Below are 55,576 nucleotides of genomic sequence, written 5' to 3'. Positions count from 1 at the left end.
GACCGACGGCCCCAAAGCGCGGTACTTCTCGACCGACCGCCCCAAGACACCGGCCCCCTCGACCGGACCTCCCGATACGCGAACCCGCCCTGCCGCACCCCCAGCACCACCGACCCCTTGCCCCACCACAGCCACACCATCTGCCCGCGCAGCCGCAGCCGCACCGGCCACCACCCGCCCCGCGACCGCCTCCACCAACTCCCCCCGCGTCCACCCCGCCCCCACCTCCCGACGCACCACCCGCCCGTCCCGCAGCACCGTCACCGCGTCCGCGAGGCGTTCCACCTCCGCCAGCAGATGGGTGACGTAGACGATCGCGAGGCCCTGGGTGCGCAGGTCCTCGACGCGGGTGGCCAGCGCGGCGCTCTCCGCCGTGGAGAGGGCCGCCGTCGGCTCGTCCAGGACGAGGACGGACGCGCTGCGGCTGAGCGCCTTGGCGATCTCCACCAACTGCCGCTGTCCCATGGGCAGTTCACCCACCCGGTCACGCGGCGAACACCCGGCGGCGACCCGCTCAAGGAGACCCGCCGCGACCTTCTCCTGCGCCCGCCGGTCGACGACGCCGTACCGCGTCCACTCCTGCCCGAGGAAGATGTTCTCGGTCACGGTCAGCGCGTCGACCACGCTCAGCGTCTGGAAGATGATCGCGACGCCCGCGTCGATGGCCGCGCGCGGACTGAGCCGGGTGTACGACGCCCCGCCGACCTCGATCGTGCCCGCGTCCGGCGCGAACGCCCCGCCGAGGCACTTGATGAGCGTGGACTTGCCCGCGCCGTTGTGTCCGAGCAGGGCGTGGACCTGGCCCATCGGCACGGTCAGGTCCACGCCGTCCAGGGCCCGCACCCCGCCGAAGGACTTGCTCAGTCCGCGGATCCGCAGGTTCACCGGTGTCATGGCGGCCTCAGGCGTTCTGGGCGAGCAGCGCGTCGATCTTCGCGGTGTCGTCCGGGCCGACGAGGGCGATCGGCACCTGGACGCTCGGCTTCGCCTTCCCGGCCGCGACCGCGCGCGGCACCTCGACGATCGCGTGCGCGATGTCCTCGGGCGCGAGCGCGGCGGAGGCCCGGTAGAAGGTGCCCTGCTTGATGGCGATGAGGGAGGGAGCGGACCCGTCCTGCCCGCCGACGAAGGTCTTCGCGTCGTCGGCGCTCCGGCCGGCCTGCTGGAGCGCCTTGTACCCGCCGTACGCGGCCGCGTCGGTGACGCCGAGGACCAGGTTGAGGTCGGGGTGCTTGGCGAGGATCGCGTTGGTCTTCGCGAGCCCGGTGTCGGGGTCGATGGCCTGCTCACGGGCGACCACGTCCACCCCGGGCGCCAGTTTCGTGAACGCGTCGATCATGCCCTTGGTCCGCTCGCGGCCCAGCTCGATGGTGCTGTCGGTGAGGAAGGCGACCTTGCCCTTGCCCCCGAGCTTCTCCCCGGCCCACTTGGCGGCCGCCTCGCCGAGCAGCGTGCCGCCCTCGCGGAAGCTGAACTGGATGTCGGCGCTCTGGTGCTCCAGGGTGCCGCCGTACGTCACCCAGATCAGGCCCGCGTCCAGCGCCGACTTGGCGATCGCCTCGGTGGCCTCGAAGACCATCGGGAACGACACGATCGCGGGGACCTTGCGCGCCACCCAGGTGGTGAGGTTGGTCGCCTGGGTGTCGGCGTTGGCGGCGTCGTTCGTGGTCAGCATCGAGATGCCGTGCTTCTTCGCGGCGGCCGTGGAGAGCTTGACGAGCGTGGTGTAGAGCGGGAGTTGGGTGAAGGGGTAGTCCAGGCCGATCCTCGTCAGGGGGCCCGCCGAGCCCGTACCGGAGGACTTGGCGGAGGCCGAGGTGCTCGCCGGTGCCGAGCATCCGGCGGCGGTGAGCGCGGTGGCGGCGACGGCCGCACCCGAGTAGGCGAGGAACCGTCTCCGCGAGCTGGCGGGGACGGCGACGGACCGGCGTGAGGTCATGGCGGGGCTCTCCGAGGCGCGGGCCCGCCGGGGCGGGCGTCCTGCCGGGCCGAGGCCGGCCCGAAGCTGTGCCGAACAGAAAAGCCCCGGGCGCGCCGCACCACCATCCGTACAAATACCGATCGCGTGCCCGGGCACCCCCGCGCTCCCCGAACCCTTGCCCCGCACGACCGCCGCCTCTATCGTGAGCGGAAATCATTAGGCCCCAAACGACATGTGAACCCCGTGCTCCCGAGCCGCTCCCCGGAGGCTCGTATGCTCAGCCACCACCAGCTCGTCGCGGCCACCCGCATCGGCATGCTCACCCGCGAGCGCGACACCGTCTCCGCCTGCGCCCAGGCGCTGCGCGAACTCGCCCGCGCGCTCCCCCTCGACGCCGCGACCCTGCTCGCCATCGACCCGCTGACCGGTGTCCACGTCCAGGTCGCGGGCCTCGGCTACACCGACGTCACCTCCCAGGCCCTGGCCCGCGAGTTCGTCACGACACCGTGGTACCGCAATGTCGTACGACAGGAGCTGCCGCCGTCGATCTCCGAGGACACCGAGGACCCGGAGGAGCTCGGACCCCGCTTCCGCCAGGGCTGGTTCTACGCCGAGCGGGTCCGCCCGGCGGGCTTCCGCGACGGGGTCACCGGGGCGTTGCGCCACCGCGACCGGCTGGTCGGGCTGGTCCATCTGAGCAGCGAGACCGCGGGCGCCTACGACCACGAGAGGCGGCGGCTGCTCGCCTCCGTCATCCCGGCGCTCGCCGCGTTCGCCGACCCGGTGGGCCGCGCGGGCGAGACACCCGGCCTGCCGGAGCGGGGCGCGGCGAGCCTGGTGACCGCCGACGGGGTGCTCGACCTGCCCGGCCGGGAGCGCGTACGGGCCCTGGGGGACGGGGAGTTCAGGGGCGTGCTGCGGGCCTTCGCGGACGCCGGGGGCCATCGGCTACGGCTGCTGTGGCCGGTCGAGGGGACCTGGTACCGGCTCGCCCTGCACCGGCACCGGCCGGGCCCCGGGCTCGCCGCGGACGCGGTGCTGGTGCACGAGACGCCGACCGAGCTGCCGTACGGACTCAGTCCGCGCGAGCTGGAGGTGCTCACCCGGGCGGCGACGGGGCAGACCAACCAGGCCATCGCGCAGGCGCTGTTCCTCTCCCCGCGGACCGTGCACAGCCACATCGAACACCTGCTGCGCAAGACGGGCGCCGGCTCCCGCGCCGAGGCCACGGCCCTCGCCCTCCGCGACGGCCTGCTCCGCCCGGCACCGGAACACGTGGGGTTCTTCGGGGAACGGTGACGCCGGCCCACCGCGTCAGGGATGGAACCGCCACCGGCCTTCTGAGACGACGTCCACCTTGCCGTCCCTGACGCGGACGGCCGTGTCGTCGTCGATGAAGTAGATCGGGAAGTCCGCCCGCGCGACGATGCGGTCGGCCCAGGCGTCGTCCCGCTCGGGGAAGTCCGGTGAGTACAGGTGGGGCTTGAGGTACCAGTCGAAGAGGCCGAACGGCGGCTCCACGGCCGTCGCGCCGAGCAGGTGGAGGTCGGCGGTGTCGCCGATGACGTCGGCGGAGTGGGTAGTGAGATGCCGGCCGAGGATCATCGACCCGGCGCTGAGCCCCACGTAGACCCGGCTCTCCAGCGCCTCCAGGATGCCGTCGGCCAGCCCGTTGCCCGTGATGCTGCGCGCGAGGTGGTAGTGGTTGCCGCCGCTGACGTAGATCACGTCGGCGTGGAGCAGCCGGTCGAGGACCAACTGCCTTGGCAGACCGTTGAGTTCCAGGACGTCGAACTCCCGCCAGCCCAGGCCGTGCACCCGGTTCATGTCGGCAAGGAGCCAGCCGTGGTCGCCGGGCTCGGCGACCGACGCGGTGGGAACGTACACGACGTTCGCCGCTCCGAACGGCTTGCCCAGCATGTCCCGCAGCGCCTCCCGCAACGACTCGTTGCGCAGGCCACCCGCCGTCAGCAGAAAGTTCATCGGGCGAGCCAAGCATGGGGGGTGGGCTCGCGCAACGGGGCGGGGGAACGCCGTGGCCGGCTCGGGAACGGGCGCTCACCACGCCCCCCGTCGCGTCGGGAAGGTCATCCGGCCCCGGCCACCGTGGCAGCCTCGGGAACGGACGCCCACCCAGCCCCGGCCACCATGGCTGCCTCGGGAACGGACGCTCACCCGACCCCGGCCACCATGGCTGCCTCGGGAACGGACACCCACCCGACCCCGGCCACCATGGCCGCCTCGGAAACAGACGCCCACCCAGCCCCGGCCCACCACGCCGGTCTCGGAAACGGGCCCTCACGCTCCGCTGGCCAGCCGCCCCATCACCCCGTACAGCTCCTCCGGCGTGAGCGGTGCGGCCGGGAGTGGGTGGGCCGCCTCCGTGCGCAGGCCGTCGAGGAGGAAGGCGATGCCCCGGCGCCAGACGTCGGGCGCGGTGTCCCTGGCGGCCCGGGAGAGCGACGCGTTGGTGGCGAAGACGAACAGCAGGTCCCCGGAGGTGAAGTCGGGACGCAGGGCACCGGCCTGCCGGGCGCGCTCGATGATCCGCTCGGCGACGGCGCGGGTGTGGTCGCACAGGGCCATCAGGCGTGCCGCGTCGGGATAGCGGCCGGTGACGACGTCGCTGATCGCGGGGTCGGCGGCCTGGAGTTCGCAGACCTGCTCGACGTAGAGGGCGAAGCCGCCCCAGGGGTCGTCGTGGGCGAGCGCCCGCCGGGCGACCTCCTCCAGCCGGCCGAGGGCCAGGTCGGCGACCACCTCGTCGATGAGCGCCTCGCGGCTGCCGAAGAGGTTGTAGAGCGTGCCGTGGCTCACGCCCGCGCGCCGGGCGATCTCCTTCAGGGAGACCTGGAGGCCGCGCTCGCGGAAGAGCTCGGCGGCGGCCTCCCGCAGCTTGTCCGCGTTGCGTCGCGCGTCGGCCCGCATCAGGCGACCCTCCTCGTCCCTCGGTCTCGTCCCTCGGTATCCCTCGGTCGGCCTTCCATGGTCGCACCCTCGGACGGAGCTAAATCGACCCGAGGGTCAAGTTATATGCTACGGTCGCCCGAGAAGTTGACCTGCTGGTCAACATAATCTCCCCTCCCCAGGAGCCCCCATGTCCAAAGTCATCGCCGTCCTCGGTGCCGGTACCGGCCTCGGCGTCTCCGTCGCCCGCCGCTTCGGCCGCGAGGGCTTCCGGGTCGCCCTGGTGGCGCGGCGCAAGGAGCGCCTGGACGCGCTCGTCGAGCGGCTCGCCGCCGAGGGCATCGAGGCCGCCGCCTTCCCCGCCGACCTCTCCGACCCGGCGGGCGTGCCCGCGCTGGTGGCGGCCGTCCGCGAGCGCTTCGGCCGGATCGACGTCGTCGAGTACGGCCCGATAGGCGGCGACGTGCCGTTCGTCCCGGCACGCGACCTGGACGCGGCCACCCTGACCCGCCTGTCCGGGCTGCTCCTGCTCACCCCGGTCGAGGTCTTCCACACGGTCCTGCCGGAACTCACCGAGCGCGGCGACGGCGCCCTCCTGATGACCACCGGCTACTCCGCGGTGCACCCGATGCCCCACCTCAGCGGCGTCGGCCCGGTGATGTCGGCCGCCCGCAACTACCTCTACTCCCTGAGCGGCGAACTCACCGGCACCGGCGTCTACGCGGGCACGCTCACCGTCGCCGCGATGATCACCGGCAGCGAGGGCGCGGAGGCGGCGACGGCCTCCCCCGACTCCCCCTTCGACCCCACGGCCTTCCCGGTCGCCGACCCGGCCGAACTGGCCGACCTGTACTGGGACATGTACACCAAGCGCGACCGGGTGGAGCAGGCGTATCCGGTCGAACTCACCCCCGTCTCCGCCTAGCGGCACACCTTCCGGTACGGCACGTCCGGCAGGTACGTCTCCCACATGGTCGGGCGCGATGGCGCGGCACCGGAGGGGAGGGCCTCCCGGTAGGGTGCGTCAGTGGACCGGATCTTGGTGGTAGGAGTCACGGGCGCAGGCAAATCCACCCTCGCGCGGGCGGTGAGTGACCGTCTGGGGATGCCGTACCACGAGATGGACGCGCTGTACTTCAAGGGCCCGTCATGGACGGTGAACGACCGTTTCACGGAGGACGTGTCGTCTCTTGCCGCAGAGCCACGCTGGATCATCGACTCTCTGGGCTACCCGGAAGTCCGAGACCTCCTCTGGACCCGAGCCGACACGGTCATCTGGCTGGACTACCCCCGCCGCGTCACAATGCCCCGAATCCTCCGCCGCTCCCTCAAACGCACGGTGACCCGAGAGCCCCTCTTCGGCGGCAACAGAGAACCCTGGTCGGACTGGCTGACCCGCACCCACCCGGCATGGTGGTCCTGGTCCCAACACGCCACCCGCCACACCGAAATCGCCACCCGCCTCCAGAACCCCCGCTTCACCCCTCTCGACACGCTCCACTTCACCCACCCGAAGGCCACGGCGACTTGGCTCGCAACTCTCTGACCCGGCGCCGGATTCCACCGTGAGCTTGGATGCCCCGATGAAACACATCGAGGCCGAACTCCTCACCGACACCGGCAACAACGCGGTACTCCGCCTCCCCGGCAGTTCCAACCCGCTCTCATCGATCGCCTGAAGGCGGCCTCATTCGCCTCGCACGCACATGCCCGACCAACCCCAACCGAGCTTCGTACACGCCACGTTGCAATGCGGCCCGCCCGGCGGGAGCTCGATGTCAGCCATGTGGGCAGGGGGATGCGGGACTCCCAGCTGGGGAAGCTGCCGCGTTCGGCGGGCCGAATCGACGCTGACCTGCCTGCACACCGTCTGAGCAGTCACAAGTCCGGGACTGCGGGATCCCATCAGCGCTACGCCCCCTGGCACGGGGTCGGACTCGGGATGACACATGGGCGTGGCACCGTCACGCTGTGAGCTCCGTCGCGTTGAACAGGCGTGAACTCGATCTTCTCGTCCGCCGAGCGCCCGCTCTCGACCGAACATGTCCTCAGTCTTCGGCCACTGCGCGTCGCACAACTCACGCGTGGTTGGGCCGTGGATGTCACTGCGGCCGACCTCGTCCACGTCGCGGCTCCGGTTGATGCGGCACGCCGACTGTGGGCCGGCCGCGGCGACCTCGGAGACACCGAGGCCAACAGGGAACTGGCACGGATGCTGGAGTTTCGACCCGGAGACTTTGGTGCCGCAGGCCACGTTGTGCTGGGCGCTGATGCCGTGGAGGTACAGCCGGGTGTTCGGCCGTTCGGTGACTCCTTGCACATCATCGGGCCCGAGTGCATCGACGGAATGCAGCGTTTGAAGGTCATCGCGGCCGCAAGGGGCCGACTGACATACGACCATCTGCAGGGTTCCGTCATCCGCCTCGAGATCTACTGTGGACCCGAGAGGGAGCGCGCTCGTCGTGTCTATGACGTCGCCGACCGATATCTCAACCCCTCCACGGCGCAGGACCGCCTGATCCGCTGCCCGAACATCGTCAACCTGATGCGGGGAGACTGGGAGAAGGGCGACTTCGATCCTCGTCGAGGCATGACGACAGGACCTCATGGGCAGCGCTTTTCCATGGCGGACGTAACCTCCGCCCTCGCCTGTCTGTCGCCCTATCCCCGCCCGGTCGCGGCGCACCTTGCTGCCACGCCGCAAGGACGGGAAGCGCTCTGGGACGACCGTGATGCGCCCGTCTACCAGAGTCTCTTCCATGGGCGGATGACCCCGGTGGGCGTGATGCGTGCCGTTGAGGCATGGCGGTCGGCTCATTCGACACTGCAAGCGATGCCACGGAAGTCCAGGCAGGGCTACGGCCACTTGATCGAGTATGCGCCGGAGCTGATCTGTTGGAAGGCCTGCCGCTCTCTGTCTCCGCCCTTGCCTCTGAGTTCACTCCACGACCCCAAGTCGGACTTTGCCTGGGTGCGGGCCATTGAACGCGATCTACCTGCTGCCACCGTGCAGACAGCAGAGCGGCTGGTAGCCCGCTATCAAGCGGTTCGTCCTGACCGCAGTCGCCCGTACAAGGCGGAAGCCCCCGAACTCGGATTGTGGATGGAACTCGCGGAGTGATCGCCATAACTGGTCACGGTTGGAGGGACGTTCAGCAGGATGACGTTCGCGCCGTCCTCACCGACAGCGGTCTTGCCGGCTTCGGCGGTGGACGATCACAGGCGTGTCGCCCACCGCCGATGCCTCCGGGCCCCGGTGCTGCCGGGCCCGCGCCGGAGCCCTACTTGATCCAGATGTGCGTGACCTTGTGCATCGGCGACTCCCAGCCGTCGCGGGGGTCGCGGTCCAGGTACCGCACGTCGCCGTTGATGGTCGCCTGGTAGGCGACGGTCACCGTGTAGTCGCCCGGCCAGATGGCGGTCACGCCGTAGATCTGCACGTCCTGATCGCCGCGGTTGACGAAGCAGAGGTTGCCGGTGTTGGTCTCCAGCCGCAGGATGTCGGTCCGGTTCCCGCAGTCCGTCCTGTCCACGCCGCCGGCGGCGTCGGCCGGGAGCGCGGTCGCGAGGGCCGCGGTCAGTGCCGCGGCGGTCACGCCGACGAAGCGCAGGGCGTTGCGGGTTGTGGAACGGGTCTTCATGGGGTCTCTGTTCCTTGCGTGGGGGAGGTGGATCCAATCGACCGTGGATCCAATCGACCAGGAAGAGACCCCGGCGGCGGAAGAGGTTGGTCCACGGCGGCGGATCCGCGCCGTGTTTCCTTTCATAGAGAGGGAGTTGAACCGCCGCCGGAGTCGCAACCGTTCTAGAAGCCCGCCGTCCTGTCCTCGCTGCGTGGGTCCGTCACCTGATGCTCCGTGTAGAGGCCCGAGCGGGACTCACGGCGCCATGGGCGGGCGTAGGACAACGCCGTCACGGCTGTCTCGGAGCTGTCGTCGAGGTCCGCTACGGCGACCGACGGGGATCCGTCCGCCGGGCATCGCGCGAGCCACGTGCCGTTGGGGGCGACGATTCCGGTCGGTGCGGTGACGCTGTCCTGTGCCGGTCCCGCCGCCCCGACCCAGTAGCTGTTGAACGCCGCGTGGCCCTGGACCTGGGCCTCGGCGGTGGTGTTGCCGGGCGTACCGCTGGTGGCGAGCAGGACGCAGTCGACGTCCAACTTCTCGTACTCCGCGAAGAGTTCGGGATAGTGGATCTCCATGCCGAGCAGGCAGCCGAAGCGCACACCGTCGACCTCGAAGGTCACCGGGGAGACGCCCGGCGAGTACATGTAGGAGACCTTCGTCCTCGACAGCAGCCGCTCGTCGTAGCGCGTGACGACCTCGCCGCGGGCGGAGATGACGTAGAGGCTGTTGTGCGGACGGTTCGGTCCGGTCAGGCGGTGCACCGACGGGATCACCGTCCACAGCCGCAACTCGCGGGCGAGCCCGGCGATCGCGGCCAACTCCGCTTGGACCACCGGCCATTGGCAGCGGTCCCAGTCCGCCGGGCCGGCCTCGTCCGGGCCGGAGGCGGACATGACGTACTTGCCGGGAAAGCAGATCGCGCCTTCCGGGAAGTGCGCGATCCTCGCTCCCCGCGCACCGGCCTCGCGCATCAGGGCACGGACCTCGCTCCCACTCCGACGCAGCAGTTCCACGTCCCTGGGGTCTTCGCGAACGACTGTCTGCGCTACGGCGAGCCGTACGCTCCTGGCATGTCCCGCTTCCGGCATGACGTCTCCTAAGGGAGTCGGACGGAAGTGCCGGAGGGCGGACGTATAGGACTCGCCGGTCTTGGCGGCGCGTTCACGTACCTGGCGCTTGAAGTTCCTACGGGCTGTCATCGCGGATCGCGGCCTTCCACGCCCTGAGCGACGCTCCCCGGCAACCCCGCCCGAGGCGATCGGGCTGCGACAACGGCCTGAGACGCTGGTCCCTTTGCCTCCACTGGGAGACCGTGCCGGGGACGGTCGCGGGAGGTTCGGCGTAGGCCACGCAGTCGCTCATCCTGCCGTCGCCCGAGAACTCCGTCAACCACGTCCGGCGGTCGGCCAACCACGTCCAATCGCCAGTCAACCACGTCCAGTCTCCGGTCAACCGCGTCCGGCTGTCATCCAGCCCCCGAGCCCGAACCCCCCACCCTCCCGCCGGACTTCCACCACACCCGAACCGCCGAAGTGCGCGGGGATAAGCAACTCCCTTTCGTCACAAGCCCGTTCGAGAACCCGGCGCCTACTCGCCGCCGCCTGCTCCGGCGCCAGACAGGCCGCGCTGTTGCAGCACGGATCCAGGATCTGGACCGGGCTGTGCAGCAGGTCCCCGACGAAGACCGCGCGCTCGGTGCCGGAGGCGAGGCGCAGGACGGACGAGCCAGGGGTGTGGCCGGGGGCGGATTCCAGCACCAGGTGGTCGTCGATGCGGTGATGGCCGTCCCACAGCACGGACTGCCCGGCCCGGTGAACGGGCGCGACGCTGTCCTCGTAGATCAGGCGGTCGACCTCCTGAAGACCGTTCCCGTACGAACCGGACGGGCCGTAGTGGAAGTCGTCGGCCGCCGGAATCAGGTACCGCGCCCGCGGGAACGTCGGCACCCACTCCCCGTCCGCGTCCACCGTGTTCCAGCCGACGTGGTCGGCGTGCAGGTGGGTGTTGACCACGACGTCGACGTCCTCGGGACGGATGCCGGCCCTCGCCAGCAAGTCGAGGAAGTCACCGTGCCGTTGGTGGAAGGGCTCCATGCCGGGCCGTTCACGGCCGTTGCCCACCCCGGTGTCGACCAGCACCGTCCGCCCGCCACTGCGCAGCACCCACGTCTGGAGCGCCAGCACCGCCAGACCGGTCACCGGTTCCCAGTGGTCCGGCACCAGCCAGTCCTCGTTGTCCTTCCACACCTCGGCGGCGACGTCCGGGAACATGCCGGACACCGGCGCGAACGGGGCGTGCCACTCGACGAGCCGGACGACCTCGACATCGCCCAGCATGAGGCGCTGAACTCGTTCGTTCTCATTGACCATGGGCTCGACCTTAGGAAACCCGAAAAGATCTCCTCAATGCCCAACAGAATCATCCAGATACGTGTCCGTCTCATACCCTGTGCGGATGGATGTGGTGAGCGACGCGATCTCCGCCGTACGACTCGGACACCCCTCGTCCCGGCGAGTGCGGGGCGGCGGGAGTTGGAGCGTGCGGCTGGAGCCGTACGACGGCGCCGGCTTCCACGTCGTCCTGAAGGGGCGGTGCTGGCTGAAGCCCGACCGCGGCGCCCCGGTGTCCCTCGGCGTCGGCGACGCGGTACTGCTCCCGCACGGCACGGGCCACGTCCTCGCCGACGCGCCCGTCGAGGCGACCGACAGGGCGCTGCCGTTCGACCGGTGGCGGGAACCGGCAGACCCCGGCCCCCAACTCGGCCCCGACGAGACGGAGTTGCTCTGCGGCAAGTACCGCCTCGACTGCAGCCGCATCCACCCGCTCATGACGGAGCTGCCCGAGGTCGTCCACCTGCCCAGCCGAGTCGGCACCCACCTCGAACTCCGCGCCGCGATCGACCTGTTGGCGGGTGAGCTGGACCAGCGGCGCCCCGGCGCCGGCATCGCGCTGCCGAACCTCCTCGACCTGCTCCTCGTCTACATGATCCGCTCCTGGATGACCGAGGCCACCACCGGAGCCTGGCCGCGCGTACTGGGCGACCCGGTGACGGCCGCGGCGCTGCGGGCGCTGCACACGGACCCGGCCGCGCCCTGGACCATCGAGCGCCTCGCGTCGGAGGCCGGTGTCTCCCGCCCCACCCTGGCGCGCCGGTTCACCACGCTGGTCGGCCGCCCGCCGATGGCGTACCTCACGTGGTGGCGCCTGATCCTCGCCGCGACCCTGCTCCGCGACACCCCGAACACCCTCGCCGCCATCGCCGAACGCGTCGGCTACGGCAGCCCGTACGCCCTCTCGCACGCGTTCCAGAGGGAGTTCGGGACCACGCCGGGCCGGTACCGAGTCCAGGCCGCCGAACGATCCGACCACCATCGGACCACCCCGACCGCCCCGACCACCCCCAGGAGCCGCCATGGCGCACCCACCCCGCCTGACCCTCTCCACCATCTGCCTCGACGCCCCCGACGCGCATGAACTCGCCGCCTTCTACCAACGGCTTCTCGGATGGGACGTCGAGGCCCGGGAGGACGACTGGGTGAAGCTCAAGTCCACTGACGGCGGGCCCGGGTTGTCGTTCCAGACCGAGGCCTCCTACGTCAGACCCGTGTGGCCCGCCCGGCCGGGTGAGCAGCAGATGATGATCCACCTGGAGATCGAGGTCGACGACCTCGACAGCGCCTCGGCCCACGCGGTCGCCGCGGGCGCCACGCTCGCCGGCCACCAGGCCCAGGACGACGTACGGGTCCATCTCGACCCGGCCGGGCACCCGTTCTGCCTCTGGGTGCGCACCTGAACGGTCAGATGAAGATCCCCTGCCCCGCGCCCAGCACGCCCCGAGGGTCGTACCGATGCCGCGCCGCCGCCAACTCCCCCCACACCGGCCCGAAATGGCGCCGCCAGTCCGAGACCGTGAAGGAGAGGGAGTCGATCGGATAGCGGTGGCCGCCCGCCGATAGCGCCAAGTCGTACGCCTCGCGGTTCGCCGTCAGGAGGCGCTCGATCTTCGCCGTGTCATCCGGCGGGGTCGTGCGCAGGATCGCGAAGAGGTACGGGACCGGGTCATCCGGAACCCTCAACAGCGGTGCGGCGGTGAGGCGTTCGCGGCGCAGCGGGTAGAGGAGGACCAGGCCGGGGCCGAGGTCGTCCGGGGTGAGGGAGGAGAGGATCTCCGTGGCGATCTCCTCCGTCCGGGCGCCGGGGAGAAGGAGGTTGAGCCACGGGTGGGCCCAGTACCACAGCCCCGATTCCTTCAACTGGGCCACCGCGGGCGCGATGCGGTCGAGGAAGTCGTAGTACGGGAGGTCGGTGATCCGCGCGCCCGCCGGGTCGTACCGCAGGCCGTGCAGCAGACGCCCGTCGTCCACCGGATTCCCGTACGCGACCGCCTCGACGAAGCCCTCCCCGAAGACCCCGGCCGCGTCCGCCGTGACCTGGCCCTCGACGTAGTCGAACCGTTCGTCCTCGGCGAGGACCCGCTGGTCCTCCAGGTACGTGCGCAGATCGGCGTACGGCAGCACGTAGTGCCGTACGGTCGAAGGCGCCGGAACCAGCCGCAACGTGGCACCGACGATGATCGCGCACTGGCCGAGTCCGGAGAGGACCGCCCGGAAGAGGTCGGCGTGCCGGCGCGGGGAACAGTGCACCAACTCCCCCGCCCCCGTGACGACTTCGAGCGCCACGACGTTGTCGACCTGGGCGCCGTATCGGTGCGCCTGGCCGCCGATGCCGCCCGCGGACAGCGTGCCGCCGACGGAGAGTTCGAGGTAGTCGGTGAAGACCGGCGGGGTCAGGCCATCGGCCAGAGTGGCCTTGGCCACGTTACTCCAGCGGGCGCCGCCGCCCACCGTCACCGTCGAACGGACCGTGTCCACCGCGCCGACGGCCGCCAGCGGCTCCGTCTCGACGACCAGGCCGCCCGCCAACTGCGCCTGGCCCAGGGTGGTGTGGCCCTGGCCGCGCGGGGCGACCTCGATGCCGTGCCGGTTGCAGAACCGCACCATCGCGACGACGTCCGACACGGACCCGGGACGCAGCACCGCGGCGGGCGTACGGTGCACGATGTGGCCGTAGTCGTCGGCGACGGCGGCCCGGGACGCCGGGTCCGTCAGCAACGTACCGTCGAGATCGGGCACACCGGCGAAGGGACGGTCCCCGGACACCGCCCAACTCCGGGTGCCCGGATCGAACCCGGCGACCACCGCTCCCGCGACGGCGAGTCCGCGCAACGCGGCACGTCTGGACGGCTGTTGGGACATGAACGCCTCCCGTGACAGACAGAGAGATATTCGCCGGAGCAAGTCACCGTCAGGCTTCTGACGGTCAACTGTCAGGTCCCTGCGCTTACATGACGGCAGCAACTCCGGACCCCCCACCCCGAGGAGTGCCGCCATGACCCTTTCCACCGACATGCTCCCCGACTTCCCCATGCCCCGCGAGGCCGGCTGCCCCTTCGCCCCGCCCCGGGAGATGATGCGGCTGCACGCCGAGGACCCCGTCTCCAAAGTCCGTCTCTGGGACGGCAGTACACCCTGGCTGGTCACCCGGTACGAGGACCAGCGCGCCCTCTTCGGCGACCAGCGACTCAGCGTCGACACCACCAGGGACGGCTTCCCGTACCACACCGAGGCCTTCCGGGACACCACCTCCACGACCCCGCCGTCGTTCCTCAACATGGACGACCCCGACCACGCGCGCATCCGCCGGATGGTCACCGGCCCCTTCACGGTCAAGCGGATCGAGTCCCTGCGCCCCGCGATCCAGCGCATGACCGACGATCTGATCGACGCGATGCTCGCGGGCCCCAACCCGGTCGACCTGGTGGAGGCGCTCGCGCTGCCGCTGCCCTCGCTGGTGATCTGCGAGATGCTCGGAGTGCCGTACGAGGACCACGACTTCTTCCAGAGCAAGAGCAAGGTGTCACTGCGCCGGGACGTGACCTCCGAGGAGGCGCGGGCCGCCGCCGGCGCGCTCTTCGCGTACCTCGGCGAACAGCTCGACAAGAAGCTCGCGGAGCCGGCCGACGACCTGCTCACCGACTTCGCCGTACGGATGCGGGACGGCGACCTCAGCCGCCTGGAAGCCACCATGCTCGGCCAGTTGCTGCTCGGCGCCGGACACGAGACGACCGCCAACATGATCGCGCTGGGGACCCTGGCGTTCCTGGAACACCCCGACCAGCTCGCGATCGTCCGCGACACCGACGACCCGAAGGTCCTCGCGAGCGCGGCGGAGGAGATGCTGCGCTATCTCACCATCGTCCACACCGGCCAGCGCCGCCTCGCCCTCGAAGACCTGGAGATCGGCGGCCAGTTGGTCCGGGCGGGCGAGGGCGTGATCATCGCGGCCGCCACCGGCAACTGGCAGGACGACGTCTTCCCCGACCCCGATCGGCTCGACGTCCACCGGGACGCCCGCCGCCACATGGCCTTCGGCTTCGGCATCCACCAGTGCCTGGGCCAGCAACTCGCGCGCCTGGAACTCCAGGTGGTCTACGGCACCCTCTTGCGCCGCGTCCCCACCCTGCGCCTGGCCACCGGCCTCGACAAGATCCCGTTCAAGGACGACGGCATCGTCTACGGCGTCTACGAACTCCCGGTGACCTGGTAGGCCCCGGCGCGAAGGGCGGGGCTCCCGACAAAGGCAACCCGACGTCCCGAATGGGCAAACGGCGACGTCCGCCACGGGGAAGCCTCGCCCACCCCGCCCGCGGTGAACTGCCCGGCATCCGATCGCCCACCCACGGAGCCGACCATGCCCGAAGCCGCAGGCAACGAGTTCTGGAAGAACCTCAAGCCGATCCAGAACTCCCTCAAGCCGGACGCCCTCCCCGAGGTCTACCTCTCCCAGGTGGCCACCGACGACGACCGCTACTACGTCCCGTTCACCGAGACCGTCGGCTCCCGCCCCCTGTGGATCAACGTCAAGGACAACTCCTGGGCCGACATCCTGCGCGCCAAGGAGGCGGGCCTGGTCAACCGGCACTACCACCCGCACGAGGTCTTCGCGTACACGATCTCCGGCAAGTGGGGCTATCTGGAACGCCCTTGGACCGCGCACGCCGGTGACTTCGTCTACGAGGCGCCCGGCGAGGGGCACACGCTGGTGGCGTACGAGAGCGACGAGCCGATGAAGGCGTTCTTCATCGTCAAGGGCCCGCTGATCTGGCTGGACGAGAACGGCGAGCCGGACGGCTTCTTCGACGTCCACGACTACATCGCGATGTGCCGCGCGCACTACGAGAAGAACGGCATCGGAACCGATTACGTCGACTCGCTGTTCCGGTAGCTTCCGAGGGGTGACCCTCGTCTCCCACGTGTCCACCCGGTCCGTCGACCGCGAGGACCGGATCGCCTTCTGGGAGGAGTACAACCGGCGGGCGCTGGTCGGTCTGACCTGCTCCTCGTACTCCCCCGACGGGCTGCTGGCCGCCCAGACGAACCACCGGCTGGGCGGACTGCGGCTGGCCGGGATCTCCGGCAACGAGCACGTCATCGAGCGCACCCCGCGCGCCTGCCGGGAGCTGCCGAAGGACTCGGTGTTCGTGAGCCTGCTGACCGCGGGACAGGCGGTCTTCTTCCACGAGGGCGGCTGCCTCACCCTCCGGGCGGGCGACGCGGTCCTCTACGACACCCGCGGGCCGTACCTCTTCGGCTTCCCCTCGGCCATGCGCAAGCTGCTGGTGGACATCCCCCGCGAGACCTTCGCGGAGCGGTGCGTCCCCGGCGACCTGCGCACACCGCTGCTGTTCGAGCGAGGGGCGACGGGCCTGAAAACGCCAGGGACGCCGGGAACGCGGGGAGTACCGGGTGCGCCAGGAGCGCCGGGAGTGCCGGGAGTACCGAGAGTGCCGGGTGCCCCGAAAGCCCTGGCGCCCCCCGGAGCCTCACCGACCCTGGCCGCCCCGATGGCCCTGGCCGCCCTGGAGTCCGTGCTGACCCGCTGGACCACAGGCCACACCGACGCCCACCCGACCCATATCGACGCCCACCCGATCCACACCGACGCCCACCCCATCCGCACCGGCGACGATCCCGCCCCCACCGCAGACGACCCGGCCGCGACCGAGGCCACCGTGCTGGACCTGATCCGCACCCTGATCGCCCCCCGCACCGGCGACGACCGCACCCCCACGGCCGGCCCCGCGACCGCCCCCGCCCGGCTCGCCCTGGCCCACCACTACATCGACCGGCACCTGACCGACCCCCGCCTCGCCCTGGACCGCGTCGCCGAGGCGCTCGGCGTCTCCACCCGGCATCTCGGCCGGCTCTTCGCGCCGAGCGGCACCACCCCGGCCCGGCACATCCTCGACCGGCGCCTCACCCAGGCGTATGACCAGCTCACCGACCCGGCGGGACGCGGGCGAACCGTCGCGGAGATCGCCCACCACTGGGGCTTCGCGAGCCAGGCCCACTTCACCCGGGTCTTCCGCGCCCGCTACGGCCGCACCCCCGGCGAGACACGCCCGCACCCCCGGGCGGGGGACCCGGGGGTGCGGGGGATCTAGGGACGGATCAGGGGGCCACGTACGGGAACGCGGCCGCGTAACCCTGGGTGTAGCCGGTGAGGTTGGGGTGGTAGACCTCGGTGATGTCGCCGGTGATGTCGTTGATCCACGGGTCGGAGCCGCAGGCACCGTGCCCCTTGAACGCCGAGCGCACGTCGATGTTGTAGACGGCACCCTTGACCGCGGCGGCGCCGGCGCCCTCCGCGAGGGCGTCGGCGAAGCCGTTCATGTAGCCGATCTTGGCGGAGCTGAGGTACGAGCAGGAGGTGGACAGCGCCTGCGGGTAACCGAAGGTCCAGACAACGGCGTTGGGGGCCTTCGCGTGGATGTCGCGGTAGAGCGAGGCCAGTTCGTCCACCAGCTGGTTCTTGGCGTAGTACGACATCCAGGAGGTGGCCGTCCGGCAGTAGCTGTCGCTCTCCTGCAGGCAGCCCTTGACCACCGACGTGAACTGCGCGTCGTTGCCGCCCACCGTGAGCGTCACGAGCTTGGTGTTCGAACTCAGCGCGGACAGCTGGTTGTTGCGCACGTCCGCGATGGTCGCGCCGCTGCAACTGACGTCCTTGAGCGTGAACTTGGGGTGCTTGGCCGCCCACTGGTGCGCGTAGTTGAGCGTGCTGCGCTTGCAGTCACCGCTGGCCGGGTCGTAGGAACCGGCACCGACCCCGGAGGCGTACGAGTCGCCGAGGGCCACGTACTCCCCTCCGGACAGCGCCTGGGCGGGGGTGGCGGTCGCCAGTGTGAGACCGGCGAACGCCACCACGGCGCTGACGACGGCCGACGTGAATTTACGCATGTGTTCCCTCTGGATTAGGAAGAGTGACGCGAGCGTACTGGGGCGCTGTTGCGAAACAACTCCGCCGTGTTGTCGCGGAATTGTCGGCCTGTTGCCGGAATTGAATTCTCTTCAAGGACGCCGGAAGCCACCGGAATACGGCCCTCTCCCGTGCCGTAACCTGTTCGCCATGCTGCGCCGGATACCGGATCTGCCGTGGGTCCACACGGCGTACGACATCGCTCTCGCCCTGCTCGTGTGCGGGCTCGCCGTGCGGAACCCCCTGGACTACGACCTCCTCATCGGCTGGGCGATGGGCGCGTCCCTGCTCTGCCGCCGCCACCGCCCGCTGACGATGATGGGCGTGATCTGCGGGCTCGCGCTGGCCCAGTACCTGCTCTCGGTGGTGCCCCACGCGATGCTGGCCAGCGTCCCGGCCGGGTACGACATCGCCGTACTGATCGCGATGGTCTCCGTGGTCACCCACGCCCGGCCGATGTGGCACGCCTACGCGGCCGGCGCGGCCGTCCTGGTCGGTGTGACCGCCGCCTTCGGCGGGGCCGACCCCTTCGGCAACCGCTCCTGGGACGCGGACCCCGTCGAGTTCGGCGCGGTCGCCGGTCTGTGCGCGGCGCTGTGGCTGACCGCCGTGGTGCTGCGCACCCGCAGACTGTACGTGGCGAGCCTGGAGGCCCGGGCCGCCACCGCCGAACGCGAGCGCGAGCACCTGGTGGAGCTGGCCCGCGCCGAGGAGCGCGCGGAGATCGCCCGGGAGCTGCACGACGTGGTGGCGCACAGCCTCGCGGTGATGATCCTCCAGGCGGACGGCGCCGGGTACGCCCTCAAGTCGGACCCGGACAAGGCGAGTTCGGCACTGAAGGCGATCGGCGACACCGGCCGGGACGCGCTCGCGGACATGAACCGGATCGTGCGCGTGCTGCGCGGCAGCCGCAGCTCCTTCCACGAGGAGACCGAGACCGGCCGCCGCCGGCTCTCCCTGGCCGACCTGGAGACGGTCGCCGAGCGGGCGCGGGCCGCGGGCCTGGACGTGGAGCTGTCCATCAAGGGCGACCGGAGCAGGCTGTCCACGGCGGACGCGCAGACCGTACTGCGGGTCGTCCAGGAGAGCCTGACCAACGTGCTGCGGCACGCCGGGCCCGGCGCCCAGGTCGGCATCGACCTGCGGTTCGGCACCGGCCGGGTGCTGCTGCGGGTGCTCGACGACGGGGCCGGCCGGCTGGCCCACACCCCGGCGAAGGAGCGGGTCAGCGGCGGCAACGGACTGGTGGGCATGCGGGAACGGGTGGAGGTGTCCGGCGGGCGGTTCACCGCCGGTCCGCGCCTGGGCGCGGGATGGCAGGTCGAGGCGGAGCTCCCGGTCGGGAAGCCCCAGGTGAGGACGGCGGAATGAGTGAGTCGAGCGGGACGGTCCGGGTGGTCGTGGTGGACGACCAGCCGCTGATCCGGGCCGGGTTCGCGATGGTGCTGGCCGCGCAGCCCGACATCGAGGTCGTGGGCGAGGCGGAGAACGGCGCGGAGGCGCTCGCGCTGCTCGCCCGCACCCGGGCCGACGTCGTCATCATGGACATCCGGATGCCCGTCCTGGACGGCGTGGAGGCGACCCGCGAACTCGGCCGGCGGCCCGACTCGCCCCGGGTGCTGGTGCTCACCACCTTCGACACCGACGAGGACGCCTTCGCCGCGCTCCAGGCCGGGGCCAGCGGCTTCCTGCTGAAGAACACCCCGCCCGAGGAGGTCGTGGCGGCGATCCGGGTGGTGGCGGCCGGCGAGTCCGTCGTCGCCCCGCGCGTCACCCGCCAGCTCCTGGACCGCTTCGCGGGCCGGCTCGCCCCCACCGCCCACCAGGACGAACGGCTCGACCTGCTCACCGGCCGCGAGCGCGAGGTGCTCGGGCTGATCGCCGAGGGCCTGTCCAACAGCGAGATCGCCGACCGGCTCTTCATCGCGGAAGGCACGGTCAAAACCCATTTCGGAAAAATCCTCGCCAAACTGGATCTGCGGGACCGCGTCCAGGCCGTGATCTTCGCCTACGACACCGGGCTCGTACGACCACGGTCGTAGTCCGGGCCTCTAACCCGGGTGGCACAGGGGCGGCGTACAGATCTGGTCCGGGGTTGATGTGCCGGGGCGCCCCGACTCGGAGAATTTCCTCGTACCGACGGCGAAAAGCGCCGGACGGAAATTCCCGGAGGCCGTAATGGCTGAGTCTGCCCTGCCCGGACGCTACGAGAAGGCAATTCTGCTCGCCGTGATCGTGCTCCTCCTTTCGACGACCGTGGCGGTCGGGGCCAGTTACTGGTGGCAGAAGAGCAACACCTCCGGCCACGCCCCCCGGGCCGCGGCCGAGGTCACCCTCCGTCTCCCGTCCCACGCGTCCTGACGCGCCGCCGAATCGAGGAGATGAGTCTCATGGCTACGATCATCTGGGCGGCCCGCACCGGGGTCGAGGAGACCGCCGGTCGCCGCACCGCCGCCGTCGACCTGGTCAAGGTCTACCGGCAGGGCGGCACGCAGGTCAGGGCCCTGGACGGGGTGAGCGTCGACTTCGCCCCCGGCCGCTTCACCGCGATCACCGGGCCCTCGGGCTCGGGCAAGTCGACGCTGATGCACTGCCTCGCCGGTCTCGACTCGCCCACCTCGGGCCGGGTCGTCCTCGGCGGTACGGAGCTGACGGGCCTGTCCGACCGGCGGCTGACCCGGGTCCGGCGGGAGAAGGTCGGCTTCGTCTTCCAGTCCTTCAACCTGCTGCCCCAGCTGACGGCGCTGGAGAACATCGTGCTGCCCGCGACGATGGCCGGGCGGCCCTACGACCGCTTCCTGCTCGACCACCTCGTGGGGGCGCTGGGCATCGGGGACCGGATGTCCCACCGGCCGGCCGAGCTCTCCGGGGGCCAGCAGCAGCGGGTCGCCGTGGCGCGGGCACTGCTCGCCCGGCCCTCCGTGCTCTTCGCCGACGAACCCACCGGCAACCTCGACTCCCGGTCCGGTGCGGAGGTCCTCGACATCCTGCGCCGCGCCGCGAACGACCTCGGCCAGACGGTGGTGATGGTCACGCACGACCCCCACGCCGCGGCCTACGCCGACCGCGTCCTGACCCTCACCGACGGCCGCATCATCAACGACGTCGCCACGACAGCCGAGCCGAACGCCCCCCGCATGCTGCGGGCGGTCGGGGGGTCCGCTCGGTGAACGGGGGGATCGGCGGGGGTGGGTGGATGGGCTCCGGGGGCGGGATCGGTGGCGTCAGCGGCACCGGCCGCACCGGCTTCGGTAGCGGGATCGGTGGCGGTTCCGGTGCGATCAGCGGTGGCGGCTTCCGCGCCGGAAACGGTGACCGCGCCGGGTTCGGCTTCGGCGCCGGGGTCGGTGGCGGTTCCGGTGCGATCAGCGGTGGCGGCTTCCGCGCCGAGAACGGTGACCGCGCCGGGTTCGGCTTCGGCGCCGGGGTCGGTGGCGGTTCCGGTGCGATCAGCGGTGGCGGCTTCCGTTCCGGGAACGGTGACCGCGCCGGATTCGGTGGCGGTTTTGGTGGCGGTACGGGGATCAGTGGCGGTCGGCGGACGAGCGCGGGCGTGAGCGGCAACCGGCCGCAGGCCACGGGCACCGGGATCAGCGGGGGCCTGCCGATGAGCAGGAGCACGGGCAGGAACCGGCCGACGGCCACGGACAACGGTGTCAGCACCGGCATCAGCGGAGGCCTCGCGATGAGCACAAGCGAAAACGGCCCAACGAGCAAGGGCACCGACCCCAACTCCGGCTCCGGCTCCGGCACAGGAACCGGCACCGGCATCGGCTCCAGCTCCAGCACAGGAACCGGCATCAGCGGCGGCTTGCCGACCGGCGCGGCCACCGGCCCCGGCCCCGGCCCCGACTCCGGCACAGGAACCGGCATCGGCATCGGCAACGGCAACGGCAACGGCTCCAGCTCCAGCTCCAGCTCCAGCTCCAGCACAGGGACCGGCATCAGCGGCGGCTTGCCGACCGGCGCGGCCACCGGCCCTGGCCCCGGCACTGGCCCCAGCCCCGCCCCCGGCAACGACCGGTCGGCGCGTGCGGGTTCGTACTCGAAAAGCACTGCCTCGCGCCTCGCCGACACCAAGCCGTACCAGCTGAACAACCCGGCCCACCCGGCGTGCATCTGGCAGCGATTGGTCACCGCGGCCCCCCGAGCCATCGGCATCCCCACCCGCCCGGCCCGCCTCGCCCCCCGCTCGCCCAACTCCTCCCCCCGCCGATCCCGCCTCACCCTCCGATCCGCCGACACCCCACCTCACCCAGCCGACACCTCTCCCGACCAAGCCGACACCCTCCCCCAGCCGACCGGCACCCCTCCCCACTCACCCGACACCCACCCCCGCCCAACCAACACGTCCTCCCCCGCAACCGACACCCCTCCCCGCCCGGTCGGTCCCCCCTCCCGTCCGGCCGGTGTCTCTTCCCGGCCGGGCGGGGGCTTCCCGTGGCCGGGTGGAGGTGTCCCCCGGCCGGGCGGGGGCACCCCCTGGCGGGCCACCCTGTTCGGGTCTCAGTTGGCTGAACTGCTGCGTCGGCCCGGGAGGTTGGTGGCCACCGGCCTCTCCCTCCTCGTCGCCGCGTTCGTCGTGTTCGCCGCCGTGATGGCGCAGGAGATCACCACCCGCACCACCCTCGACCACTTCCGCGGCACCCCCGAGTCCGTGACCCTGGTCGCGACGAACGACGACTCCGCGATCACCCCCGCGCAGCTCACCCGTCTCCGACAGATCCCCGGCGTCGCCGAGGCCGTAGGACGGGTCGACACCGGCGCCACGGTCGCGGGCCCCTTCGAGCACTGGCTCGCCCTGCGCTCCGACCCCGGCACCGGCCCGCTCTCCCAGATCCGCCTGGTCGAGGGCGCCTACCCCACCCGCACCGGCGAACTGGCCGTCAACAAAAGGGCCGCAGAGGAGCTGGGACTGACCCCCGGCTCCCGCACCACCCTTGTGAGCGCCGACCCGAACAACCCCGAGAAGACGGTCGAACTCCCCGTACAGGTCACCGCGATCGTCCGCAGCACCGCGACCGGCGAGCAGCAGGCGAGCGCGTACACGACCGACACCCGCATCGCCCACTTCGCGGAACTCCCCGGCTACGAGCGCGTCGACATCCGCGCCGACTCCGGTGAGGACCAAGGGGAGTTGGAGAAGAACGTACAGGCCGCCCTCGGCACCGCCACCACCCTGCGCACCGGCGCGCAGACCCGCACCGACGAGGCGCACGAGGTCCTGAACGGTGACATCGCCGACCTCTTCCGCCTGATCTCGGTGTTCCTGGCCGTCGCCGTCATGGCCGCCGCCCTGGTCGCCACCTCGACCTTCCGGATCGTCTTCGCCCAACGCCTGCGGCAACTCGCGCTGTTGCGTGCCATCGGCGCCTCCCAGACCCGCCTGGCCACCGCGCTCGCCGCGGAGGGCGCCCTCGTCGGTCTGGTCGCCGGCTCGCTCGGCGTGCTTCTCGCGCTGGCCGCCGGCCACCTCGCCCCGTCGGCCGCCCGCCTCCTGACCGGCGAGCAACTGTCCGCGCCGGGCTCCCCGTTGACGTACGCCCTGCTGGTCGTCGTAGGGACGATCGTGGTGACCGTGGGCGCGGTCCTCGCCCCCGCGCTGTCGGCGGCCCGGACCTCCCCGCTCCAGGCGCTGCGCACCGCGAGCACCGTCACCGGTGAGCGCCGGATCGGGACCGTCCGGCTCGCCACCGGCGCGCTGTTCGCCGCCGGGGCCGTGGGCCTGGCCGCCCTGGCCGGCGGGGGCGACCGCGACCTGGCGATGCTGGTCCTCGTCGCCTCCGCGACCCTCGCCTTCCTCGCGCTCATCGCGCTGGGCCCGCTCCTGGTCCGCCCGGTCCTCACCGTCGCCGGCTGGCCGCTGCGCCGGATGTGCGCCACCGGAAAGCTGGCCGTCGGCGGGGTGGGCGGTGCCCCGCGCCGGGCCGCGGCCGTCTCCGTGGTCGTCGCCCTCGGCGCCGCGCTGGTCTCCGGCGCCCTGGTTGGACTGGCCAGTCTCCAGGCCCAGTTGGAGCGGAACAACGCCATCACCTCGCCCGCCGACTTCCGGGTCACGGCCGACGAGAGGGGCCTGGGCGCCGACGTCGTACGGGAGTTGTCCGCCGCACCGCAGCTCGCCCACGTCACCACCTTCCGTACGCTTCAAGTCAAGTCCACCCTGCGGGAGTTGGAGGTGTCGGACCTGAACCCGGCCGCCCTGCCCGGGGCCCGGAGCATCGACACCGCGGGCCTCGCCCCGGGACGCGCGATCGTCTCCGCCGACGCGGCCGACATCATCGGTCTGAGCACGGGGGACCGATTCACCCTGCAGGGCGCCGAGTTGACCGTCGCCCGCACGCTGTCCGGCAGCGGCCCCGGCCAGGCGGACGTGCTCGTCGCCCCCGCCGACCTCGACCGGATGGGCGCCCCGCGCGCCGCGAGCGGCCTCTACGCCGACGCGGTGGACTCGGTCGGCACGGCGCAGAACGCGCTGGAGAAGATCGTCCACAGAAACGCCGTCGAGGAGAAGGCGGGCGACCTCGAGATCACCGTCCTCGCGGACAACAGGGTCGGCGACACGGCGATGATCGGCACGATGCGCACCATCGCCCTCGGCCTCGTCGCCCTGACCGTCCTGATCGCCGTGGTCGGCGTCGCCGCCACCACCAGCCTCACCTCGATCGAACGCACCCGGGAGTTCGGCCTGTTGCGCGCCCTGGGCCTGGGCCGCGGCGCACTGCTCGGGACGATCACCCTGGAGGCCGCTCTGTACGGCGTCCTCGGCGGCGTCCTCGGGCTCGCGCTCGGCGTCCCGTACGCCTGGCTCCTCGTGCGGACGGCCGTCGCCGACGGGCCCCTGCCGCTGCCCGCGGGCACCCTCCTGCTGGTGTGCGCCGCCCTGACCGCCCTGACCGCGCTCGCCGGGCTGCTGCCCGCCCGCCGGGCCACGCGCGTCACCCCGATGAGCGCGCTGGGAGGCGTCGAATGAACCATCTGGTGCCGGTGCGCCGTCGAGCTTTGTCCGGAGAGCGATCGAACAATGAGCCATTGCTCGACCGCGTGACCGAACGACCCCCAGGAAGGTCCGACCACGTGCACTCACGTCACGGACAGGAGCTGCGCTTCGGCGTACTGGGCCCCGTCGAAGTACTGAGGGACGACGTCCCGCTCGACCTGGGCCCGCGGCAGCGCCGGCTGCTGCTGCTGAGGCTGCTCATCGAGGACGGCCGCCCCGTCTCCCAGGAGACCCTGCTGCAGGACCTGTGGCCCACGGACCGGCCGACTGGCGCGGCCTCCTCGGTGCGCGCCCACATCAGCCGGCTCCGCTCGGCGCTCGACCCCGCTCTCCAGGGCCGCTCCGCCCTGCTCGTCAGCAGCTCCGCCGGGTACGCGCTGAAGGTGGACCGCGCGGCCCGGGACACCACGCGCTTCGACGAGTACGTCGCCCGCGCCCGCGAGGCCCTGCGGGGCCGCCGGCTCCAGACCGCCCGGCAGGAGGTCGAGGCGGCCCTCGCGCTCTGGCGCGGCGAGCCCCTCGCCGAGGCCGCCGAGCACGGCTTCGCGATCCGCGAACGCACCCGGCTGGACGGCGCGTTCCAGGCCGCGAAGGAGTTGCAGGGCGCGATCCTCGTCCAGCAGGGCGAGACGGACCTGGCGATCGACATCGCCGAGGGCCTCGTCCTCCAGGCGCCGCTGCGGGAGACGACCTGGGCGCTGCTGATGCGCGCCCTGTACGCGGCGGGCCGGACGGTGGAGGCGCTCCAGGAGTACGAGCGCTTCCGCGACATGCTGGCCACGGAACTCGGCCTGGACCCCAGCCCCCAACTCAGGGACCTCCACACGGCGATCCTCCGCCACGACGTGACGATCCTCGGCACGGCGGTGACGGGCGCGGCGCTGGGAGTGGCGGGCGCCGCGGGGCCTTTCGGCACGGCTTTCGCCCCGGCGGCCGCGGAAGAGTCCTTCGCCACGACGGGCTCGGGAGCGCCTCTCGAGGCGACCGGTCCGGCGGCGGCCTCCGGGGCGACCGGCTCGGGAGGGCCTCTCGCGGGTGCCGGCTCGGGAGGGCCTCTCGCGAATGCCGGCCCGGGAGCGTCTTCGGGTACGGCGGCTCCGGGAGCGTCTTCGGGTACGGCAACCCCGGGAGCCTCCGTGTCCCTCGATACGGCGGCCCCCGCGACGTCTCCGGCCGCCTCCTCGGGTACGACGGTCGCGGCCCCCTCCCTCGCCGACGCGGTGGGGCCCGGTGTCGCGCTCCACGCCGTCGGCCCCGTCACCATCCCCCAGCAGAGCCGCGGCCCCGCCGCCTGCGCGCACCCGGTGCCGGGACCGTTCGCCCGTACACCCTTCGTGGGCCGGGGCGACGAAATGGCGCAGCTGACCGCGCTGTTGCCGGCCGCGGCAACCGGCCGCCCCCTGTGGTCGGTGATCGGCGGCGAGCAGGGATCCGGCAAGACCCGGCTCGTGGAGGAGCTGTCCGCCCGCGCCCTGGCCGCCGGCTTCACGGTCGCCCGCACCCGCGCCGGCCAGGCGCTCAGCGGCAACCGCGGTATCTCCCAGACCTGTCCCACCGTCCAGCTCCTGGACGCGCTGCGGCAGGACGGCAAGGACTCCGCGGCGGACGAGACGGCGCGGCAGGACCCGCTTGCCACGATCGTCCACGAGCTGACCCAGGCCCCGACGCTCGTGGTGATCGACGACCTCGACCAGGCCCCGCAGGGCTTCCACCAGCTGCTGCGGCGCCTCGCGGCGATCCTGCGGGAGGGCCCGGTCGTCTTCGTGTGCGCCCTGCGCGACTCCGACGCCCCGGACTCCAGCGCACTGCTCGGCGACCTCGCGCTGCTGGGCGCGACCTGGCTGACGCTGGAGCCGCTGACCGTCGACGACGTGGCGGAACTCCTCACCGCGAGCGGCGAGGACGCCCCACAGGAGACCGCGGCCGCGCTGCACCGCCGTGCGGAGGGCCACCCCTTCGCCCTGGCGGAGCTGCTGAAGCTGCCGCCGGTCCGGCGCGTCGGCCCCCGCGCCCAGGTACCGGCCGCGCTCCGCAACCTCCTCCGCGCCCGTCTGCTCGAACTCCCGGACCAGGCCCGCACGATGCTCACGTACGCCGCCGCGGACGGCGAGTGGCTGGACCTCTCGCTCCTGGCCGCCGTGCAGGGGCTCACCCCGGACGAGCTGCTCCCCCTGATAGACGCGGCGGTGACCGCCCGCATCCTGGTCTGGGACACCGACCCCGACACCGGCGGCAGACCCCGCTACCGCCTCCCCGCGCTCTCCCGCGACGTCGTCCTGTGCACCCAGACCCCGTCCGCCCGCCAGCTCCGCCACGCGGCCCTGGCCCGCGAACTCGCCTCCCGCGACACCGTGGACACGACCCGCGTGGCCCACCACCTCCACGCGGCCGACCTCACCCCACCCCCCACCCCGCCCCACCAGACCCCCCTCCCCCGCAAACACCTCCGCAGCCTCTGACACCCCCGCACGACCGGTGTGCGCGTCCATCGACGCCCTACCCCCCACGAGCGTGCTCGGCCCACCACCCCCGGCCGCCCTGCCACTCCTCGAACCAGCGCACGAAGTCGGCCTCGATCCCGCCTTCCTCCCCCGCGTCGGCATACGGAGCCGCACACCCGTCGCCCAGCCACCAGACCCGGCCGCGCTGAGCCCCGGTGACCACGAGCACCCAGAACTCGCCGTCACGGTTGCCGCCCAGGAGGACCGATCCGTCCCGGTAGACGCCGTGGAGCAGCGGTGAGTGCTCGTCGTGGTCGTAGTAGCCGTACTCCCACTGCCACTCCTCCTCCAGCGGAAACGGCTCACTGAATCTGCGGGCGGCCGTTCTGTCGAGCGGTTCGGGGCTGAACCAGCAGTCCGCCTCCCAGGTCTGCCAGTCGTCGGGCAGCCCGCCCAGCGGAAGGAGCCGGTGCGCCAGGGACGAGCCCGCGGGCGAGCCGTCGGAGACCTCCGCGACGAACGACCGGTAGGGCTCCGGCAGTTCGACGCCATGGGCGGCTTCCCAGGCCCGCACGCCGGCCCACCGACGTTGCTGCGAGTCGTCGGTCATGTACGCGGCGAACACCCGGCCGAACCGCAAGGGGCGGGTATTTCCCGATACACCAGAACTCCGTGCTGTGGTTGTTTTTCGGCGGGTCGTGTCTTGAAAGCCGCAGGTCAGCCGGGTGGGGCAGCGGTTCTGGCGTGGTTCTGTGCCGATGGCCACAGCAAGCGGGGGCCGCGGGGGGCCATACTGAGCCATGACCAAGCCCGCTGCACCGAAGCGTCATCTGCCGACCAGCCCCTTCAAGGCCCCGGTCGCACCGGCTCCGAAACACTTCGCCATGGACGACCAGGTCACGCACGACGTGTACGGACTCGGCCGGGTCATCGGCATCGAGGACGGCATCGCGGCCCTCGTCGACTTCGGCTCGGCACAGATGCGGATCCTGAGCCCGTACTCCAAGATGACCAAGCTGTAGTCCAGGGACCTGTGACGAAAGGCAGACCTCCCATCACCACCACCCCGCTGTTCTCCGCTCTGGAAGGACAGCCCCACAACTCGACCGCGGTGTCCCCGCCGCCGGCGACCAACCCCTTCCAGGCCCCGGACTTCCCGGACTCCGAGGACTTCGACACCGAGACTCCCCAACACCCCGAAGCCGCGTAACGCCTGCCCGGCGGACCGGCCGACGGTGAGGCGGGCGACGACGCACCGGCCTCATCCGCCGCACACCCCCTACGCCGGTATCCACGCCGGCCACCGCGGCGGGATGTTCGTGGTGGGGCAGCGGCCGGAGTCGCCGGGGTAGTCGTCCAGGGTGCCGACGGTGGCGAAGAACCACCAGCCGAGCAGGACGGTGACGACGAGCACCGACACCGGTGGCAGCAGGACGCGTACGGCCTTCGGGGCGGGTTGCGCCACCGCCCGCCCCAGCGCCAGTGCCGCGAGTCCCGCGCAGCCCCCGGCCAGCGCGGTCAGCGGAAGCAGGACGTTGAGTTCGAGGCGGCCGCCGGCCTCGTAACCCGCGTCGCAGTACCAGCGCGCCCAGGCGGTCAGCTGCCAGGCGGCATGCGCCACGGCTCCCCCGGAGAACCACGCGGCGACCCAGGGAAGGCACCCGAAGCGCCCCGACTCGACGTTGCTCATGCCCTGCCACGACGCCGATCACCCCGGCCACGGTTCCGGCACTACGGCCCCACCGCTCCGCTCTACGGTCCCCACCGCTCCGGCCCGACCCCCCGCCAGTCGATCCACGGCGCGTCCGCGACCTCCGAGGGATCGATCTCCAGACCGGCCCGCCGGAGAAACTCGGCGACATCGCCCACATGATGGGCCAGCCCCAGAATCTCCCCGTCCACCCGCACCCGTCGCCCACCCGAAGGAGACGGCGGATGCACGATCACCCGAATCGGCCCGGCCACCCCTTCAGCATCATCCGCCCCGTACGACTCCGCACCTCGCATACCCAGATTCAATCATGTGTTCGATTTTATCGGCCATGGGCGGGCCACGAGGTGAGCGGGAGGGGCCCGCGGTCGACGACCGTGCGGATGCAGAACGTGCTGCGGGCGTCGCGTACGACGCCGATGGCCAGGATCTGGTCGGTGAGGACCTTCTCGAAGGTCCTCAGGTCCGGCACGGCCAGTTCGACGAAGAAGTCGGCGTCGCCGGAGACCACATGGCAGGCGACCACGTGGCCGATCGCCTTGAGCGCCTCCTCGACCACCGCCGAGGTCGTACGGGAGTGCTCGACCTTGAGGGAGAGGAACACCGTCAGCCCGAGACCGAGGCGCTCCCGGTCGAGGTCGGCCCGGTAACCGGCGAGCACCCCGTCCTCCTCCAGCGCCTTGGTGCGGCGCAGACAGGACGAGGGCGACAGCCGTACGGCCTCGGCGAGGTCGACGTTGGGGGTGCGTCCGTGGCGCTGGAGATGGTCCAGGATCGCCCGGTCGATACGGTCGTACAGGGGGCGTGGCATGAAATGCAGCGTAGCGGCCACAACGACGAACAATCCTGCGCTACGGCGCCGTAGCCGCGCTCACTACGCCATCGCGTGCCGGGGTCGGCGGCGCAATCTTGCCTCATGCACCCCTTCCCCCTGGAACCCGACCGCTCCGCCATGACGGAGATGGGCCGTCTCGTCCTGGACCGTGTCGTCGACCGCACCGACAACCTCGCGGCCCGCCCCGCGACCAGCCCCCTGTCCCCACAGGCCGAGGCCGAGCTGGTGGAGTCCTTCCTCGCGCCCCCGCCCGCCCACGGCGGCGGCCTCCACGCCCTGCTCGCCCGCCTGGACGAGGCCGCCGACTGCGCGCTGGAGACGGCCGGCCCCGGCCACCTGGCGTACGTCCCGGGCGGCGGTCTGTACTCCGCCGCGCTCGCCGAGTTCTACACCCGCGCCGTCAACCGCTACGGCGGCCTCGCCTCGGTCGCCCCGGCGCTCGCGGCCCTGGAGGAGAGCGTGGTCCGCTGGATGGCCCGCGAGGTGTGCGGCCTCCCGGAGGGCAGCGGCGGACTGCTGACCAGCGGCGGCTCGATCGCCACGTTCTCCGCGACGGTCGCCGCCCGCCACCACCGGCTCGGCGACGACCTGACCGGCGGCACCGTCTACACCACCGCCTTCGCCCACCACTCCGTCACCAAGGCCGCCCGCCTCGCCGGCATCCCGGCCACCCGCATACGCACCGTCCCGCACATCCCCGACCTGCGGATGGACCCGGAAGCCGCCGCCGCGATGATCCGCGCCGACCGGGAAGCCGGTCTGCGGCCGTTCCTGCTGGTGGCCAGCGCAGGCACCACCGACACCGGCACCATCGACCCGCTGCCCGAACTGGCGGCCCTGGCCCGCCGCGAGGGCGTGTGGTTCCACATCGACGCGGCCTACGGAGGCTTCTTCCGGCTCACCGCACGCGGCAGGGACCGCCTCGCCGGTTTCGAGGAGGCCGACTCGATCACCCTCGACCCGCACAAGACCCTGTTCCTGCCCTTCGGCACCGGCGCCCTGGTCGTCCGCGACCTCGCCGCCCTGCACGCCGCGCACGAGGGCACCGGCAGCTACCTCCAGGACATGGCCGCCACCGGCGTCCCGGACTCCGCGCACCTCGGGCCGGAACTGACCCACGAGATCCGGGGTCTACGGGCCTGGCTCCCCCTGCACCTGCACGGCGTGGACGCCTTCCGCGAGGCCCTGGACGAGAAGCTCGACCTGGCCGAACACGTCCACGACACGCTGTCCGGCGTCGCGGAGCTGGAGGTCCCGCAGCGCCCTGACCTGTCCACCGTGATCTTCCGCGTCCGCCCCGCCGACGACAGCCCGGCCGCCGCCGAGCGGGCCGACGAGGCGAGCCGCCGGCTGCTGGAGCGGATCAACGGCCACCGGCGCGTCGTGCTCTCCAGCACGGTCGTCGACGACCGCTACACCCTGCGCGTCTGCGTGGTCTCCCACCGCACCCACCACGACCGCATCGCCGAGGCCCTGAAGATCATCACCTCGGAGGCCGGGCGCGACACCGCCACGTGACGACCCGCGGGACTCGCCTCGGCCGGGGTGTCAGTCCCAACTGGCATACTCCGCGCATGAGTTCGATGGATCTGTTCCGTGCCGAAGCCCGCAGCCGTGACTTACCGGAGGACGAGGTGGAGCGGTGGCTCGACACCGTCCGCCCCTGCGGGATGCTGGACCCCGACCGGAAGGCGCCCGAGTGGCCGGTCGTCGGACGCATCGGCGGACTGCCGCCGCTGCCCGAGGGCGAGCCCGTCCCGGAACTGCCGTTCCTCGCCGCGATCGACCTCGCGGCGATCCCGCAGGGCCTGACGGACCTCCCGCTGCCGAAGGACGGCACCCTGCTCTTCTTCGCGGACACGGAGGACCCGTGGGGGGAGGACGACTGGCACCGGCTCGTCTACGTCCCGGCCGGCACCCCCGTCTCCGAGCGCGCGCCGGACGGCGAGTGGCCGCCGGAGGTCCACCCGGCGTCCGACCTGTATCTGCGGGTCGCGCCCTCGCTCCCCAACCGCGGCTCGGACACCGAGGAGTTCCCGCACGGCATGGAGCTGGGCTCGGTGTGGTGGGAGACCAGCGGCAAGATCCAGGGGTACTCCGCGGTGCAGCTCGGCGGCTACCCCTGGGTCTGGAACTGGAACCCCGTCACGGACCACGACCACGGCCCGGGCGACTGGCTGCTGCTCGCGGAGATCGGCGGCGAGCCCCTGATCGAGGGCGACCTGGGCGTCGCGTACTGGATCATCCGCCGCGAGGACCTGGCGGCCGCCCGCTTCTCCGAGGCCCGGGCCGCCTACGACATGACCTAGCATCGGGCCCATGATCGTGTGGATCAACGGCACCCACGGCGCGGGCAAGACGACGACCAGTGCGCTGGTGCGGCAACTCCTTCCGGATTCCCGGGTGTTCGACGCCGAGAAGGTCAGCGAGACGCTCATGACCGTCCTGGTCGAGGAGTACTGGCGCGAGATCAGCGCGGGCCTGGACCAACACGCCATTCCCGTACGGCACTTCGTCCTCCACGCCGACCAGGACACGCTCCGCGCCCGCATCGCCGGCGACACCGTCGTGGGCCCCGACTCCTGGTTCCGCCTGAAATACCTGGAGCCCTACGCCGAGGCGTCTCGCGCCTGGCTGCACGACGCGGCCGAGGTCGTCGACACCACCCACCGCACCCCCGCCGAGGCGGCCGAGCTGATCGCGGAGTCCGTCAAGCGCTGAGTCCGCTACGGCTCCACGATGTGCCGGAGATACACGTCCGGTTCGGCGAGATACCGCCGCCAGTGGTCCACGATCGCCAGCTCCCGCCAGTCGACCCTCCGCATACCGTGCTCGCCGACCTCGACGATGTCCGCGCCCGGCAGGGCGGTCAGCAGCGGTGAGTGCGTGGCGCAGACGACCTGACCGCCCCGCCGCGCCAACTGGTCGAGGTGCGCGACCAGTTCGAGACACGAGGAGAAGGAGAGCGCCGCCTCCGGCTCGTCGAGGACGTAGAGCCCGGCGTGCAGGAACTTCCCGCGGAACGCCGCGAGAAAGCCCTCGCCGTGGCTGACCGAGCCCGGCGAGAACCCCTCCCGGCCCAGCGCGTCGAGCGCGGTCTCCGCCCGGAGGAAGAACCCCTTGCGGGCCGACCAGCTCGTGAGCATACGGCGCCCGCCCGCACCCGCCTCGAACCGCATCCGCTCACCGAGCACCGACTTGGCGCGCGGCGAGGCGTACCGCCAGTCGTGCGAGCCGCCGTAGGAGTCCAGACCGAAGCCCTCGGCGAGCGCCTCGGCCAGGGTCGACTTCCCCGAGCCGTTCTCACCGACCAGGAAGGTGACCGGCGCGGTGAAGCGCAGCCCCTCGTCGAGCAGTTGCCGGACGCAGGGCACCGACCAGGGCCAGGTGTCCTCGCCCTCGCCCTCATCTGAGGAAAAGGAGGAGGAGCGAGGGACATACGCGCGTTCGACGATCACCCGACCAGTGTCGCCGGTGAGGTGTCGGTGAGAGGTCGGTAAGGGAAGCGGGCTTCTCACCCGGCTCGGTGATTCGCTGCTGGCCTGCACCTTTGGGGGGTTTGATGCGAAGAACCACTGCGGCCGCGAGCGTCGTGACCGTGCTCGTCCCGCTGATACTGGCCGGTGCCGCCACGGCATCCGCCGCGACCACAGGGTCGCTCACCGTCAGGACGCTGGACCGGGCCGGGAAGCCCGTGTACGCGCAGGTGGCGGTGTACAACACCAAGACGTCCGACTTCCGCTACATCGACAGCAACAAGGCGGTCTCGCTGCCCGACGGCAGCTACGAGCTGGCCACGTCGTTCGTCGACGGCGGCGACGAGGCCGGCACGGTCGGCGGCCACAGCGTGAAGGTCTCCGGCGCCACGAAGACCACGTTCGACGCCCGCCAGGGCCACCCGGTCAAGGTCTCCCTCAGTCCGAGTCCGGGCAGCGGGTACGACCACACGGTCAGCGCGTACGTCTGCACCACCGACAACAGCCCCGCCCAGATGGGGATCTCCACGGACGCCGGTCAGCTGTACGTCATCCCGTCGAGCAACAAGGCGTACGAGCTGTCGTACGCGACCGTCTACCAGCCGCAGGCGCAGACCGGCGGGAGCTTCTGGCTGGCGTCCGCCACCCACCGGGGCGGGGTGCCGTCCGGGGTGTCCGCGACGCTGAAGCAGGCCGGGCTGACCACCCTGAAGGTGTCCGCGCGTTCGGGCCCCGACAGCGGACAGGCGAGGTTCTCGTTCGACAACCAGTCCACGGGCGACGACGACTGCGCGATGTCCACGAACACCCTGCAGTTCGAGCGGCAGTTGCCCGGCTCCTTCGCCGTGCACCTCCCGGCCGGCCAGTGGCAGGTCGGCCAGCAGGCCCACGACTTCGTCTACGACGGCTTCCACAACTACGGCGCGGGCAGGACGACTTCACTGACCGTCGGTCGGGCGGTCTGGGGCCCGGGCGGGCGGCTGCCGTACACCTGGTACCACCAGCTGTACTTCCCGTCGGTCAACCTCTTCGCCGACTCGACCCTGCCGGACGGCGGCGAACTGGCCAGCGGCAGCGTGAAGTTGACGCACGCGGGCAAGACGCTGTACTCGCGCAGCTACGGCACCGGCGACGACGTCGACGCCCATCCGCGGATCCCCTCCGCGGGTTGGTACACGCTCACCGAGACCGGCCACCGCAGCCTGCCGTCCGGTTCGCTGTCGACCTCGTCCTCGCTCGCCCTGCGCTTCTACGCCGACCCGGCCAAGAACCAGCAGGTCCGGGACTACATCACCCGCTTCTCGCCCGCCCCGCTGAACGGCAGGAACCAGGTGGCCGCCGGCTCGGCCACGACGGTCACGCTCGGCATGCAGCGCACCGGCACCGGCGACGGCACGGTGGGCCGGCTGTCGGACGCCGTGAAGTCCGTGCGCGCCTGGTACACCACGGACGGCGGCGCCCACTGGCACGCGGTCACCGCGAAGCTCTCCGCCGGCAAGTGGACCACCACCGTCCACAACCCGGCCGCGGCCGGCCGTGTCGGCCTGCGCTCCACGGTCACCGACACCCACGGCGACACCGCGACGACCACGGTCTACAACGCGTACGCCGTGAACTGACCGCCGTACAGGGCCCGTTCTTGTGTCCGGCCCGGCAGCGGGCGCATGGTGATGGTGCGCTGTCGGGCCGTCGGGGAGGGACGTATGCCGCAGACTTCCACGGGCTGGAGCAGGCCGTCGACGCGGTGGACGAGGCACTGCGCCAGGGCCTGAGCGGACGGCTCGGGCGGCTTCGGCCGCGTCACCTCGCGCGGGCGGAGTCGAAGCGGTGTCGGGACCGCTCGATGTGGTCCAGGTAGGTGCGGGTCCAGGTGCACATGCCGTTGACCGTGGCGCGCAGGGCCTGGCCGGCCTCGGTGAGCCGGTACTCGACGCGTGGCGGCACCTCCGGATGGACGGTCCGGTCGACCAGGCCGTCCCGTTCGAGGTGCCGCAGTGTCTGGGACAGCATCTTGTGGCTGATGCCGCCGACCCGCGTCTGCAACTCGGTGAAGCGCAGGGTGCGGTCGGCCAGGACGTTGATGAGCAGCAGCGCCCACTTGTTGGCCACGCCCGCGAAGATCTCCCGGGCCAGCGAGTCGGCGCGGGTGAGATCCGCGTCGGCCGGATCACGGGCGGGATGCTCGGTTACCACGAGGTGCCTCTCTCACGGAGAAGTGCGTTCTTCCAGGTCGGAGCATACTCTCCTACGGTTAGTCCGTATCTGCCGGAGACCGCGGCAGCCTCGACGGACCCCTGGAGCACCGATGATCCTGAAGACGTACGCCCGCCTGTGGGCCGACGACCTGAGCACCGCCCTCCCGCTCCTGGAGCGCCTGACGGGTAGGCGCCCGGACCTGCGCTTCGCCTTCGAGGGAATCGAACTCGCCACCGTCGGCGACTTCCTGGTCATCGCGGGCCCCGCCGGGGAACGCGCGCGGTACGCCCACGCCACGGCCACGGTGATCGTCTCCGACCTGGACCGGGCGCGCGCCGCCCTGGAGGAGGCGGGCGCCGAGATCACCACGGCGGAGGCGACCAGCGCGACCGGCCGCTTCCTCTACGCCCGTCATCGCGGCGGAGCGGAGGCCGAGTACGTCGAATGGACACCGGAGGTGCGGCGCCGGGTGCTCGGGGCGTAGGTGCCGGCCGGCTCCGGTGTCAGGACAGCAGGGCGAGCAGGCCCACCGACTCCGCCAGCGCTCCCGGCTGGCCGAGGGCGCGGAAGTCCGCCTCAATGTCGGAGAGTTCGAGGACTCCGGCGCGTACCGCGTGGTACCGGACGAGCGACCAGACGTACACGTCGAGGCTGTCGAAGTGCGTGCCCTCCTCGACGACCTCCTCCTCGTGGAACCACACCGCGACGCGCCCGCTGGTGAGCACGACGTAGTAGTTGCCGCCGCCGTCCGCGCCGACGGACCACACGTCGTCGTCGGAGAGCTCCGTCTCGTAGTCGGAGTCCAGGATCCGGCAGTCGTTCTCCGCGAAGTCGAAGGCGTACGACCAGTCGTGGATGTCGAGGAACTCCGGCATGGTGCCCTCGCGCACCCGGCGGTCGAAGGTGGCGAGCGCGGTCGCGGCGGCCTCCGGGAGCCGGGCGAGGAACGGCTCTACGGGACGGGTCGTCGGCGGGACCTCGGCGCGCGGCCCGTCGGGGAACCAGCGCGCCAGATCGGCGTCCAGTCCCCGCTCCAGGTACCCGGCCAGTTGGTCAACGGTGAGCGGCATACGGCGACGCTAGCGAAGCCGGACCGGACGGGGATCCGCGCCCCCCCGATTACGCGGGCGATGGCGTCCTTCCCCCGACGCGACGGCACGCCCCGGCGCGGAACCGTCCCTTCACCCGCCCGTGCCATCATGCCGCCGTGAACGCGCCTTCCACCCCCTCCGAGGGGCAACCCCCCACCGCGCCCTCCCGCTTCGCCGCCGAGTTCAAGGACGCCGTCACGCTGCGCGCCTTCGGGCTCGTGCTCGGCGGCCTCCTCGTCCAGCTGGCCTTCGTCGTCTCCTACGTCGGGGCCTTCCACTCCCCCACCCCGCACCGGATCCCGGTCGCCGTCGTCGCCCCGCAGCAGGCCGCCGCGAAGATCGTCGGGCAGCTCAACGCCCTCGACGGCGACCCGGTGAAGGCCACCGCGGTGGCGGACGCCGCGGCCGCCCGGCAGTCGGTCCTCACCCGTAAGTCCGACGCGGCCTTCCTCTTCGACGCGACCGGCACCAAGGACACCCTCCTGGTCGCCTCGGCCGGCGGCCCGTCCGTCTCCCAGACCGCCACCCAGATCGCCCAGGAGATCGAGGCGGCCCAGAAACGCCAGGTCACCGTCACCGACATCCGCTCCCCCAACTCCGGTGACGGCCGCGGCATGACCTCCTTCTACCTGGTCCTCGGCTGGGTGATCGGCGGCTACCTCACCGCGACGATCATGGGCATGGCGTCCGGCTCCCGCCCCGCCAACCGCCCCCGCACCCTGATCCGGCTCGCCGTCCTCGTGCCGTACGCCGTCGTCTCGGGCCTCGCGGGCGCGCTGATCGTCGGTCCGGTCTACGACGCCCTCGGCGGCCACTTCTGGGCGCTGACCGGCATCGGCACCCTGGTCGTGCTCGCCTCGTCGGCGACCGCGCTCGCCCTGCAGACCCTGCTCGGGCTGCTCGGCACCGGCCTGGTCGTCCTGCTCTTCGTGGTCCTCGGCAACCCGAGCTCCGGCGGGGTGTACCCGGCGCCCCTGCTCCCGGCGTTCTGGAGCGCGATCGGGCAGGCGCTGCCGCCGGGCGCGGGCACCACCCTGGTCCGCAACACCGTGTACTTCTCGGGCCACGCGACCACGGCGGCGCTGTGGGTGCTGGTGGCGTACGCGGTCGGCGGTGCGGTGGCCGCGTGGGGCGCGTCCTGGTGGCGCGAGCGGCGGCAGCCGGTTCCCGCCTGACCCGGGCATGACGCGCGGAGGGCCGCACCCGAGTAGGGTGCGGCCCACCGGCATGACAGGACTTCACGGCCCCTCAGTGGTGGTGGGGCGAGGTCAGGTAGTGCTGCCTGATGAGCTCCTTCCCGTAGTCGTTGCCGTTGGGGGTCCGGATGACGGAGTGGACGTGCATCTGGGTGGGCACGCCCTCGGTGCCGCCGTACGCGCCCCGCAGCGGGCCCGGCGCCTGGCAGTCCACCTCGACCCAGACGACGGGGCTGTGCACGCGGACGTAGAAGGCGTCGTCGGCGCCGGTGCCGCCGGCCCAGGTGACGTAGGTGTCGGCGAGGTGCTGGGCGACCTCCGACATCCGCACCTTCGCGGCGTCCGCCTTGGCGCGGCCCACGAACGCCTCGACGATGCCGAGGAGCTTCTTGCGCTGGGCCGCGTTCAGCTTGTCGCCGCGCAGGCCCTCGTACGCCTGGACGGTGTTGTCGGAGAACGCGCCCGCCTTCATCGACTCGTTGGACTTGGTGGCGGAGACGATCGCCACCGACTGCTGGGCGGTGGTGAGGGAGTTGACGAAGGCCAGCGAGGCGACGACCTCCTCGTGGCAGACGGTGACGGTCTCGCCGTCGATCTCCATCGAGGTCGGTTCCGAGCCCCAGAAGCAGGGGCTCATCACGACCTGGTCGCCGAGGACGAAGTAGTTGACGACGAGGTGGTGGCCGTCGAACTGGAAGCCCCAGGGCTCGGTGGCCGACGGGGTGCCCATCACCGTCCAGTAGTAGGCGTCCTCGTTGAAGGCCGTGGTGTTGTCGATCGCCTCGCCCGCCGCCTGGTTGATCTTGCGGATCTTCTCCGTGGTCTCCAGGCCGTCGGCGCTGAGGGACGCCTTCAACAGGGCGGTGCCGAGCGCCTTCTGAGTGTCCGTCAGGTCCGCGAGGGAGACGCCCTGACGCTCGTAGGAGTCGATGTTGCTCCACAGCCGCCACTCGGTGGAGTGGACGGTGAACTGCGTCGAGGTCTTCTGGGTGTCGGTGAGACCGGCGAGGAAGGCGTTCGCCGCGGAGATCACCCCGGCGGTGTCGACCTTGGTGGAGTGGATCGTGAACAGGTCGTCGATCCGCTTGCCGTCGGTGGTCAGGCCGAAGAAGTCCTCGGTGATCGTCTGGTTCCCGGGACCGCCGGTGCCGCCGCCGGGACCGCCGCTCGGAGCGCCGCTCGGGGCCGCGGAGGCGTCGGTGGTGACGTCGTCGGCCATCGCGGCCCAGGCACCGGCGCCACCCATGGTCGCGACGGCGGTGGCCCCGGACGCGAAGAACACCTTGCGCATGAAGTTGCGGCGGTTCGCGTGCGCGGGACGCTCCGCGCTCTCTCCGGTGTCGACCTCGGTCATCGCCACCTGCTCCCTTCGTCCGGGCCGGCCCCGTGGCCGACCACCCGGGAAGAACCCTCGGGGGCCCAACTGAGGCCCAGCTGAAGCGGGTTGCGGCGGGAGCCGTCACAGGACCGCCTACGACGGCTCTGACCTGCGTCTCTATGAAGGTGCTGAGGATCAGGCCCGAGCCCCGGCGCACGGCAGGGTCACCGTGAACTCCGTGTTCCCCGGCTCGCTCTCCACCGTGAGGGATCCGCCGTGCGCCTCGGTGATCGCGGCGGCGATGGCCAGACCCAGACCGGCACCGCCGCCCCGGCCGCGGGAGCGGGAGGAGTCGGCCCGGGTGAAGCGCTCGAAGAGGGCGGGCAGCAGGGCGGGCGGGACACCGGGCCCGTCGTCGTGGACCCGCACCACACACGCGACCCGGGTGGCCTCCACGGAGACCCGGATCCTGGTGCCGGGAGGCGTGTGGGCCCGCGCGTTGGCCAGCAGATTGGTCACGACCTGCGTGAGCCGCGCCGCGTCCCCGACAACGATCGGCGGCTCATCGAGCCGCAGAGCAAGCCGCCAGTCGTGCCCGGCGCGTCCGACGTCACGCACCGAATCCGGGCCGTGCCCCCCACCGCAGGCCTCTTGGCCACCACCGCCGGACTCTTGGCCACCCTCGCCCTCCGCGCCACCGCCGAGCCCCCGGCCACGCCCACCACCGCCGGCCTCCTGGCCACCACCGCCGGACTCTTGGCCACCCGCGCCGCCCGCGCCACCACCGGGCCCCCGGCCACCCCCGCCATCGCCGCCCCCTTCACCGCCCGCCCCCCGGCCACGCCCACCACCGACACCCCCCGCACCACCGCCCGACTCCCGATCACCCCCGCCTTGCGCGCCGCCCCCCTCACCGGCCGCCCGTCCCTCCTCCGTCACCGCCCGTGCGTCCCACACCGCCTCCGCCACCACCGTCGCCAGGTTGACCTCGGTCCGTTCCAGTGGGCGGCCCTCGTCGAGGCGGGCGAGCAGCAGGAGGTCCTCGACCAGGCCGGTCATCCGGGCCGACTGCGCGGAGACCCGTCGCCACGCCTGGTCCGCACCGATCGGGGCCGTCCCCTTGTCCATCAGCTCGGCGTATCCGGCGATCGAGGCGAGGGGCGTACGGAGTTCATGGCTCGCGTCGGCCAGGAAGCGCCGCATCCGCTCCTCGCTGCGCTGCCGTTGGGCCAGCGAGGACTCCACCCGGTCGATGAGCCGGTTCAGCGCCACCCCCACCTGCCCGGCCTCGGTCGCCGGATCGGTGTCCGCGGCCGGCACCCGGGTGAGGCCGCCGACCTCGCCCCGGTCCAGCGGTGCCCGCGCGACCTCCGCGGCGGTCGCGGCCACCCGGCCCAACGGCCGCAGCTGCCGCCGGATGACCACCGCGCCCACCGCACCCGCGACGGCGAGCCCCACGGAGGCGATCACCGCTTCCGTGGTGACGAGATCGCCGAGCGTGTCGTCGACCTGGGCGGTGGGCAGCCCGGCCAGCACGGCGGGACCGTCGCCGCGGGCCGCGGTGAACCGGTAGGTGCCGAGCCCGGGGTGGGTGCGGGTGTGCAGCCGGCCGTCCGCGGTGATCCCGGCGAGCGCGGCCAGCTGGGCGGCGCCGAGCTTCCGCGGGGTGCCGTCCGCGGTCACCACCTCGGCCGCGGTCACCTCACCGTCCAAGAGCCGCGCGGCCACCGCCCCGATGGGCTGGCCGCGCTCGTTGAGGAAGCCGAGGTCGGTGACCCCGCCCGCACGCCGCTCCAGACCCCCCTGGCTGCGGTCGGCCGCGTCCCGCACCCGCTGGTCCAACTCGGCGAGCAGATGGGCGCGCTGCACGAGCACGGTCGCCACCGCCATCGCCACGCACACCACGACCAGCGTCACGGTGGTGGACAGCACGAGCCGGGCCCGCAGCGTCCGACTCCACAACCGGCGGCGGCGACCCCGAAAGCGGACCCGGAACCGGCCCGTCATGCCCCGTCGCCCGCGGCCCTGATCACATACCCGGCGCCCCGCACCGTGTGGATCATCGGCGCCCGCCCCTTGTCGATCTTGCCGCGCAGTCCGTAGACGTACACCTCGACGAGGTTGCCCTCGCTCTCGAAGGAGTTGTTCCAGACGTGGTCGAGGATCTGCGCCTTGCTGAGCACCTGGCGCGGATGGCTCATCAGGAACCGCAGCAGGTCGAACTCCTTCGCGGTCAGCGAGACCGGCTCCCCGGCCCGCTGCACCTGCCGGGTCCGCTCGGCGAGCACCAGGTCGCCGAGGACCCGTACGGGCTCGTCGGCGACGGTCTCCTCCGTGCCGGCCCGCCGCAGCAGCCCGCGCAGCCGCAGCATGACCTCCTCCAGCGAGAAGGGCTTGGTCACGTAGTCGTCGGCGCCCGCCGACAGCCCGTCCAGGCGGTGCTCCAGCGCGTCGCGGGCGGTGAGCATGAGGACGGGCAGCCCGGCGTACTCGTAGCGCAGCCGGCGCAGCACGTTCACCCCGTCCAGGTCGGGCAGCATCCCGTCCAGGACGACGGCGTGCGGGGCGCAGCTGCGGGCGAGGGTCAGCGCGCTGCGGCCGTCCCCGGCCAGGAAGGGCTGCCAGCCCGCCTCCTCGACGGCCCACGACAGCAGCTCGGTCAGCTCGGGCTCGTCGTCGACGATCAGCACCCGCACCGCGCCGTGACGGACTCCACATACGGCAGGCATGACAGGGACTCTGGCCTCCGAACCTGGGCGCTTCCTGTGTCTGACCTGTCCCTTCGTCATGGCTTCGGTCACAGGACCTCCACCGACAGGTCACTGCCAGCTCACTGCCAGAGAGGAATGCGACGGTCGATTCCGGATAGGCGCACCAAGTTGCTTCGAGACAGTCGGCAGGTGGAGAGCGATCTCATTCATGGCGAAGGCTCCGGACACGGAATACCTGGAAGACACCGAGCGGGCCGAGGGGACGACGACGGGACCCGTTCCCAGAGTCGCGGCCCCGGCCACGCGCTACACGGGCCGGGGCTTCCCTTCGGCGATCGCGCGCAGCCGCCGGGTCACCGGCCTGGACGGACTGCGCACCCTGGCGGTCGCCCTCGTGCTCGTCTACCACGCGGAGCCCGGCCTGCTGCCGGGCGGCTCGGTCGCCGTCGACCTGTTCTTCACCATCAGCGGCTTCGTCATCACCCGTCTGCTGCTCGCCGAGTACGCCCGCACCGGCACCGTCGCCCTGCTCCCCTTCTACCGGCGGCGCTGGCTGCGGCTGGTCCCCGCACTGCTCGCGGTGTGCGCGGTCTGCGTGGCGGTGGGCGCGGCCACCTCGCTGTCGGGCTTCGACAACGCCTGGCAGGCCGCGGGGCTCGCGGCGACCTTCGTCGTCAACATCGTCCGCGCCGCGCAGCCCGACAGCTACTCCGGCATCACCGGACCGCTCGGGCACACCTGGTCGCTGGGCGTGGAGGAGCAGTTCTACCTGCTGTGGCCGGTGTTCCTGCTGGTGCTGCTGCGCCGGGTGCGGGCCCGGACGGTCCTGATCTGCACGGCCGTCCTGTGCCTGCTGCCGGTGCTGTGGCGCTGGTACCTGTGGAACCCCGACGCGGCCCACCGCATCTACAACGGCACCGACACCCGCGCCGACGAACTGCTGGCCGGCGCCCTGGTCGCCGTGGCGCTGGCCCGGCTGCGGTCGGACGACCCCCGGCTCGCGCGGCTGCGGACCTGGGCGGGACGGCTCGCCCTGCCCGCGCTCGGCCTGCTGGCGCTGGTGGCGTGGCGGGTGCCGGTGACCGGGGACGCGGGCGCGTTCACGGCCGGGTGGTACACCGTCGGCTTCCTCGCGGTCGCGACGGTGTCCGCCACGCTGGTCGCCGGGCTCGAACTGCGGCCCGACAGCCGACTGTCCGGGGTGCTGGCGCTGAAGCCGCTGTCCTGGGTGGGCCGCAACCTGAGCTACGGCATGTACTTGTGGCACTACCCCGTACTGCGGCTGCTGGGCTCGCTCGGGATGGAGCAGGGCAAGCTGGCGGCGACGGTCGTACTGACCACACTCATGGCGCTGCTGTCGTACTACCTCATCGAGGCGCCGTTCCTGCGCCGGGCCCGGACCTGATTCAGGAGGTCGCCACCACCCGGAACCCCACCGTCGGGTACCTCCCCGACGGGTCCCTGCCCTCGCCCCGGTAGACCGCCGTGCAGCTGTTGAGATTGGCGTACCAGGAGCCGCCCCGGATCGCGTTGACCCGCTGCCCCATCTCACCGCCGTGGGTGGCGGTGATGACGGAGGTGGTCCACTCCCAACAGTTGCCGGAGAGGTCGAGGACCCCGTCGGCGCTCGCCCCGCCGGGGTAGGCGGTGACCGGGGTGGTGTAGCCGCCGGTGTCGGTGAGGGCGTCGTAGACGTCGGTGTAGACGAAGCCGGTGCGGCTCGCGGTGACGTTCCAGCCGGCGACCGTGCCGGTGGCGCCGACGGAGAGGATCTCGGAGACCGGGAAGCTCTGCCCGTACAGGTCGGAGCCGGTGGCGGTGTAGGTCGCCAACTCGTCGCCGTGCTCGGCGAGTTCGTAGGCGGCGCAGACGGCCATGTAGTTGTAGTCGCTGGTCAGGACGAGTCCGTCGTAGGTGGTCCCGGCCGTGTCGCCCCAGGGATAGGTATGTCCCTCCGGCCCGGACGCGGCGTTCTCCCACTCTGCCTCGGTGGGCAGCCGGAAGGTCCAACCCGCCGCGTCTGCCTGCCCGTTGAGCCAGGCACAGTAAGCGGTGGCGGAGTCGAGGGAGACCGTGAGCACGGGGTGGTCGGCCTTGCCGTCGGGGTAGGTGCCGCCGTCCCAGTAGGGGGGCGCGGCCTGCCCGGTGTCGGTGACGAACTCCAGGTACTGCGCGTTGGTGACCTCGTACGTCCCCAGCAGGTAGTCGGCGTCGACCGGGGAGGCCTCACCCGCGCCGACGGTCCCGGCGAGGTCGGTGGCGAAGGCGAAGCCGGGGTTGGCGGCGACGGGGGTGAGAGCCTGCCCCGCGACGGTGACCGTAGCGGCGGCGGCCGCCCGCGTCGGCCTCGCGAGGACGGCCGCACCCGCGAGGGCCAGGAGGACTCTTCTGCTGATGCCGGGCACACTCACGTTCATGACGGCTCCTTTGCGTCACAGGGGTCCCTTTGCGCACCTGATGCTCCATCAACTCCGTTACTGTGTCGACACTTTGACCGTAACAGTCCCCCATGAACGAGCTGTGTGCCGCATCAAGTCGACAGTTAATGCGGCGAGTTGGCCGCACTCGTTTTCCACACCCCCTCCCTACGCTCGCCCCCGTCACCGTCCACCCGCCGAGCGCAGGGAGTCCCCATGTCACTGGTCGTCGCCACCGCGACCCCGTTCCACGGCCATGTCCAGCCCGTTCTCACCGTCGCCGCCGACCTGGTCCGGCGCGGCCACGAGGTCGTCGTCCTGACCGGAAGCCGGTTCGCCGAGGACGTCCGCGCCGCCGGGGCGCAGCACGTCTCCCTGCCCCCGGCCGCGGACTGGGACGACCGCAAGCTCGACCTGTACTTCCCCGAGCGCGCCGCCCTCCCGCCGGGCCCGGCACAGCTGGAGTTCGACCTGAAGCACGTCTTCGGCGACCCGACCGCGGCCCAGTACCGGGCGCTGCGCACCCTGCTGGAGCGCCGCTTCCCGGCCTCCGTCGTCGTCAGCGACCCGTTGTTCTTCGGTACGACGGCGCTGGCCCTGTCCGCCCCGCCCGGGCGGCGGCCGGTCACCGTGAGCCTCGGCCTGACCATGCCGACGCTGCTCAGCGACGACGCCCCGCCCGTCGGCCTCGGCATGCCCCCGCTGGTGGGGGAGGGTGCGCGGAAGCGGCACCGGGAGATGAACGCGGCCGTCCGGGAGATGCTGGCCGGCGCCCAGCGGCACATCGAGGAGAACTTCGGGGAGTGCGGCACCGAGCTGCCCGGGTTCGTCCTCGACTGCCTGGTCGGCGCGCCGGACCACTACCTCCAGCTGACCGTCCCGGGCTTCGAGTACCCGCGCGGCGACCTGCCCCCGTCGTTCCGGTTCGCCGGACCGCTGCCCGCGCGGACGAAGGCACAGGCGGGGGAACTCCCGCAGTGGTGGGACGAGGTGACGGAGACCGAGCGGCCGGTGGTCGTGGTCACCCAGGGGACGTTCGACAACCGCGATCTCGGACGGCTGATCCGCCCCACGATCGAGGCGCTGGCCGACGAGGACGTCCTCGTCGTCGCCGCGACCGGCCGCGCGGAGGGCCCCACCGAGATCGAGGCGGCCGGCCCCGTCCCGGCGGGCGCCCGCCTCGGCGGCTACGTCCCCCTCGACCGGCTGCTCCCGCACGCGTCCGTGCTGGTCACCAACGGCGGCTACGGCGGAGTCCACGAGGCGCTCCGGCACGGCGTACCGCTCGTCGTGGGCGGCGACGGCGAGGACAAGCCGGAGGTCGCGGCCCGGGTGGAGTGGAGCGGCACGGGCATCGACCTGCGCACCGGCAGCCCCACCCCCGAGACGGTCCGCGAGGCCGTCCGCACAGTGCTTTCCGAGCCCGGATTCCGCAAGCGGGCCCAGGAGTTGAGCGCGGAGTTCGACGAGCACGACGCGCTCGGCACGATCGCGGAGGTGGTGGAGACAGCGGCCTGAGACGACCCGGGCGCGGCACGCCCGGAATGTCCATCCCCGTGCAGGCGATCGCCTCAACTGCCTAGCATGAGCGCCCTGTTGTCGGGACACACATTTCGTCCACTACCGCCTGCCTACGCTCCCGCCACCATCAACACCCAGACACGGGGAGCGAGTTCAGTGACGTACACGATGATCAACGGAAACCGGCTGTTCCACACCGACGAGGGCCCGGGCGCGGACCGCGCCGGAGAGACGCTGCTGCTGGTGCACGGCGGGGCCTGCGACTCGCACGACTGGTCCGCGCAGATCGGGGCGTTCGCCGCCCGGCACCGGGTGATCGCCCCGGACCTGCGCGGCCACGGCCGCTCCACCGGCCTCACCGGCGGACAGCGGCCGCGCGACTTCGCCGACGACCTCGCGGAGCTGCTCGACGAGATCGCCACGGGCCCGGTGGTCGTGGTCGGACACTCGCTCGGCGCGGTGGTCGCCTCGGTCCTCGCGGTCGAACACCCCTCCCTGGTAAGGGCGGTGGTCGCGGTCGACCCGTCCTACGGCTTCGAGGCGGAGTTCGTCCCGCAGCTCGCGGCCGCCTTCCGGGTCCCGGACCCGGTCGGCACGGCGGCCGCGGTCCTCGGCGGACTGGAGAACACCGCGGCGCCCGGCCCCGAGGCGGAGGCGCTGCGCGTCTGGCACCGCCGGCGGATCCTCGGCATGGACCCGATGACCGTACGGGACGTCTTCCACGGCCTGTTCGACGAGTCGGCGGCCCCGCTGACCGCCCGGCCGCGCGTCGACGCGTACCTGTCGCGGCGCACCTGCCCGGTCCTGTCCGTCTCGGCCGCGGCCTCCCTGAAGGCCAAGGGCCTCGACGCGGACTGGGAACAGGAGCTGAGCAGGCACCCGTACAGCGCCACGACGGTCCTGGACGGAGTCGCCCACTGGCTCCACCAGGAACGCCCGGCGGAGTTCAACGCACTGGTGCTCGACTGGATAGCGGGCCTGCCCGCCGTCTGACGCGGACGGAGCGGGCGCACACACGGGGGATACGAGGGGTACGAGGGTGACGACGCGGTTCGCGGTACTGGGCCCGGTGCGGGTGTGGCACGACGACGGGGAGATACGGCTCGGCGCGGCCCAACAGCGGCTGCTGCTGGCCCTGTTGATGGCACACGCCGGCCGCCCCGTCCCGCTGGAGGAACTGATCGACGCCCTGTGGGGCGAGTCCCCGCCGAGTGCGCCCGCGAACGCGGTCTACCGCCACGTAGGGGTGGTCCGGCGCCTGTTGGAGCCGGACCTCCCGAACCGCGCGACGGGCAACTGGCTCCTGCGCGACGCGGCCGGCTACCGCCTGAACGTGACGCCCGACAACCTGGACCTCCTCCACTTCCGCGACCTGCTCCGCCAGAACCGCCACCTGGAGGCCCTGGCCCTGCGCACGGGCCCGACAGCCACCGGCATCCCCACGGAGTCCCGCACCCACCCGGCGTTCACGGCCCTGGAACGGGAGTACGTGACGGCGGTGAAGGAAGCGGCGGCAACGCTGGAACCGAACGCGGAATTACTGGCGGTCCTCCACCACACGGCCTCCGAAAACCCCTTGGACGAGCCGCTCCAGGCCCACCTGATCCAAGCACTGGCGGCCACGGGCCAACGAGCGGAGGCATGGGAAACCTGGCAGCAAGTACGAGCCACTTTGAACACGGAACTGGGAGTACAACCGGGCCCAGAACTACAAGAAGCAGTGCGCTTATTGACGAAGGCCAATCCAACCCACCCAGGGGCGCGGGGAACTGCGCGACCAGCCCCCACCGGCCCGACACCAGCCCAACTACCCCCCGACCTCCCCACATTCGCAGCCCGCAGACAAGAACTGGCCCAGATAACAACCCAGTCGACCACAAGGATCGCCCTGATCACCGGCATGGGCGGCATAGGCAAAACCACCCTGGCCATCCACTGGTCCCACCGCGCATCGCACCGCTACCCCGACGGCCAGCTCTACGCCGACCTCCACGGCTTCGACCCCACCCCCACCGACCCGGCCCAAACGATCCGCACCTTCCTGGAGGGACTCGGCATCCCCCCACACCGCATACCGACCAGCACCGAGGCCCAGACCGGCCTCTACCGCACCCTCCTCGCGAAGCGCCGTGTCCTGATCCTCCTCGACAACGCGCGAGACGCGGAGCAGGTCCGCCCCCTCCTCCCCGGCACCCCCGGCTGCCTGGTCGTCGTCACGAGCCGGGACCGCCTCTTCGGCCTGGTCACCGCGGAAGCGGCCAGCCCTCTCGCGCTGGGCCTCCTCTCCCCCGCCGAGGCCCGCGAGTCCCTCGCCCGCCGCCTCGGCGCGGAACGGCTCCTGTCGGACCCGGACTCCGTGGCGGAGATCGTCGTACGGTGCGCGGGCCTCCCCCTCGCCCTGGCCGTCGTCGCGACCCGCGCCGCCGCCCACCCGCACTTCCCGCTCGCCGCGATCGCCGAGGACCTGCGCACGGCGCACGGCGGCCTCGACGCGTTCACGGCCGACGACCCGGCCGCCGACGTACGCGCCGTGTTCTCCTGGTCGTACCGCGCGCTGAGCCCCGGCGCGGCCCGGCTGCTGCGGCTGCTGTCCCTGCACCCGGGCCCGGACGTCACCGTGCCGGCCGCCGCGGCCGCGACCGGCGAGGCCCCGGCCGCCGTACGCCCGCTGCTGACCGAGCTGACCCGCTCCCACCTGCTCACCGAGCACCTGCCCGGCCGGTACGTCTGCCACGACCTGCTGCGCGCCTTCGCGAGGGAGCGCGCCGGGGAGGAGGAGAAGCCGGCCGACCGGGAGGCCGTCGTACGCCGTCTCCTGGACCATCACCTGCACACCGCGTACGCGGCCGGACAGCTCTACTCGCCGTTCTGGCGCCTGCACCCGCCGCCCCCGGCCGCACCGGGGGCCCGCCCCGGTTCCTTCGCGGACGACACCCAGGCCCTGCGCTGGTACACGGCCGAGCGGCAGGTGCTGCGCGCGGTCGCCGAGGCTGCGGCCGCCCGGGGCGCGCACGCCCATGTGTGGGGGCTGGCCTGGGCCCTGGAACGGTTCATGGACCGGCAGGGCCACTGGCACGACGGCGTCGCGCTCCAGCGGGCCGGCCTCCACGCGGCGGTCCGCGACGGCCACCGCGGCGCCGAGGCCCACCTGCACCGCGGCCTCGCCCGCGCCTCGGCCCGGCTGAAGCGGTACGACGACGCCCGCGCCCACATCCGCCGCTCCCTGGACCTGTTCACCGAACTCGGCGACCGGCTCGGCCTCGGCCACGCCCACCGCAGCCACGGCTGGCTCCTCGACCGGCTGGGGGAGTACGAGGGCGCCCTGGACGCGGCGGGCCGCGCGCTCGACCTGTACCGGGCCGTCGGCGACCGCGCCGCGGAGTCCAGCGCCCTGCACGCCCTGGGCGCGACCCACGCCCTCCGGGGCGAACACCGCCGCGCCGCCGCCTACTTCGAGGAGGCCCTGACCGCTTCGGACGGCCCGTACGGCACCCGGTACGGCATGGCGGGCGTCTGGGACAGCCTGGGCCTCGCCCACCACCACCTGGGCGAACATCGCAGGGCGATCACCTGCTTCGACTGCGCGCTACGCCTCTACCGAGAGGTGGGAGACACGTTCAGCGAGGCCGCGACCCTACGCCTCCTCGGCGACACGTACCTGGCGATGTCGGACCCGGGGGCAACCCGCCTGGTCTGGGACAGAGCGGCGACTCTCCTGGACACCATGGACCCGACGGCGGCCGGAGAACTACGTACGAGACTCCACGCTTTGGGCAACGCGCTCCCGCCTCCGCGACTGACGTCCGTATGACCCACCCTTCTTTTAGGGGCGCGGGGCTGTATCGATATGCGGCTCCGCCGCGTGGGCGCGACCAGCCCCCACCGGACCCGCACCCACCCACAACCCATCCGGCCCACCCCACCCCGCGTCTCCACTCCCCGTCCCAGACGCTGATCGTGTGATCCAGATACCCGCCCTCACGACCCTGGCCCTACTAGGCACCCTCATCGCGATACCAACCACCGCCCCCACCTGCACCGCAACGACGGGCCCATACCAACGCGAACTGGAACACCACCTGAACCTCGTAGAGGACGGCACCCAGTCCCCCGCCGACTGCGAAGCGATCCGCACCTTCCAGTCCCGCGAAAACGTCACCCCCGCCGACGGCTACGCCGGCCTCGCCACCTACCGCACGATGCTCGTCGTAGAGGCCCGCCCCAACCCCAACAAGGCAGGCCACTGCCCGATCCGCACGTACAAGATCGCCTGCGTGGACCTCGACCGCCAGCTGATGTGGATCCAGCAGGGCACAAGGGTCACCTTCCCGCCCGTCCCCGTCCGCTCCGGCAGGGACGGCTACGAGACCCGCACCGGCTGGCACAGCGTGTACTGGCGGGACCGCGACCACTACTCCGACCTGTACGACAACGCCCCCATGCCGTACTCCCAGTTCTTCGACGGCGGCCAGGCCTTCCACGGCACCTACGCCGACCTCTTCCAGGGCGGCTCGCACGGCTGCGTCAACCTGCGCCTGGCCGACGCCGAACGCCTGTGGTCCGCCCTCGCCCTGGACGACGCGGTGTTCGTCTGGGGGATCAAACCGGGCACGCAGCGCACGCTCAGCCCAGCAACGGCGTACCCAAAGCCTCTCGGGGACCCGCCCCCGGCAGTACATACGCCACCGCCGACCCCCGGTGCTCGATGAACCGGCTCAGCTCGTCCCGCGCGGCCAGCCGCTCCTGCACCCGCACGAACAGCGCCGGATCCTTCATGAACCCGAGGAACAGCAGCCCCCGGTCGTCCGGCCCCTCGTCGTAGGAGTAGCCGCGCCGCAGCATCCGCGCCCCGCCGTCCGGGCGGGGGCTGGCGGCCCGCACATGAGAGTGCAGCGGGAGGACGTACCGGCCCTCGGGCGTCTTGGCGAAGATGTCCACCTCGTCGTGCTCGCGCCGCCCGCCGATCGGCGCCCCGCTCGCCCGCCGCCGCCCGATGACCTCCTCCTGCCGCCCGAGCGCGAGCCGCGCGAAGTCGTCGACCCGGATGTGGATCCGCCGTACGACGAGGAAGGTCCCGCCGTCCGCGCCCCACACCCACCGCTCGCACTCCTCGGGAGTCGGCTGCGCACTGCCGTCCTTGAACCCGAGCAGATTGCGCGGGGTCTCCCCGGCGGGCGTCACCGGCAGGAACCCCCGCTGCCGCCACCGCACCCGCAGGGTCCCGGCCGCGAGCCGGGTGAGCCGCGCCGCCTCGACAGCGGTGGTCACGTGGTCGTCGGCACCCACCTTGACCAGCACATCCCCACCGCACCACCCGCTGTCGAGCCGGTCACCGGGAAAGCCGGGCAACTCCCGGAGCCCCACGGGCACGGGCACCCCGAGCCGGGCGGGCAGCGCGGGCCCGACACCCACGGTCACGGTGACGGAGCGCGGGAACGCCCAGCGCGCGAACACCTCCCGCAGCGCACGGGCCCCCGCGGGCCCGCTCAGGCCCGGGACGAGGTCGTACGACAGGACGAGCGCCGCGCGCTGCTGCGGGGACGTCACGCCGGACTGCCGTACTCCGGTGCCCGCTTCGGAACCCGCGGCCGAGCGGCGCCGGGGCTCGGGCGAGCAGCCGGACGCGGCGGCCAGCGCGGCGCCCACGGCGCCTGTGGCGAGGAAGCGACGACGGGAGGGCGTGTCGCGAGGGGCGGTTGCTGTCATGGGAGTGAAAGGGACGATACATCTGCGACCGTGCGAAAAAGTCTCTTTCTCCGCCCCCTCCGAGCCGTGTCGGCGGCCGTCCTGCTCCTCACCGCGGGGGCCTGCGCGGGCCCCGGCGGCGGCGCGGGCGCCGAGGGCGCGCAGGGCACGGCGGCCGTGGTCCACGTCCCCCACGACACCGCGTCCCTCCGACAGGCGGTCGACCTGGTCCGCCCCGGCGGCCTGGTGCTGATCTCGCCCGGCGTGTACCGGGAGTCGGTGACGGTGTCGAAGCCCCGCGTGACCCTGCGGGGCACGGACCGGGCGAAGGTCGTGGTGGACGGCCAGTTGAAGCGCTCGAACGGCATCACGGTCACGGGCGCGGGCTCGGTCGTGGAAAACCTGACGGTCCGCAACCACCTGGCCAACGGCGTCCTGTTCACGGGCGTGACGGACGAGAAGCTCCAGGCGGGCGGTGCGGGCGGCTCCGGCTACGCCCCCTTGGACACGGTGAAGTTCCCACCCCTGAAAGGCTTCCGGGCCTCCTACGTCACGGCGTACAACAACGCCCTCTACGGCATCTACGCCTTCGACGCCCGCGCCGGCGTCATCGAGCACTCCTACGCCTCCGGCCAGGCCGACTCCGGCATCTACGTCGGCCAGTGCCGCCCCTGCGAGACGGTGGTCCGGCACAACACGGTGGAGCACAACGCGGTGGGCCTGGAGGTCACGAACGCCTCCGAGCGGCTGTACCTCCTGGGCAACCGGGTCTCCCACAACCGCGTGGGCCTGACCCTCAACTCCAACGACCTGGAAGCCCTCGGCCCCCAGCACTCCGCCGTGATCGCCGGCAACACGATCACCGACAACAACGACACCCAGAGCCCCGAACAGGCCGACGGCGGCTTCGGCATCGGCATCGGAGCGGGGGGCGCCCGCGCCAACGTCATCGAACGCAACGTCATCACCGGCAACCGCGCGGCGGGCGTCCTGGTAACAGACGTCCAGGGCTACGAGGCCCGCGACAACAAGATCCACGCCAACCGCGTCGCTCACAACGGCACGGACCTGGTCCTCGCCGCCCCGTCCAACTCGGCGTCCCACAACGCCGAACGGACAACGTCCCGCACACCGAGCCCCGTACAGCCCCCACCAGGAATCGCCTTCCAGAACGTCCCGGCCCCGCGCCCCCAGCCGAACATGCTGAACCCGTCCTCGGCCCCGGCCCGCCCGGCGGTGGGCCTGCCCGGCAGGGTGATCCCAGAGGACTTCCGGTTGCCCGCCTGAGCGAAGAGACGTGTCAACCCCAGGCGCGGTACCCGGCCAGTCCAGGCGGCCGATAATTCGGGTCATTGTCCAGGCGCTGTCGGGCTGTTTCCGAAACCTGTTCGCACGTCTCGAAGCCGTCCTCGCGCAGACGCTCTCCGATAGGCCGGTGCAAGGGCCTGAGTGCCAAGGACACGCCTGTGCGGGACTCATGGACAGGCCCCATGACGTCGGGCCTGACGGTGAAGCCGGGTGCCTTGGTGTGGAACTCCAGGTCATATCGGGTGGCCTGGTCGATCATCCACAGCAGCGTGATGTCCGACAGCCCCGTCTCCGCGTATCCGCCGCCGATGTCACCGTGGGTGCCGGTGAACCACACCTGCTTGAGTTCCTGGCCGTTCCCGGCGGCTCCGCGCTGCTTCAGCCAAAGGGCCGGCGGGTACTGTGCGCGCCGTTCGTCGATGGCCAGCGCATGGAAGGCTCCTTTGACGTTGCCGCTCAGCACGTTGTCGTGGAACGCCACTTGGCGGTTGATCCGGACCGCGATGGCCGACGAAAGCGACCGGGGTGCGGCGATGGTCGGGACACCGAGGGCACCTACGGTGTCCCAGACGCCGATGAAGTCGATCTCCGGCTCGTACGCGAACGCCCTCCGGAACAGGGTCGATGCCAGCCGGAAGGGACTCTCGCCCCGACTGCGATACAGGGCCCACGCCTCTGCGGCCCGGTGGGCCTGCTTCCTGTGCAGCAGGCCGGAACTGCGCAGCAGACCGACCAGACTGCGCACGGCGGACGCGCCCCGGCTGAACCCGAACAGGTAAAGGTGGTCACCGGGTTCATAGGTGTCGACCAGGAAACGGTAGGCGGCTCGGGTGTCATGGGACAGCGCCACAAAGGCGCCCCCGCGCAGCCGTTCCCCTCTGCGGGTGCCGACTCCCCTTTGGTAGTACACCCGTTGCTCCAGCTCGGTCCCTTGCTGCCGGAGGAGCCCGGCGATTTTGGCGACGTTCGTGTTGCTGAGCCGGTCGTCGCCCAGGTTCCAGGTGCCGTCACAGCAGACGATCAGACGTCGTGCCATGTCATTGCCCCCATCCCCTGTCGCCCACTAACTTCACCAAGATGCTGGCGAGTCTCCTGCCCGGTCTACGAGAACTGCGAACTCCGCTGACGGTGGGTTACCTCTGGCTGATCTGCGTCTGGCTCTGGTTCCACGATCTGCTGCCACAACGGTCCACCGCGCACGGCGCGATCAAGGACCTCTACGACCTCGCCTCCCTGCTGCCCTCGGCCAGTGCGCTGGCGGCTGTGACGTTCACCGCCTACTTCCTGGGCTCGATCATCGAACTCGACCCCGCCACCGCACGCTGGCTCGACGGCCTGAGACCGAACCGGACGTCCTGGGAAGCGGTCGCCGACCGAGTCCGCTTCCGTCTCGACGACCCGGACGATCTGCCGTCCGAGCGGTTCGAGGCAGCCGTCGCGGCCTGGGAGCGCGCCGCACCGTCCAGGACCAGGAAGCGCGTGTCCGTGGACAAAGTCGAGTTGGAGCCGGAAGAGCGGGCGAGATTCGACCCCGCGCAGGAAGAGAGCGCCAGGACTCTTGTCCCGCCTCCGCCGTACAACGCGGCCCTCAAACGCCTGTGGAGAAGCGATCCCGGGTCGCGGACGTCCGGCAGAGTCGTCGAATGGCGGGGAGCCGATCTCCCCATCGGCGACGACACCGTCCAGCAGTTGTCCGCCCCCGCCATCGCCACCCTCGTGACCCTGTCGGACGAGCTGCCGGATCTGGCGACGCGCCTTCTGATCGAGCGCCCCGAAGTCTTCGACACATACGACCGGCTGCTGGCGGAAGCATCCCTCCGCATCAACATGTTCGCGCCCCTGGTCGCGCTGGTGAGCACCCTTGCCCTGCGCGCGCATTGGTTGTGGTGGTCGGCCCTCGTCGTGTGCGCGGCAGTCCTCAACCAAGGACTCGTGCAACGTTCCCGGGCCGTCGCCGTCATCCTCGACTCGATCGCCACGCAGCTCATCGAATCCCCCACCATGGCGGCAGTCGCCACCGCGCTACGGGGCGAGGGCTCGTCCTGAAGGAGCGCCCTGACGTCCCCCTTCCCACGGCGCCCCCGGCACCCCCACCCGCCCCCGCTCACCCACCACGTCGACGCTCACCCTGCGCCCCGCCCCGAGATCCGCGGTGATCCGGCGCAACCCCCCGTCCGCCCCGATCCAGTACGTCAACGGCGACCGCCCCTCCGCCGACCCGGCCTGCGGACGGGGTCGTGGTCGCGGTCCGGAGAAGACGTCGTAGTGACGCCCCCCGATCTCCTCCCCCCGCAACCTCAACGGCCCCGACTGCGCGAGCAGTTGCGCGTTCTCGGGGCGGTCCGTCGCCATCAGGGTCGTGAGGCGGAGGGCGCTGTCGAGGGGGGCCTCGCCGAAGGGGCGGCGGGCCCACCGTGTCGACGGCTGCCCGGCTTGCCGTACTGCGGCGGCCAGGGAGTCCACCGGTGTCCGGGCCACCGCGAGACCCCCCGCGTCCCAGGCGACCAGCCCCCGTTGTCCGCGGTCCCCGCCGACCTCGTACCACCCCACCCCCCGGTGCCGCCGTTGGTCGACGACCGCGCGGACCACCGCCTCGCCGCCGCCCGGCACCGACGCCCGCACCACGACCTCGGAGGGGCTGCCCCGGTACGTCCGGAAGCGGGCCAGGGCCAGTCGCTCGGCCTCGGCACCCGTCAGCGGACGCGGGCCGGCGTCGGTGCCTTCACCGCCGTAGACGAACCAGAGCCCGGCCGTCACCAGTGCTACAGACAACGACACACCCGTCCACACCCACCACCTGCGCATCCACATGGCACTGTCTCTACACGTCAGCGGGCCGCGCACCGGAGTCGCCGGGGGCGGGACGAAGCCCCTGCTCTTGAGCGCGTCGGCTCCCCGTGA

At 71.9% G+C, this 55,576-nt stretch carries 54 protein-coding genes (1 of these 54 cut by a window edge); 30 read left to right on the top strand and 24 right to left on the bottom strand.

Translation table 11 applies throughout. From position 1 onward, the window contains the following. Together ABZ896_RS06870 and ABZ896_RS06865 are read right to left on the bottom strand one after the other, a co-directional pair. Nucleotides 1–894, bottom strand: the start of a protein-coding gene (locus tag ABZ896_RS06870) for a sugar ABC transporter ATP-binding protein (RefSeq protein ID WP_360923036.1). It extends 1,152 nt beyond the left edge of the window; 894 of the gene's 2,046 nt are visible here — the first part of the coding sequence; it begins with the start codon at nucleotides 892–894; its stop codon lies off the left edge, out of view. Nucleotides 895–901: 7 nt separating this feature from the next. Continuing rightward, nucleotides 902–1,939 (bottom strand): sugar ABC transporter substrate-binding protein, encoded by a 1,038-nt coding sequence (locus tag ABZ896_RS06865; RefSeq protein WP_360923033.1) that lies wholly within the window; start codon nucleotides 1,937–1,939, stop codon nucleotides 902–904. 255 nt (nucleotides 1,940–2,194) lie between these two features. Here ABZ896_RS06865 and ABZ896_RS06860 point away from each other — a divergent pair, with 255 nt between their 5' ends. Continuing rightward, complete coding sequence (locus ABZ896_RS06860) at nucleotides 2,195–3,220, top strand: LuxR C-terminal-related transcriptional regulator (protein ID WP_360923030.1); 1,026 nt, start codon at nucleotides 2,195–2,197, stop codon at nucleotides 3,218–3,220. Between the two features lie 15 nt (nucleotides 3,221–3,235). On the opposite strand, the gene ABZ896_RS06855 is transcribed toward ABZ896_RS06860, so the two are convergent. Both ABZ896_RS06855 and ABZ896_RS06850 read right to left on the bottom strand, forming a co-directional pair. Further along, nucleotides 3,236–3,904, bottom strand: a complete 669-nt coding sequence (locus tag ABZ896_RS06855) for a Type 1 glutamine amidotransferase-like domain-containing protein (protein WP_360923027.1) — start codon at nucleotides 3,902–3,904, stop codon at nucleotides 3,236–3,238. Between the two features lie 315 nt (nucleotides 3,905–4,219). Next, nucleotides 4,220–4,849, bottom strand: coding sequence for a helix-turn-helix domain-containing protein (locus ABZ896_RS06850; RefSeq protein WP_360923024.1), 630 nt, complete (start codon nucleotides 4,847–4,849; stop codon nucleotides 4,220–4,222). Nucleotides 4,850–5,018: 169 nt separating this feature from the next. Here ABZ896_RS06850 and ABZ896_RS06845 point away from each other — a divergent pair, with 169 nt between their 5' ends. The 3 genes from ABZ896_RS06845 to ABZ896_RS06835 all read left to right on the top strand — a co-directional run bounded on the left by ABZ896_RS06845 (nucleotide 5,019) and on the right by ABZ896_RS06835 (nucleotide 7,949). Then, nucleotides 5,019–5,753, top strand: coding sequence for an SDR family NAD(P)-dependent oxidoreductase (locus ABZ896_RS06845; RefSeq protein ID WP_360923021.1), 735 nt, complete (start codon nucleotides 5,019–5,021; stop codon nucleotides 5,751–5,753). A gap of 102 nt (nucleotides 5,754–5,855) precedes the next feature. Continuing rightward, complete coding sequence (locus tag ABZ896_RS06840) at nucleotides 5,856–6,374, top strand: adenylate kinase (protein WP_360923018.1); 519 nt, start codon at nucleotides 5,856–5,858, stop codon at nucleotides 6,372–6,374. A gap of 450 nt (nucleotides 6,375–6,824) precedes the next feature. Next, on the top strand, nucleotides 6,825–7,949 hold the full coding sequence (locus ABZ896_RS06835) for a hypothetical protein (protein ID WP_360923015.1): 1,125 nt from the start codon (nucleotides 6,825–6,827) through the stop codon (nucleotides 7,947–7,949). A gap of 160 nt (nucleotides 7,950–8,109) precedes the next feature. Here ABZ896_RS06835 and ABZ896_RS06830 read toward each other — a convergent pair whose 3' ends face one another. The 3 genes from ABZ896_RS06830 to ABZ896_RS06820 form a co-directional block, all read right to left on the bottom strand. After that, the gene (locus tag ABZ896_RS06830; RefSeq protein WP_360923012.1) at nucleotides 8,110–8,469 is read right to left on the bottom strand and encodes a hypothetical protein; all 360 of its coding nucleotides are present in this window, start codon (nucleotides 8,467–8,469) and stop codon (nucleotides 8,110–8,112) included. Nucleotides 8,470–8,633: 164 nt separating this feature from the next. Continuing rightward, entirely contained in the window at nucleotides 8,634–9,467 is an 834-nt protein-coding gene (locus tag ABZ896_RS06825; protein ID WP_360923009.1) for a carbon-nitrogen hydrolase family protein, read from the bottom strand. Nucleotides 9,468–9,902: 435 nt separating this feature from the next. After that, entirely contained in the window at nucleotides 9,903–10,823 is a 921-nt protein-coding gene (locus tag ABZ896_RS06820; protein ID WP_360923006.1) for an MBL fold metallo-hydrolase, read from the bottom strand. Between the two features lie 85 nt (nucleotides 10,824–10,908). Here ABZ896_RS06820 and ABZ896_RS06815 point away from each other — a divergent pair, with 85 nt between their 5' ends. Together ABZ896_RS06815 and ABZ896_RS06810 are read left to right on the top strand one after the other, a co-directional pair. Next, complete coding sequence (locus ABZ896_RS06815) at nucleotides 10,909–11,928, top strand: AraC family transcriptional regulator (RefSeq protein WP_360923004.1); 1,020 nt, start codon at nucleotides 10,909–10,911, stop codon at nucleotides 11,926–11,928. After that, nucleotides 11,867–12,247, top strand: coding sequence for a VOC family protein (locus ABZ896_RS06810; RefSeq protein ID WP_360923001.1), 381 nt, complete (start codon nucleotides 11,867–11,869; stop codon nucleotides 12,245–12,247). Before ABZ896_RS06815 ends, ABZ896_RS06810 begins: the two co-directional genes overlap by 62 nt. A gap of 4 nt (nucleotides 12,248–12,251) precedes the next feature. Here the strand turns inward: ABZ896_RS06810 and ABZ896_RS06805 are convergent, their stop codons facing one another. After that, nucleotides 12,252–13,709 (bottom strand): FAD-binding protein, encoded by a 1,458-nt coding sequence (locus tag ABZ896_RS06805; RefSeq protein WP_360922999.1) that lies wholly within the window; start codon nucleotides 13,707–13,709, stop codon nucleotides 12,252–12,254. 133 nt (nucleotides 13,710–13,842) lie between these two features. Between ABZ896_RS06805 and ABZ896_RS06800 the strand changes: the two genes are divergently transcribed. The 3 genes from ABZ896_RS06800 (at nucleotide 13,843) to ABZ896_RS06790 (ending at nucleotide 16,957) form a co-directional block, all read left to right on the top strand. Beyond that, nucleotides 13,843–15,060 carry a cytochrome P450 gene (locus tag ABZ896_RS06800; RefSeq protein ID WP_360922997.1) on the top strand — a complete coding sequence of 406 codons (1,218 nt, stop codon included), beginning with the start codon at nucleotides 13,843–13,845 and terminating at the stop codon, nucleotides 15,058–15,060. Between the two features lie 144 nt (nucleotides 15,061–15,204). Then, nucleotides 15,205–15,738, top strand: coding sequence for a 2,4'-dihydroxyacetophenone dioxygenase family protein (locus tag ABZ896_RS06795; protein WP_360922995.1), 534 nt, complete (start codon nucleotides 15,205–15,207; stop codon nucleotides 15,736–15,738). Nucleotides 15,739–15,748: 10 nt separating this feature from the next. Beyond that, nucleotides 15,749–16,957: a helix-turn-helix domain-containing protein gene (locus ABZ896_RS06790; RefSeq protein WP_360922993.1), complete on the top strand. Its 1,209-nt coding sequence runs from the start codon at nucleotides 15,749–15,751 to the stop codon at nucleotides 16,955–16,957. A 7-nt stretch (nucleotides 16,958–16,964) separates the two neighbouring features. Here the strand turns inward: ABZ896_RS06790 and ABZ896_RS06785 are convergent, their stop codons facing one another. Continuing rightward, nucleotides 16,965–17,753 (bottom strand): SGNH/GDSL hydrolase family protein, encoded by a 789-nt coding sequence (locus tag ABZ896_RS06785; protein WP_360922991.1) that lies wholly within the window; start codon nucleotides 17,751–17,753, stop codon nucleotides 16,965–16,967. A gap of 169 nt (nucleotides 17,754–17,922) precedes the next feature. Between ABZ896_RS06785 and ABZ896_RS06780 the strand changes: the two genes are divergently transcribed. From ABZ896_RS06780 to ABZ896_RS06755, 6 genes are all read left to right on the top strand, one after another. Next, complete coding sequence (locus ABZ896_RS06780; RefSeq protein WP_360922989.1) at nucleotides 17,923–19,143, top strand: sensor histidine kinase; 1,221 nt, start codon at nucleotides 17,923–17,925, stop codon at nucleotides 19,141–19,143. After that, entirely contained in the window at nucleotides 19,140–19,814 is a 675-nt protein-coding gene (locus ABZ896_RS06775; RefSeq protein WP_360922987.1) for a response regulator transcription factor, read from the top strand. Before ABZ896_RS06780 ends, ABZ896_RS06775 begins: the two co-directional genes overlap by 4 nt. 136 nt (nucleotides 19,815–19,950) lie before the next feature. Beyond that, nucleotides 19,951–20,133: a hypothetical protein gene (locus ABZ896_RS06770; protein ID WP_360922985.1), complete on the top strand. Its 183-nt coding sequence runs from the start codon at nucleotides 19,951–19,953 to the stop codon at nucleotides 20,131–20,133. A 29-nt stretch (nucleotides 20,134–20,162) separates the two neighbouring features. After that, a complete protein-coding gene (locus ABZ896_RS06765; protein WP_360922983.1) occupies nucleotides 20,163–20,942 on the top strand; it encodes an ABC transporter ATP-binding protein in 780 nt (259 codons plus the stop codon). Between the two features lie 26 nt (nucleotides 20,943–20,968). After that, nucleotides 20,969–24,742 (top strand): FtsX-like permease family protein, encoded by a 3,774-nt coding sequence (locus tag ABZ896_RS06760; protein WP_360922980.1) that lies wholly within the window; start codon nucleotides 20,969–20,971, stop codon nucleotides 24,740–24,742. 104 nt (nucleotides 24,743–24,846) lie between these two features. Next, entirely contained in the window at nucleotides 24,847–27,228 is a 2,382-nt protein-coding gene (locus ABZ896_RS06755; RefSeq protein WP_360922977.1) for a BTAD domain-containing putative transcriptional regulator, read from the top strand. 37 nt (nucleotides 27,229–27,265) lie between these two features. On the opposite strand, the gene ABZ896_RS06750 is transcribed toward ABZ896_RS06755, so the two are convergent. Further along, on the bottom strand, nucleotides 27,266–27,820 hold the full coding sequence (locus ABZ896_RS06750; RefSeq protein ID WP_360922974.1) for an SMI1/KNR4 family protein: 555 nt from the start codon (nucleotides 27,818–27,820) through the stop codon (nucleotides 27,266–27,268). Between the two features lie 190 nt (nucleotides 27,821–28,010). Here ABZ896_RS06750 and ABZ896_RS06745 point away from each other — a divergent pair, with 190 nt between their 5' ends. Then, nucleotides 28,011–28,232 carry a hypothetical protein gene (locus ABZ896_RS06745; protein WP_360922972.1) on the top strand — a complete coding sequence of 74 codons (222 nt, stop codon included), beginning with the start codon at nucleotides 28,011–28,013 and terminating at the stop codon, nucleotides 28,230–28,232. An 11-nt stretch (nucleotides 28,233–28,243) separates the two neighbouring features. Further along, the gene (locus ABZ896_RS06740; RefSeq protein WP_360922969.1) at nucleotides 28,244–28,420 is read left to right on the top strand and encodes a hypothetical protein; all 177 of its coding nucleotides are present in this window, start codon (nucleotides 28,244–28,246) and stop codon (nucleotides 28,418–28,420) included. A 69-nt stretch (nucleotides 28,421–28,489) separates the two neighbouring features. Here ABZ896_RS06740 and ABZ896_RS06735 read toward each other — a convergent pair whose 3' ends face one another. The 3 genes from ABZ896_RS06735 to ABZ896_RS06725 all read right to left on the bottom strand — a co-directional run bounded on the left by ABZ896_RS06735 (nucleotide 28,490) and on the right by ABZ896_RS06725 (nucleotide 29,732). Beyond that, nucleotides 28,490–28,900, bottom strand: coding sequence for a hypothetical protein (locus ABZ896_RS06735; protein WP_360922966.1), 411 nt, complete (start codon nucleotides 28,898–28,900; stop codon nucleotides 28,490–28,492). Between the two features lie 62 nt (nucleotides 28,901–28,962). Then, entirely contained in the window at nucleotides 28,963–29,175 is a 213-nt protein-coding gene (locus tag ABZ896_RS06730) for a hypothetical protein (protein WP_360922963.1), read from the bottom strand. A gap of 68 nt (nucleotides 29,176–29,243) precedes the next feature. Beyond that, nucleotides 29,244–29,732: an Lrp/AsnC family transcriptional regulator gene (locus ABZ896_RS06725; protein WP_360922960.1), complete on the bottom strand. Its 489-nt coding sequence runs from the start codon at nucleotides 29,730–29,732 to the stop codon at nucleotides 29,244–29,246. 105 nt (nucleotides 29,733–29,837) lie between these two features. Here ABZ896_RS06725 and ABZ896_RS06720 point away from each other — a divergent pair, with 105 nt between their 5' ends. From ABZ896_RS06720 to ABZ896_RS06710, 3 genes are read left to right on the top strand one after another with little or no spacing between them, the layout of a single operon-like run. Then, nucleotides 29,838–31,274, top strand: coding sequence for an aminotransferase class V-fold PLP-dependent enzyme (locus ABZ896_RS06720; RefSeq protein WP_360922957.1), 1,437 nt, complete (start codon nucleotides 29,838–29,840; stop codon nucleotides 31,272–31,274). Nucleotides 31,275–31,330: 56 nt separating this feature from the next. Then, nucleotides 31,331–32,065 (top strand): YwqG family protein, encoded by a 735-nt coding sequence (locus tag ABZ896_RS06715; RefSeq protein WP_360922954.1) that lies wholly within the window; start codon nucleotides 31,331–31,333, stop codon nucleotides 32,063–32,065. Nucleotides 32,066–32,075: 10 nt separating this feature from the next. After that, nucleotides 32,076–32,477, top strand: coding sequence for an ATP-binding protein (locus tag ABZ896_RS06710; RefSeq protein ID WP_360922951.1), 402 nt, complete (start codon nucleotides 32,076–32,078; stop codon nucleotides 32,475–32,477). Between the two features lie 5 nt (nucleotides 32,478–32,482). Here ABZ896_RS06710 and ABZ896_RS06705 read toward each other — a convergent pair whose 3' ends face one another. Further along, the gene (locus ABZ896_RS06705; RefSeq protein WP_360923182.1) at nucleotides 32,483–33,211 is read right to left on the bottom strand and encodes an AAA family ATPase; all 729 of its coding nucleotides are present in this window, start codon (nucleotides 33,209–33,211) and stop codon (nucleotides 32,483–32,485) included. 107 nt (nucleotides 33,212–33,318) lie between these two features. Between ABZ896_RS06705 and ABZ896_RS06700 the strand changes: the two genes are divergently transcribed. Next, the gene (locus tag ABZ896_RS06700; RefSeq protein ID WP_360922948.1) at nucleotides 33,319–34,851 is read left to right on the top strand and encodes a hypothetical protein; all 1,533 of its coding nucleotides are present in this window, start codon (nucleotides 33,319–33,321) and stop codon (nucleotides 34,849–34,851) included. Here ABZ896_RS06700 and ABZ896_RS06695 read toward each other — a convergent pair. Then, on the bottom strand, nucleotides 34,827–35,036 hold the full coding sequence (locus ABZ896_RS06695) for a hypothetical protein (RefSeq protein ID WP_360922945.1): 210 nt from the start codon (nucleotides 35,034–35,036) through the stop codon (nucleotides 34,827–34,829). The genes ABZ896_RS06700 and ABZ896_RS06695 overlap by 25 nt on opposite strands. Further along, complete coding sequence (locus ABZ896_RS06690) at nucleotides 35,033–35,425, bottom strand: helix-turn-helix domain-containing protein (protein ID WP_360922942.1); 393 nt, start codon at nucleotides 35,423–35,425, stop codon at nucleotides 35,033–35,035. The genes ABZ896_RS06695 and ABZ896_RS06690 overlap by 4 nt, the downstream gene beginning before the upstream one ends. Nucleotides 35,426–35,537: 112 nt before the next feature. Here ABZ896_RS06690 and ABZ896_RS06685 point away from each other — a divergent pair, with 112 nt between their 5' ends. Continuing rightward, nucleotides 35,538–35,912 (top strand): VOC family protein, encoded by a 375-nt coding sequence (locus tag ABZ896_RS06685; protein WP_360922939.1) that lies wholly within the window; start codon nucleotides 35,538–35,540, stop codon nucleotides 35,910–35,912. A gap of 19 nt (nucleotides 35,913–35,931) precedes the next feature. Here the strand turns inward: ABZ896_RS06685 and ABZ896_RS06680 are convergent, their stop codons facing one another. Further along, a complete protein-coding gene (locus ABZ896_RS06680; protein WP_360922936.1) occupies nucleotides 35,932–36,498 on the bottom strand; it encodes a hypothetical protein in 567 nt (188 codons plus the stop codon). A gap of 137 nt (nucleotides 36,499–36,635) precedes the next feature. On the opposite strand from ABZ896_RS06680, the gene ABZ896_RS06675 reads away from it, so the two are divergent. After that, nucleotides 36,636–37,694 carry a DUF3533 domain-containing protein gene (locus ABZ896_RS06675; protein ID WP_360922933.1) on the top strand — a complete coding sequence of 353 codons (1,059 nt, stop codon included), beginning with the start codon at nucleotides 36,636–36,638 and terminating at the stop codon, nucleotides 37,692–37,694. 73 nt (nucleotides 37,695–37,767) lie between these two features. On the opposite strand, the gene ABZ896_RS06670 is transcribed toward ABZ896_RS06675, so the two are convergent. The 3 genes from ABZ896_RS06670 to ABZ896_RS06660 form a co-directional block, all read right to left on the bottom strand. Further along, complete coding sequence (locus ABZ896_RS06670; RefSeq protein ID WP_360922930.1) at nucleotides 37,768–39,069, bottom strand: DUF3500 domain-containing protein; 1,302 nt, start codon at nucleotides 39,067–39,069, stop codon at nucleotides 37,768–37,770. Between the two features lie 159 nt (nucleotides 39,070–39,228). Next, nucleotides 39,229–41,040 carry an ATP-binding protein gene (locus ABZ896_RS06665; protein WP_360922927.1) on the bottom strand — a complete coding sequence of 604 codons (1,812 nt, stop codon included), beginning with the start codon at nucleotides 41,038–41,040 and terminating at the stop codon, nucleotides 39,229–39,231. Continuing rightward, the gene (locus ABZ896_RS06660) at nucleotides 41,037–41,762 is read right to left on the bottom strand and encodes a response regulator transcription factor (RefSeq protein WP_360922925.1); all 726 of its coding nucleotides are present in this window, start codon (nucleotides 41,760–41,762) and stop codon (nucleotides 41,037–41,039) included. The genes ABZ896_RS06665 and ABZ896_RS06660 overlap by 4 nt, the downstream gene beginning before the upstream one ends. A 190-nt stretch (nucleotides 41,763–41,952) precedes the next feature. On the opposite strand from ABZ896_RS06660, the gene ABZ896_RS06655 reads away from it, so the two are divergent. Next, nucleotides 41,953–43,149, top strand: a complete 1,197-nt coding sequence (locus ABZ896_RS06655; RefSeq protein ID WP_360922922.1) for an acyltransferase — start codon at nucleotides 41,953–41,955, stop codon at nucleotides 43,147–43,149. Nucleotide 43,150: 1 nt separating this feature from the next. Here the strand turns inward: ABZ896_RS06655 and ABZ896_RS06650 are convergent, their stop codons facing one another. Continuing rightward, nucleotides 43,151–44,161: an SUMF1/EgtB/PvdO family nonheme iron enzyme gene (locus tag ABZ896_RS06650; protein ID WP_360922919.1), complete on the bottom strand. Its 1,011-nt coding sequence runs from the start codon at nucleotides 44,159–44,161 to the stop codon at nucleotides 43,151–43,153. A gap of 216 nt (nucleotides 44,162–44,377) precedes the next feature. Here ABZ896_RS06650 and ABZ896_RS06645 point away from each other — a divergent pair, with 216 nt between their 5' ends. The 4 genes from ABZ896_RS06645 (at nucleotide 44,378) to ABZ896_RS06630 (ending at nucleotide 50,391) form a co-directional block, all read left to right on the top strand. Next, on the top strand, nucleotides 44,378–45,679 hold the full coding sequence (locus ABZ896_RS06645; RefSeq protein WP_360922916.1) for a glycosyltransferase: 1,302 nt from the start codon (nucleotides 44,378–44,380) through the stop codon (nucleotides 45,677–45,679). Nucleotides 45,680–45,838: 159 nt separating this feature from the next. Next, nucleotides 45,839–46,675 (top strand): alpha/beta hydrolase, encoded by an 837-nt coding sequence (locus tag ABZ896_RS06640; protein ID WP_360922913.1) that lies wholly within the window; start codon nucleotides 45,839–45,841, stop codon nucleotides 46,673–46,675. A 46-nt stretch (nucleotides 46,676–46,721) separates the two neighbouring features. Next, nucleotides 46,722–49,493 (top strand): tetratricopeptide repeat protein, encoded by a 2,772-nt coding sequence (locus ABZ896_RS06635; RefSeq protein ID WP_360922911.1) that lies wholly within the window; start codon nucleotides 46,722–46,724, stop codon nucleotides 49,491–49,493. 175 nt (nucleotides 49,494–49,668) lie between these two features. Then, nucleotides 49,669–50,391 carry a L,D-transpeptidase gene (locus ABZ896_RS06630; RefSeq protein ID WP_360923179.1) on the top strand — a complete coding sequence of 241 codons (723 nt, stop codon included), beginning with the start codon at nucleotides 49,669–49,671 and terminating at the stop codon, nucleotides 50,389–50,391. Here ABZ896_RS06630 and ABZ896_RS06625 read toward each other — a convergent pair. Further along, nucleotides 50,306–51,388, bottom strand: coding sequence for a Dyp-type peroxidase (locus ABZ896_RS06625; RefSeq protein WP_360922908.1), 1,083 nt, complete (start codon nucleotides 51,386–51,388; stop codon nucleotides 50,306–50,308). The two genes, ABZ896_RS06630 and ABZ896_RS06625, sit on opposite strands and share 86 nt — an antisense overlap. A gap of 66 nt (nucleotides 51,389–51,454) precedes the next feature. On the opposite strand from ABZ896_RS06625, the gene ABZ896_RS06620 reads away from it, so the two are divergent. After that, the gene (locus ABZ896_RS06620) at nucleotides 51,455–52,654 is read left to right on the top strand and encodes a right-handed parallel beta-helix repeat-containing protein (protein ID WP_360922905.1); all 1,200 of its coding nucleotides are present in this window, start codon (nucleotides 51,455–51,457) and stop codon (nucleotides 52,652–52,654) included. A gap of 13 nt (nucleotides 52,655–52,667) precedes the next feature. On the opposite strand, the gene ABZ896_RS06615 is transcribed toward ABZ896_RS06620, so the two are convergent. Then, nucleotides 52,668–53,711: a DUF2235 domain-containing protein gene (locus ABZ896_RS06615; protein ID WP_360922902.1), complete on the bottom strand. Its 1,044-nt coding sequence runs from the start codon at nucleotides 53,709–53,711 to the stop codon at nucleotides 52,668–52,670. A 41-nt stretch (nucleotides 53,712–53,752) separates the two neighbouring features. Here ABZ896_RS06615 and ABZ896_RS06610 point away from each other — a divergent pair, with 41 nt between their 5' ends. Beyond that, nucleotides 53,753–54,721, top strand: coding sequence for a hypothetical protein (locus ABZ896_RS06610; RefSeq protein WP_360922899.1), 969 nt, complete (start codon nucleotides 53,753–53,755; stop codon nucleotides 54,719–54,721). Here the strand turns inward: ABZ896_RS06610 and ABZ896_RS06605 are convergent. Next, a partial coding sequence (locus ABZ896_RS06605) for a hypothetical protein (RefSeq protein ID WP_360922896.1) occupies nucleotides 54,698–55,576 on the bottom strand: 879 nt, incomplete at its 5' end. The two genes, ABZ896_RS06610 and ABZ896_RS06605, sit on opposite strands and share 24 nt — an antisense overlap.

The organism is Streptomyces sp. NPDC047072 (assembly GCF_040643855.1).
Classification (GTDB): Bacteria; Actinomycetota; Actinomycetes; order Streptomycetales; family Streptomycetaceae; genus Streptomyces.
This window is presented reverse-complemented; position numbering and strand designations above follow the sequence as displayed.

Coding starts and splice junctions, on each gene's coding strand:
- ABZ896_RS06865 (WP_360923033.1), bottom strand. CDS start 1,939: ATGACCTCACGCCGGTCCGTCGCCGTCCCCGCCAGCTCGCGGAGACGG.
- ABZ896_RS06860 (WP_360923030.1), top strand. CDS start 2,195: ATGCTCAGCCACCACCAGCTCGTCGCGGCCACCCGCATCGGCATGCTC.
- ABZ896_RS06855 (WP_360923027.1), bottom strand. CDS start 3,904: ATGAACTTTCTGCTGACGGCGGGTGGCCTGCGCAACGAGTCGTTGCGG.
- ABZ896_RS06850 (WP_360923024.1), bottom strand. CDS start 4,849: ATGCGGGCCGACGCGCGACGCAACGCGGACAAGCTGCGGGAGGCCGCC.
- ABZ896_RS06845 (WP_360923021.1), top strand. CDS start 5,019: ATGTCCAAAGTCATCGCCGTCCTCGGTGCCGGTACCGGCCTCGGCGTC.
- ABZ896_RS06830 (WP_360923012.1), bottom strand. CDS start 8,469: ATGAAGACCCGTTCCACAACCCGCAACGCCCTGCGCTTCGTCGGCGTG.
- ABZ896_RS06820 (WP_360923006.1), bottom strand. CDS start 10,823: ATGGTCAATGAGAACGAACGAGTTCAGCGCCTCATGCTGGGCGATGTC.
- ABZ896_RS06815 (WP_360923004.1), top strand. CDS start 10,909: ATGGATGTGGTGAGCGACGCGATCTCCGCCGTACGACTCGGACACCCC.
- ABZ896_RS06810 (WP_360923001.1), top strand. CDS start 11,867: ATGGCGCACCCACCCCGCCTGACCCTCTCCACCATCTGCCTCGACGCC.
- ABZ896_RS06805 (WP_360922999.1), bottom strand. CDS start 13,709: ATGTCCCAACAGCCGTCCAGACGTGCCGCGTTGCGCGGACTCGCCGTC.
- ABZ896_RS06800 (WP_360922997.1), top strand. CDS start 13,843: ATGACCCTTTCCACCGACATGCTCCCCGACTTCCCCATGCCCCGCGAG.
- ABZ896_RS06795 (WP_360922995.1), top strand. CDS start 15,205: ATGCCCGAAGCCGCAGGCAACGAGTTCTGGAAGAACCTCAAGCCGATC.
- ABZ896_RS06785 (WP_360922991.1), bottom strand. CDS start 17,753: ATGCGTAAATTCACGTCGGCCGTCGTCAGCGCCGTGGTGGCGTTCGCC.
- ABZ896_RS06780 (WP_360922989.1), top strand. CDS start 17,923: ATGCTGCGCCGGATACCGGATCTGCCGTGGGTCCACACGGCGTACGAC.
- ABZ896_RS06775 (WP_360922987.1), top strand. CDS start 19,140: ATGAGTGAGTCGAGCGGGACGGTCCGGGTGGTCGTGGTGGACGACCAG.
- ABZ896_RS06770 (WP_360922985.1), top strand. CDS start 19,951: ATGGCTGAGTCTGCCCTGCCCGGACGCTACGAGAAGGCAATTCTGCTC.
- ABZ896_RS06765 (WP_360922983.1), top strand. CDS start 20,163: ATGGCTACGATCATCTGGGCGGCCCGCACCGGGGTCGAGGAGACCGCC.
- ABZ896_RS06760 (WP_360922980.1), top strand. CDS start 20,969: ATGGGCTCCGGGGGCGGGATCGGTGGCGTCAGCGGCACCGGCCGCACC.
- ABZ896_RS06750 (WP_360922974.1), bottom strand. CDS start 27,820: ATGACCGACGACTCGCAGCAACGTCGGTGGGCCGGCGTGCGGGCCTGG.
- ABZ896_RS06745 (WP_360922972.1), top strand. CDS start 28,011: ATGACCAAGCCCGCTGCACCGAAGCGTCATCTGCCGACCAGCCCCTTC.
- ABZ896_RS06735 (WP_360922966.1), bottom strand. CDS start 28,900: ATGAGCAACGTCGAGTCGGGGCGCTTCGGGTGCCTTCCCTGGGTCGCC.
- ABZ896_RS06725 (WP_360922960.1), bottom strand. CDS start 29,732: ATGCCACGCCCCCTGTACGACCGTATCGACCGGGCGATCCTGGACCAT.
- ABZ896_RS06720 (WP_360922957.1), top strand. CDS start 29,838: ATGCACCCCTTCCCCCTGGAACCCGACCGCTCCGCCATGACGGAGATG.
- ABZ896_RS06715 (WP_360922954.1), top strand. CDS start 31,331: ATGAGTTCGATGGATCTGTTCCGTGCCGAAGCCCGCAGCCGTGACTTA.
- ABZ896_RS06710 (WP_360922951.1), top strand. CDS start 32,076: ATGATCGTGTGGATCAACGGCACCCACGGCGCGGGCAAGACGACGACC.
- ABZ896_RS06700 (WP_360922948.1), top strand. CDS start 33,319: ATGCGAAGAACCACTGCGGCCGCGAGCGTCGTGACCGTGCTCGTCCCG.
- ABZ896_RS06685 (WP_360922939.1), top strand. CDS start 35,538: ATGATCCTGAAGACGTACGCCCGCCTGTGGGCCGACGACCTGAGCACC.
- ABZ896_RS06680 (WP_360922936.1), bottom strand. CDS start 36,498: ATGCCGCTCACCGTTGACCAACTGGCCGGGTACCTGGAGCGGGGACTG.
- ABZ896_RS06670 (WP_360922930.1), bottom strand. CDS start 39,069: ATGACCGAGGTCGACACCGGAGAGAGCGCGGAGCGTCCCGCGCACGCG.
- ABZ896_RS06665 (WP_360922927.1), bottom strand. CDS start 41,040: ATGACGGGCCGGTTCCGGGTCCGCTTTCGGGGTCGCCGCCGCCGGTTG.
- ABZ896_RS06660 (WP_360922925.1), bottom strand. CDS start 41,762: ATGCCTGCCGTATGTGGAGTCCGTCACGGCGCGGTGCGGGTGCTGATC.
- ABZ896_RS06655 (WP_360922922.1), top strand. CDS start 41,953: ATGGCGAAGGCTCCGGACACGGAATACCTGGAAGACACCGAGCGGGCC.
- ABZ896_RS06650 (WP_360922919.1), bottom strand. CDS start 44,161: ATGAACGTGAGTGTGCCCGGCATCAGCAGAAGAGTCCTCCTGGCCCTC.
- ABZ896_RS06645 (WP_360922916.1), top strand. CDS start 44,378: ATGTCACTGGTCGTCGCCACCGCGACCCCGTTCCACGGCCATGTCCAG.
- ABZ896_RS06625 (WP_360922908.1), bottom strand. CDS start 51,388: ATGACAGCAACCGCCCCTCGCGACACGCCCTCCCGTCGTCGCTTCCTC.
- ABZ896_RS06615 (WP_360922902.1), bottom strand. CDS start 53,711: ATGGCACGACGTCTGATCGTCTGCTGTGACGGCACCTGGAACCTGGGC.
- ABZ896_RS06610 (WP_360922899.1), top strand. CDS start 53,753: ATGCTGGCGAGTCTCCTGCCCGGTCTACGAGAACTGCGAACTCCGCTG.